Source organism: Chitinophaga sp. 01L420 (assembly GCF_056399985.1).
Genome location: NZ_JBFTSK010000041.1, coordinates 1 through 57,671, shown reverse-complemented (window position 1 = coordinate 57,671; position 57,671 = coordinate 1). Strand labels below are relative to the sequence as shown.

The window sequence follows — 57,671 nt, the reverse complement described above, 5'->3', positions numbered from 1 at the left end:
ACCACCTGTTTCGCCGGTGATAGTACCGGTTACAAAGGTGCTGTCGGCGGCCTTATAGAGTGTTACATTTACGAATGGGAGTGCTTCTTTTTTGCCGGCATCTTTCAGGGTACCGGAAACCGTTGCCGTATTTTTCTGCGCCTGGGCAACGAGTGATAGCAATCCGTATATCAACAAAAAGGTAAATCGTTTCATCCACAGTAGATTTTATTCCACCACAAAATTGATATACGATTTGGAAGGAATTTGGAATTATGCCCAGCGAATACTGAAAATATGTGTATTATTTTCGAAACGATACCTTTCCTGCCATCCATATACACTGCATATCTGGCGTATAATGGCCAAACCAAGACCTGTACCTGTTGTATTGGGTGACGGCATCCCAAAACGTCTGAAAAGTAATTTTTCATCGAGAGCAGCAGTACCAGTATTAGCCACTTCCAGCATATGCCCGGTCAGCCATATCGTTATTGTATCTGTTGTATTGCTGTAACGAATGGCATTCATCAGCAGATTCGTGAGTAATATCTCCACCAACGCCTTATTACCGGTTAACATAACACCCGGGGTAATATGGGTGACCACAGACAGCTGCTTGTCGGCCAGGAAGTCTTCCAGTTGACCGATATAGTTTATGGTCAACTCAGACAGGTCCATGGTACTCGTTTCGGGAAACTGACTGTTCTCAATCCTGCTCAGCAACAACAGATTTTTGTTGATCCGTGTTACCTTAGCCAGTGCCTGATGTGCCTGGTCGATGAGCTCAGATTGTTCGTCTGTCAGCGTTTTATCCTGGTACAGCAGGTCCAGCTTAAATTTTATGATAGACAAAGGTGTTTGCAACTCATGGGAAGCATTCTGTGTAAACTCCTTCTGTTGCTTATAAATCGCGATGTTACCAGCAATCAGTTTGTCCAGATGATAATTCAGTGTTTCAAATTCTTCGATCCCGGTTTTATCAAACCGTATCTGGTGCGACTGGTGCAGATCAAAGGCCCCTATCTGCTGCAGACTATCATAAAAAGGCGCCCATAACTTCTTCGAGATGCTGCGGTTGATGAAAATAAAACCACCCAGCAGGATCAGAAAAAAAGCACCTGTAATCACCCCTATCGCTACAATTGTTTCGTGGGATTCTTCCATATTGGTTTCCAACGCAAGCCGGAAAGGACGCCCATTGATACTGAAATAGGTGATCAGCCCCTGGAACCGGTCCCATCCCTTGGCAGGGATGTATTTATTTTTGCGGTAAATATTGTAGGTAGAATCTGGCTGTAAAGCCATGGCAGGCCGCAATTGGGTTTCTGGTCTTAACTTGTTCCATAGCCGCACACTTTCTGCCAATTCTGTATCAGAAAGAGACAATGATTGCAGATTTTGCTTAATACTTTCACTGACTATCAGGTTATGTTCCTTCAGTTCATGTTCCCAGATAAAATCAACAATACCATAATAAGCAGGGACACTGCATGCCAGCACAATACCTGCATACAGCACAAATGCTTTCATGGATCTGTTCAGGAGCTTACTCATATTTCCCATTTATAGCCCGTGGCGTACACTGTTTTCAGATAACTGCCGCTACCGGCTTCGCTCAGTTTTCTTTTCAGGTTTTTGATATGTGCATATACAAAACTATGGTTATCGAGCATATCGGCCATATCTCCTGACAGGTGCTCTGCTAAAGCATTTTTAGAAATCACCCTGTTTTTATTTCCAATAAAATAAACGAGCAGGTCAAATTCTTTCCGGGTTAATAATACGGCAACATCCTGAACATGTACTGTTTTAGCCAGCAGATCTATCAGCAGCTCTCCCTGCTGTATTATATTGCTATTGCTGAACTTCCTTCTCCGGATAACAGAATAGATGCGGGCGGCCAGCTCCGGAAGGTGAAAGGGTTTGGCCAGGTAGTCATCAGCACCGGTTTGCAGCCCTTTTATCTTATCGTCAATAGAATCTTTAGCAGAAATAATGATGATCCCTTCATGTTTATTTTGTTGCTTCATTTCTTCCAGCAACTGAATACCATCTCCACCCGGCAGCATCAGGTCGAGTAGGATACATTCATATTCATACAAATGAATTTTACTCAATGCCTCCTCGTAGCTGGCAGCGTGCTCACACACATAACTTTCTCCCGACAAATAACGGATAATACTTTGGGCCAACTGCAACTCGTCTTCTATGATGAGTACTTTCATGAAGCAAAAGTAACAGTGAATTTTGATTTCTTTTTGAATTCGACCCACAAATGTACTACAGAAGTGAAACAGAATTGTGATCTACATTTATCTGAAACAACAAAACATGAAAAACTATTTAATCCTGGGATGCCTGTTATGTAGCATGGCAGCTTCCGCACAGAAAATTGACCAATCAAAGGTGCCAGGACCCGTAAAAGCCGCTCTGGCTAAAAGTTTCCCCACTGCCGGCAGCGTGAAATGGGAGCTGGAGAAAAGTAATTATGAAGCAGGTTTTAAAGATAAAAATATGCATATATCTGCCTTATATGATGCAAAAGGCAACTGGTTGGAAACAGAAACCGGCATTACCCTGGCCCAATTGCCTGAAGAAGCGACTGCCTACGTAACAGCTCATTACAAGGGCGCTAAAATTAAGGAAGCCGCCAAAATCCAGAAAGCCAACGGAGATATCAACTATGAAGCCGAAGTGAACGGCCGCGATGTTATATTCGACAGTAAGGGAGGTTTTTTAAAAGAAGAAAAAGAATAGTTCATTGCCTGCAATTGTTACCAAATGCTTCAGCAATATGCTGAAGCATTTCCGTCTGGTTGCTGGCTCCTGGCCTTACACCTCAATACAATCCCTTTACAAATTGATATTCCTCCTCTGCGGCGCCCTTTTCCTTCATGAGCGCCGTTTGTTTTGATAACAACTGTATCGAGGTGCTGATCAGTATCAGGAGTCGCAGGATGCAAAAAAGCAACAGGATGATGGCAATAAAAAATGTAGTCGTCCACATATAAAAAGCTATTTAGTAGAAAGAATATATTTAGATAATTCGTTGAGATCTGCTGCCGACAGCTGAGGAAATCCCGGCATCTGCGGGTATCCGGCTCTTTTCTTGCCGGGGGCCCTGATCCAGTTTTTAAGTCCATCGGTATTATGTTGGTAGATGCTTACCATTTCTGTCATAGGCGGACCTATTAATTTTTCATGAGGCCGGTGGCATGCGCTGCAGTTGGCCTGAAAGATGGCGGCTCCTTTTGCGGTTTCACCCGGCGCGGCATCAGGTGCTGGCGACGCTTCTTCTTCCACCGGATGCTGTCTTGCTTCGGCAGACAGTTTTTCAAATGCCGCAGTTTTCGCCGCCATCATCTTTTTATGGGGAGCCAGAGCATTGGCGCGGTATACATGCCTCCCGCTACCCATCAGTAACACCGTGATAGTCATGGTCACTGCTACTTTCCCAAAATGCTGACTGATCTGCTCCGGAGGCCCGGTGATACCTTTCCACATCCAGTACATAGCTGGCAAAGCCATTGCAGCGCCGGCAAAGATGACCAGCAACAGCTGCCAGTTCACCCCTTTGGCGGGAAGCGTGATGAGTACAATGGGCCCTATCATAAACTGAAACAGGGAAAATGCGAATGTCAGGGAATAGGCTTTCCGCTTGATATCATAACGGGTAAGCCTGTTGAAAACACGTTCAAAAGGATATTTTCTTCTCCCGAAATACCAAAATAAAAACAATCCTGTAACGGCCATAGAGGCACATAGAAAGTGCAGGTAACGGGGAAAAACATTAGGCAATGTTAATGCACTGACAAATCCACGGATGGTACCCCATTTTTCCGGAAACAACATCAGGTTGATGTTGGTCAGAAAGATGAGCGGGATAAATAAAAACAGCAACACTGCTGCTGCGATAATAGCAATATGCAATGGCTTGTTATGCTCCAGTTTATGCCAGGTATATTTATGCAGATAGGTCAGCAGAAATGCAAAGGTAACCAGTGGAATAATGGAGATCCACATCATCCCTGTCAGTGCATTGGCAGAATAAAAATAAATAGTATAAAGCGTGTTGATACTGAGTAGCGGTGCTACACCCAGTACCACCGCCAGACTTTTATTCACGGTAATGGTCCTGGCTATTTCATACGCCAGGGTATCGTATTCTTTGTCTTTCAGTCCTTTGATTTGTGCCCACAGTGTAAGCACAGATCCTCCCAGCATCAGGTTTACGAACACAATATGTGCGAGAAAAGAAAGTACCAGCAGCACCACCAATAACCATTCAGGTAAAGGTAAATCCAGCGGAATATCCCTGGGCACGGGTGTATTGGTCAATAAGCAATAGGTCATGTCATCAAATTTTAGTCGTTACTTCTTTTTTTCTTCTTCCTTTATCAACTCTTCTGCAGCGGATACATCATTTAGCGGGTTCACTATTACGCCTTCCGTTTGTGCCCCCTCCAATGATTCTCCGCTTAGCTGCAGATGCCGTATGTAGACAGCCAATGCATGTAATTCCTTTTTATTTCCCGGAAAGGGCGGCATATATGTTCTGCCATTATGCATATTGGGAATATAGGCTTCCATGTCATTTTCAGACAGCGGCTTACCTGCGCCGTATACCCGTTCAAATACAGTTACAATGGAGTTAATCCCGTTGGTGGTATGGCAGCGGCTACAGGATAACATAAATACATCTTTGCCCGCAGTCAATTGATTGCTGGCCGTTATTGCTGCAGTGGTGGCATAGGTAGCATACTTCAATATTCCATCTCTTTTATATAGGGGATAGTCTTCTTCCCTCAATAAATTAGAATACATGTAGCCGCCGATCACATATGGCTTCCTGATAAATTCTCTTACGCGTTCAAATATGCCCAGGAAGCCGAAAGCTGCCAGACATGGCAACAATACAAATGCAAAACGAATAGTACGTGGTCGCAACAATGCCCAGATACTAATCAATACCAACAGAGATAGCGCGGCTGGAATAATATAGCGCAGCAGCTCATAGTATTGTGCAAACTCCATGGTACCTACGGCAGTACTCATATTTAAACGCATCGCTTCCGGCATCACGTTGTAGTAAATACAGGAAGCGGCAAGCGCAATAGGCGCCCAGGCCAATATCCAGCGGGCAGCATACTTCAGGGCCACACTTCTTTCTATGGTTCCTTTCTTTGCAAAAATGGTAGTCAGCAACATGCCGAATATCCCACCCAATATCATGGCAGCGGGTGTTCTGAAGAAAAGCTGCGGCAGGTATATGGGATTCGTAAACCCATTCAGCAAACTATGGTGCTGATTCCAGTTGCCCGGGTCCATCATGAAACCAAGTATAGATACTATTATGACCATCGTAATCCAGGAGAACAACGACAGGAACCATCCAAACCTGATATGACGCAGTTTTGCCCGAAGGTTGGTATTCGCATGCTTCCAGGTGAGGAAATAGATCATAATCAATACCACCTCTGTTACGAACGTAAGCCACTCCACAAACCAGGCAAAATAGAATACCCGGATCAGGCTTCCGATAGAAGCAGGACTGATCAGCGCGGCCGCAAACCAAATCCCCACGCCGGTCATGGCGCCAATGGTAGTGGTGATAATAAATGCTACCATCATTTTTTTGTACACCATCGCATCCCATTCCGGGTGCGTGATTTGTGAAGGTCCCGCCATATTAACGCCCTTCTGTTCCAGCCAGGTGATGTAAGGAATAAATCCCACCGCTAATCCATGATTAATGAAAACATGTACAATGGCAATCATAGCGATGAGGAACCGGTCATTGAGCCAGTCGAGGTGAAACATTGGAAAATCCATGTTATAATGTTTTTGACACTTTTAGTAAAACAGCGCTGTGATTTACAACAGCTTTAAAAGCAGTAGTATCAGGCAGCATAATAAAAGGCCTACCGATACTCTGTTTAAGAGAATGATCGTATTCATACCGTTATTTTTGGGCAATAGTAATCCAGGGAAGATGACAGATCTTCCGTAATAAATGTGTAATGCAGGAATAATTACACAGCAGGAGCTGGCGGTCTGAATACTTGTGTGAGTAGCTGGCGGGGAAAATGCGGTGAGCGATAATCACCAAATGTAATAAGGCTTTCGGAGGATAGCTGTTTTGCCGGTGTCCGTTCATATGGCTGGCAAAACAAAGTAATTTCCTTATACCGGATGCTGCTGGTATTTCCCTGCTGCTGGCTGTTTTCCTTCATTTTTTGTTCCAGGAAGCAGGCACCTTTACATACCGGGATGAGATCGAAACGGTTAATACAAAGCGTGGACGCAATGTAATTCCTGTTCAGGTAAAACGCTGCCACAATAAAGCAGTTACCTGTGCTTTGTAAAAGCATGATGCACAAGAGCCATATGGTCAGTGCTCTTTTCAATTTTCTTTTAGTAAGATGTGAATATCGTTTATCAGCCGGTTGCCTTCCTTTGGATCTGTACCATTATATACCCCGCGTATATGCCGGTTTTTATCTACCAGCACCAGGCCTCCACTATGCACGTAGCCACCGGGAGCGCTACTATCTTTATAAGCAGTGGAGAAATATCCTTTCTCCGCCAGGTGGTAAATGCTATCCTGGTGGCCGGTAACAAAGCGCCACTTAGGGCTACTTACTTCCAGGCTGCCGGCATATGCTTTTAACCGGGGAATAGAATCATCTTCCGGATCAATGGTGTGCGAGAGGAAAAGTACACGATCCTCCGTTTTAAAGGCATTGTATACGTGCTTCATTTCCGCAGTAATCTTAGGACATATATTAGGACAGGAAAGAAAAATGAAGTCGGCCACATAGATCTTACCGGCAAATGCCGTTTCGCTCACGGTCAGACTATCCTGATCTTTAAACGAAAAAGGAGGAATGGCCGGGTAAATGGTGTCGTATACCGTTGTTCCATGCTGCTGATGCGATGTCACAGCAGGTTCGCCCAGTATCGGGAGCTGCTTCACCGCTTGCTTACATCCGGATGCCAGTATCAGGGCGATAACAATGCACTGTTTCATTTCATAACGAGTGTATAGCCGTCTGGTTTCAGCAGGAAGCTATCTTTACAGGAAGAGGAGCAAAATCCGAGAACAGCACCTTTATAATGTGCGGTATCGTATATGCCTGCCCGTATGGGCATTCTGCATACCGGATCCCGTTTGTTGGCCACCAATGCGGTATCATATTCTACTTCCTCCGGCGTCATGGCTGTCATGGAATCTTTTGCAGACGCCTGTTTAACGGGACTGCCATTTCCGGCACATGCTGCCAGTACCGTCAGGATCAATAATCCAGTATAAATTTTCATGCTGCTTTTTCTTTAAAGTCAGCAGCAAAATTAGGTATTAAATGAGGAGGAGGAATTAACGGAACGGGACAATTGTTTAGAAAAAAGGTACATTAAAAACTACTGAAAATATGCAGTCTGTATATATTACTTTGTCCGGGAGCGGCACCATGCAGCCAGCTTTGTACAGCCACCCGGGCAGTGCAGGGGCCATAGGTAATGATTTTTATTTTTCGTTGTAACGACTCCCGTCTCAGCATGTCCAGTACGGTGTCCAGGATTTCTCCTTTAAAGGGGGTAAACATAAAAAATACGGTACCTTCGGAATAATCTGCCTGTCGTGCATCTACATTGATAAATGTTACGTCCGATAAGTCAAGTGCCGCCGCACAATCCCGCGCATAATCACAAAAGGCAGGCTCAAATTCCAAACCTTTGGCCGTGATGCCAGCCAGCAAATTTACCAGGATGGCTACCTGTCCAAGCCCCGCGCCTATATCAAAGAAAACATCGTCTTTCCGGAAATCTGATTTCTCTACCAGTTCAAAAATAATCCGGGCGGGCGTTTTCTGATAATAGACCATTTCCGGTTCCAGATCTTTTGTCTGCTCCGGCATGGTTTCAAAGAGCGACAGCCCATTGATAAATACATCGAGGTTATCATAACCAATTTCTTCCTGATCCACTGCTGCATTAAAATCAACGTACTGCTTAATCAGCTTTTTAAAAGCTGTTCCAGTACATCCTTTTAACCGGATAGCTGACTGAATGCTTTGAAACAGTTTCCGGTCTGTTGCTTCCAGTACGGACACTATTTCTTCCGCACGCTGCCGGAGTTGCAGCAGTTTATCCGGTGAAGACGATTCCTGCAAGAATTCATCTATCTGATCTATTAACTGAAATCCGAGGAAATCAATGGCTTCGCTACGTTTTTCAAAATTTCTTTCTTCATAGAGGGAAGCATCTTTCTCAATTGCTTCGATATATGATTGCATTTTAAAGACGATCATCTTTGTATAGCTTATTTTTAACGGTCAGCATATGGTACGTAAAAATCCACCTGCTGCCCTTCGCTCCTACCGGGAATTTACACATTATTACATTCCCTCCTTCCTCTGCTGATAATTTCCATTGCAGTAGCAAAGGAATCAGAGCGGGAAATAGCAAATTAAATAAATTACCGCTATGCTGCTACGATGTAAACGGCATAAAAAAAACAGCCCGGAGAGATGATCTTCTCCGGGGCTGTTACACTCGACATCATTCACTATGCTATTTCATCCACCAAACCTTTACGGTAGTGGAGTTACCACCCATCCGATCAGACTGGGCTTTATAATTTACAGTATTGTCAATCGATTCCTGCTGTGGATATTGCAACCTGTTAAAGTTTGCATAGGTAGCCGGGTTGCCATCACGAGGCGTGCGACCGGTCCTTCTCCATAAATTATAGGCCAGCCATGGCTGGCGGAAAAAAGACAACCATTCCTGTGCATAGATTTTATCCAGCTTCTGATCATCAGTGCCGGTGAAGGCCACTTTGGGATTGGCCAGAAATGTGGCCATCTGTGCCGCAGTAGGACTGGCGGGAGCTACAGCCGACCAGTTATCATTTGTAACATTGGTATTGTGCGCAATGTAATACCAGAAGTTCACTGCAGACGTAATACCAGCGGTATACTCTGTTCCGGCAGTCACCATATTTTTAGCTACTCCCAGGCCACGAGCCAATGCTTCGGCTTTAAGGAAATGTACTTCAGCAGCCGTCATAAATAATTCAGGCTGATAATAAATATCTCTTACTATCAGGTAATTGAAGGGAGAGAATACGCAATTATCTTTATTGCTGAAAGTAGCATCTCTTTTATCCTGGTAAGGATTGGTATTATCACTGGCAGTACTTCCCGGCTGTAATGGCGCCCATTTGCCTGCCTGGTTGGTTTCAAAGAACAGCGCTACCCTTGGATCAAAGATCTGTGAAGCAGCAGTGCCATCGGACATCATATTCCAGCAGGTAGTGCTTAAGCGGACAAATTTATGAGAGGTGAAAGACCAGAAGCGGCTATCGTTCAACACATAATTCAATTTTGTCGGCCACATACCTGCGTCATCTCCTTCCCCGATCAGCGGAACACCGCTCAAAGCATACTGCAGATAAGGAGTAGCAGTGGCGGCGTCTTTCTCCACTATCTGCATGGCGTAGCGCAGCAGTAAAGAATTGCCAAACTTCTGCCACATGGCGATGTTACTGTTAAACAATGTTTCGGAAGAACCAAGTGTCACATAAGGTTTACCTCCCGGCGTGCTGGCAGCAGTGGTAAGATGTTGGGAAGCCCATTTAAGCTGTGTTAACACACTTTTATAGATGCTTTCCTGGGAATCATATGCCGGCCGGAAATTAGCGACGTCATTGGCATAAGCGCGGCCTGCCTTGGAATAAGGTATATCCCCGAACTGATCAGTAATACGCAGTGTTTTATACGCCCGTAAAATGTAAGTGATTCCCTGCACATTATCCATTTCTGCTTTGTCTCCTGTATAAGCATCTATTTTATCCTGGATCTGATTCAGGTTTTGTAGCGCGGCATAATAGTCTGTCCATATATCCAATGCGCCATTCTGCACCAGGTAACCGGAATTACCACTGATCGTTGCCAACTGGGTAACCGGATAATAATATTCATTATGAATGGCCGCTTGTTCCTGGCCTTTCAGGAACAAGGTACTGATCACTCCATTTACCAGTGGCGGGATAGTGGTGGTAGTAGGCAATCCCGGGGTGGTATTGATATCCTGAAAATCCTTGGTACAGGCGCCGAACGTGATGGAAATACCGGCTATATAGAAAAATATTTTATTTGCTTTGTTCATGTTTGCACGTTTTAATCGGTGAGTAGATCTGTTTCCTTTAGAAAGAAACTCTTACCTGGAAACCTAATGAGCGGAAACTAGGCATAGACATAAACTCCAGCCCCTGCGCATTTCCTGCACCATTTACGCCTTCCGGGTTGATGTGATCCGGCAAAGAAGTATAGAGGTAAAAAAGATCCCTTCCAACGAGCGACAATGATGCTGCCTGGAAAACTTTTGTCTTCCGGATAAAACTTTGCGGCACCTGGTAGCTAACTGATATTTCTCTCATCTTTACCCACGTGTTTTCGAGAACGGAATTTCTGTTGATCCAGTCACTTCCCTTCACGCCAGATCCAAGGTCTGTACTGCTCCATACGCCGTAAGGCATATATTTATAATAGTAATGCACTACATTATCATTTACCTTTCCATCAGGAAATACGCCTGGCAATACCACGCCCCAGTTGGTTTTGGTACCATCAGGTGTAGTATAGGCCAAACCGCCGCCATCTCTTTCTTTCAGCGTTTCCCTTGCCTGTCCCTGCTGCATAATAGTAGCATAAGTACCCGACCAGATGTCACCACCTATTTTTGCATCAATCAATGTGCTCACAGAAATTCCTTTAAAGCTGAAGGTATTGGTGATGCCACCGGTTAATTTAGGGGTAGCATTTCCCAAAGGCACTAAACCATCTGTAGCCTGGTACATGGTTCCATTCATTTCCGGTTTGCCATATGGATTCTGGACCATCAAAGGCAGGTGTGTTTTCGGATCGTATACATAATCATATCCGTATATTGTACCGTACTGATCTCCTACCCTTGCTGAAATAACAGGGCCGTGTGCGCCACCATCGCCCCAGGCACTGGCCATATCTACGCGTTCTGTTCCGTCAGATAAAGACAGCAGTTTGTTGTTGCTATGCGCCAGGTTGAGGGATACATCCCAGCCAAAATTTTTCTGGTCAATTACTTTCGCACGCAGTATTAATTCTATACCTGAATTTTCCAGTACACCGGTATTTACCACAATGCGGCTCACACCTGAGCTGAGGGGCAGCGGAGAGCCGAGTATCTGGTTCCTCGATTTTCCTTTATAATACCTGAAGTCTGCGTTCAGGCGGTTATTGAGAAAACCTAACACTACTCCAAAATCTGTAGTGGTGTTGATAGCAGGTTTAAAATTAAGTGCCGGCAATGTGTTCGGCAACATGGTAGCTGCCTGACCTGCGAATGTTAAGCTGGAATAGTTATAATTGATCTGGAAAGGCAATGGATCGGTGGCTGCCTGTGCCCAGGCAACTCTTATCTTACCAAAGCTCAGGATGGAAGGATCTATTTTGAAGGCATCGGAAAATACAAAGCTGCCCGCAAAGGAAGGGAAGAAATAAGACCACTGATTTTTAGGTAAGGCAGAGGACCAGTCGTTACGACCGGTGATATCCAGGTAAAGGAAATCCTTGTATGACAGGTTAATAAAACTGTATACAGAATTCATGCGTTTATGTAACTGGCTTTCTGTTACCGGATGCGGATTGCCAAGATAAGTGCCGCTATTCAGGGAATATACATTAGGCAGCGCCCAGGTATCATTGTAGCTAAACATGCCATACATTTCACGCTGGTACACGGTTCCTCCCACGGAAAACTTAGCATTGATGGCGCCGCCCAGCATTTTGTCTTTATGCAGCGTACCGATGAAATCCATATTGGACGCATTATCCCGCTCGGTACCATGTCCATAATATCCTTTAATACCTAGCACATCGGTGGGTGTATTCTTCGTAGTCATTTCGTTGGTGTTGTTATCAATTCCACCGCGGAAGATGAAATTCAGAAAATCAGTGGCTTCATAATTCAACTGAACACCTGCCAATAATTTTCGTCTGTTCTGATTGGTGTTATTTTCATAGATATTCCATACTGTAGCGCCGCCATTTCCTACCCAGGGAAAATTCGTCAACGTATTCTGGGAACCATCTTCATTTTTATAGATACCAATATCCTCGCCACCGTAGTTTCTACCAGCATTGTATACCAGTCGCTTCATCCAGGAGTTACCATCATCATTACCCAATTGCGGAGGGTTATGATACTGATTAACAATGTAGGAAGTTGTTAACTGTACACTGACTCTTTTGGTCAGCTTCATGTTAGCCCCCAGGTTGAAAGTATTACGGTAGTAGCCACTGTTGGGCAGTACCGCGGTATTATCCAGGCGGGAAAAGGAGGCTCTGATAGATCCCCAGTCGTTTCCACCTGCCAGTGATACATTATGGGATGACTGTATTCCATTGCGGAACAGTAACTTGATATTATCAGGTTGCGGCAAATCGGCCTTTTGTGTACCATCCCACCAGGTAATCATTTTACCGTCCATTTTAGGTCCCCAGGAAACGCCGGAGCCGGGCCATCCTACCTGGTTGTAAGTATTTACGCCGTATGGACCGGATCCTGTTTTAGGATCCACGTACATGCCGTTCCAGTTTTCTGTTAACTTAGGCTTACCGCTGGCATCTGTTAAGTATTGTGGTGCGTTCAGCGAAACCATGCCGCCTGCTCCATACTCATTCTGCAATTCGAGGTAACGGTATGGATCAATACTTTTAAATCCATAGGTATAATCCACGCCTAATCCACTGCGCTGAGCACCCTTCTTAGTGGTGATCAGGATCACCCCATTAGCACCTTTGCCACCATACAAAGCCGCAGCGGTGGGTCCTTTCAGCACGCTGATCGTTTCAATGTCTTCCGGGTTAATCATATTTATAGGGCTACCAAAGTCTTTCGGAGAACTGGTGTTGCTGGCATCTGCATTATTCCCCGCGTACATGGCACTACCTGTGGGCGACTTACGTACGTCGTAAGGCTGCGCCAGGTCATTAGCCATAGGCATACCATCCACGATGATTAAAGGCTGGTTATCGCCCTGTATGGTGTTATTACCGCCAATGACAATACGTGTGGTACCACCGTCTACGCCATTTGGATTGGTTACATTCACACCGGCCATTTTACCGGCCAATGCATTCACCACATTAGGCGCATTGGATCTCGCCACTTCTCCTCCTTTTACTTCTTCCTGTGAATAGCCCAGCGTTCGTACGCTTCTCTTGATACCCAGTGCAGTGACGGCTACCGCATCCAGTGAGGTAGCGGAGGTAGCCAGTACCACATTCACCACGGCGTCGGCGCCGATGGTGACGCGTTGCTGTGCAAAACCGATGGAAGAAAAAATGAGCACATCTCCTTGTTTCGCTTCCAGCTCAAAATGACCATTTATATTTGTTACAGTACCCCGGTTAGTACCTGCTACCATTACATTCACACCAGGCAATGCCTCTCCGGTATTGGACTTTACGATCCCGCTGATCTTCTGAAAAAGTACATTCAACCCTTCTATATTCATAGCGGCCTCATTACTTTGGGCTTTCTTCAAAACAATCTGTTCATTGATCACTTCAAAAGTGATGTGGAAGGGGCTGAATAAACGCTGCAATACATCACCCAGTTGCTCCTCGCGGGCAGTCACTGCAATTCGTTGCTTCGCCGGTAAAGTGCTGCTGCTGTAGGTAAAGTTTACAGCTGTCTTTTCAGTGATGGTCTTAAGAATACTACGCAGATCACTGGGCGGCATGTTTAATGACACCTTTTTGCTCAACACCTCTTGTCCGTGTGCATTTTTAGCAAACGAGCAGGTGATCAGGCAAAACAAAAGACCTATTTGTAGTAGTGCAACCCTCATAAAAAATATGACAGTCCGGTTGGAGTTTGCAAATTTGTGCATAACTTCAAGTGTTTTGTTGTGATTAATAAAATGATTAGTACGACAATCCGTTTCCTGTACCAGTTGTCCAGACCTTACAGGAAAAAATTACAGGGTGACGATGTTAGCGCATCGTCACTTTTTTTTGGCTGATAATATCAAGTAAACATAGGGAACGTTTTAGCGGAATTACAAGTGAACAATACCTTTAACTACAGGGCTTACCGGTAATATATACCTGATCCCCTCTGATCGTATAGCCGGCATTAATAGCCGCGCAGATTATCTTTAGCTTATTCTCAAATGATTCATTGGTAATAGTAGTAGTAATCATGCATTTCCCAAACACCTCTTCGCTGGCATTAATCTTAATACCGTAAGCTGCTTCCAGTGCATTAAAGATGGTAGTTACCGGTGTATTGTCAAATACAAAAGACGATACTTCAGTGGCAGGCTGTATGGCTGCGAGCTGTCTGTTATCCAGCGAATCAGCCACAAATGCGGCCGTCCGGGTATTGAAACGGATCTGATGATTAGGCGTTACAATATAAGTATGCTGCTGCTTATCTGCCAGGATATACACCGCTATTTTACCCGTTTTCACCGTGATGGTAAGACTCCCATTCTTTTCAGATACGTTAAAACTGGTTCCCAGCACACGGATCCCTAATTCAGGTGTATAAACAAAAAATGGCCTGGCGGCATCTTTGGCGATATCAAAAAAAGCATCTCCTTTCAGGTATACTTCCCTTTGGGAATGCCATAAAAAAAGGGCATGCTTGATGGAGGCCCCCGCCTTCAGCACTACGGAAGAACCATCCGTTAAATAAGCCACCTGGTTGACGTTCGTCGTATTTTCGCGTATCAGTTGCTGATCCTCTATGTGGCTTTTCAGCTTTTCTGCCACCAGCATTTTGTTATCTTTTTTCAGGTAGATGAATACCAGTACGATTCCCCCTAATACTGCGGCCGCTGCCCCCCACCATTTATAATGCAACATGCGGCGTATAGGTGCAGACTTCTCTACCCGGTGTTCTTCCTGCAGATGATGATCCAGGACGGCATACACCTCTTCCAGCAGCATTTCATTTACAGCGGCTGGTTTCGAGCTTTTACCCAATGCCAGCACCATGCTCCTGGCCTTTTCCAGAACAGGTACTCGCTCCGGATGGGCTGCCATCCATTGTTCCCACCACGTAGTATTAGCTGCGTCCGGAAACAATACCCATTGAACAAAGCGGTCATCCTGGATAAATTCCCAGGTATCCTCTCCAAAATGCTTCATGCAATAATTTATTTAGGAGGCAATCAACTGCCCTTCAATAACAAATGACAAAAGCTTTCATTTTATACTCAAAAAAAATAAAATTTTTTTAACATTCAGGTATAACGCCCTGCCATAAAGGAAAAGACAGGTATCCCGCAGCAGAAAATGCTGCATTTATATACTATTGGAGGATAGTAAAATGATTAACTGGTTAGAGAAACAGGTAGAATGTTTCCAGTAAACGCCGGGCAAACGGCGTTGCTTCGAGTGTTTCTTTAATGCGTCCCAGCGCGCTGTAAAGCAGGTTGCTGACAGACTGGTACTTCATGTGCATCATTTCTGCAATCTGGGCATTGGTAAAACCCATATAAAAACGGAGGGTAATAATTTCCTGTTGGCGTCTGGAAAGTTTTTTAATGGCATCATCCAGCAATATGCTACGGGAGTCGCTGATTTCCGAGTCAATGATCCGTTCCTCTACCGTGGCTTCTGACTGCGTAATGTCGTGAAGATATTGGTTTTGCTTACCTGTAGCTGCGCGGTATTGGTAATCAGACCGGATCAATTTATACCTGAGACTACGGCATAAATAGAACCGTATAGCTACTTGCTCACTGATGTTGGCCCGGGTATTCCACATCTCAATAAAGAGATCCTGGATGATGTCCTTTAACTTCTCCGGGTCTGTACAAAACCTGGAACCATATTGAAACAGGGACACCGTATATTCCCGGTAAATCAGTGTAAAAGCAGCTTTGTCACCAGCTCTAAATCGCTTCCATAAAGCAGCTTCATCAAAACTTACGTCTATCATTGCAGGCATGCGTGGATCTTTTACAGCAAAACTGATTTTGGTATTAAATATTGGCTGGTTAAAACTTTAATATGTTCAGGTAATGTAAATATTTTCCCGCAATTGGTCAAATATGATTCAAATACCATAATGGAAGAACATAAAAATATCAGGATTCCAACGCGGCAGGAAATGAATAGAGATGACTGACTATTAAACGTACAATAGACAACTAATCAGTTTTTTACCCGTAATCGGGAACCATCCTGATTGAGTTGCCAAAATTTATCGCCAAAAAAGAAAATAAGTTACCTTTCATGTTATGGATTTAAGAGATGCCATTGCCCTGATAGCGCATAAAGATATTACCGCTTCGCCTGAAAGTATCTGGGCCGACCTTGGATGCGGTTCGGGCCTGTTCACCTATGCCCTGGCAAACCTGTTGGAAAAAGGCAGTACTATTTATGCCTGGGATAAAGGAAACCCCCACTTATCGGCCCTCGCCAACCCACATCATATTGATATAAAACCCGGGCGACTGGACTTCCTGGAAGAGGAGATCCCGGTATCCGGACTGGATGGAATACTGATGGCCAATTCGCTGCATTATGTCCGGGAGAAACCTCTTTTTATTGATAAAATAAGTGCACATCTCCGGGAAAATGGTTCCTTTCTGATCGTAGAGTATGAAACAACCAAAGCTAATTCCTGGGTCCCCTACCCTGTACCATTCCAGGCTTTAAAAGCCCTGTTTCATAAAGCTGGCTTTACCTCCGCTGTTAAACTAAATGAAAGACCATCGCTCTATGGATCCGGGCATATGTATGCCGCATTATTCAACAGATAATTCAACCATAAACAATTTGCCATCATGAGAATAATTACTTTCTTTCTATTGTTTTTTGCTACGTTAGCCGCAAGCGCCCAAACTCCTTTTGATACTTCTTCCCTTGTCCGCGATAACCAGGGAATCTATTCGCTGGTGGTATCTGTAAAAGACAGCGTCATTTACAACAGGTCTTTTAACGGTAAAAAAAATGAAGATCTATTCAACAATCAATCGCTGACTAAAAATATCTGCGCGGTGCTCATAGGCATCGCCATTGATAAAGGATTTATCTCTTCATTGGATGTACCGGTGGCCGACATCCTGCCCGCATTGAAAGATGACCCTGACAAACGCAGGCAACTTATTACGCTGAGGGATATAATGAACCAGGCATCCGGCTTATGGCACGAAAACCTGGAACGGCTGGATATCTATCTGAATATGAGCGATCCATCCGGATATGTATTGAAACAGCCATTGTTGTCGGACCCCGGCAGCGAGTTGCACTACAGCAACGCCGCTTCTCACCTGATGTCCCTCATCCTCACAAAAGCCACCAGGCAAACTACCTTCGACTTTGCCCGCAAATACTTATTTGCGCCCCTGGGCATCCAACAGGTAGAATGGCCCAAAATGAAAGACGGCTATCATGACGCCAGTGGATTATTAAGCGTACATATGAGTACCGTTGATGTAAATAAAATAGGAAGATTGTTGCTGAATAACGGCCGTTACAAGGGCAGACAGGTGGTTTCTCAAAAATGGGCGCAACTGTTACTTACCCCCACCAAAACGTATCCTGCTCCCTGGGGCCTCACCAATACTACCTATGGGCTTACTTTCTATCACAAAACCTTCCATGGAGAAGCCTTGACATATGGTATGGGCTGGGGTGGCCAATTCCTTATTTTAATTCCTGGTCTGGATGTAGTGGTATCTGTAAACCAGGATGTCAACGACCGGACAGCCATCCGACAGTCGAACGTTTTTATGGAAGGTATCTTTCCTATGATATTTGATTGGATAAAGGCGGGGCATACAAAATAACGCCCGGGCTTCCCAGACGCAAAAATGAAGGGAGTTGGTATTCGTAGCCAGCCTCTCATTAACTCATTGCTACCTTATTATACTTTTCTTTATACTCAAGTGGCGACATCCCGGTTATTTTTCTAAAAACCTCCCGAAAAGCTTTATCGTCCGAGTAGCCTACTTCGTCCATTACTTCATTTATATTCTTTCTTCCTTTTTCCAGGATACTTTTGGCAACTTCTACTTTTACCCGTTGCAGATATTCCACAGGGGTATTACCGGTAGCTTTGATAAAACGCCTGTCAAAATTTCGCCGGCCTGTTGCTAACTTTAAAGCCAGTTCCTCAAAAGAAATTTTCTCTCTTAGATTTTCTTCAATGTAAGTTTGTGCCTGGCAAATCATTTCGTCACCATGTTCTTTTTGTGTTTCAAAAATAAAAAAAGGTGACTGCGATGTTCTGTCCATATCAATCTGGAAAACTTTTGAACAGTAAATAGCAGTTGCTCTGTCAAAATATTTTTCTACTAAAAAAAGTATCAGGTTTAAGAACGAGTATGCACCACCGTTAGTATATATTCCTTTATCAGCAGTAATTAATCTATCGGCCTGAAGATCAATGTTTGGAAACAACTGCCTGAATTTATCTGCTAAATTCCAATGTGTGGAACAGGTTTTCCTATCCAGCAAGCCTGTAGCAGCCAGTAAAAATGCACCTGAGCACATGGTCGCTATTTCAGCACCGTTTTTATATTGCTCCTTTATCCAGGTAATAAGTGCTGCATTCTCCTTAATCAAATTATCCTCATAAGAAATGGAAGGAATGATCAACAAGTCAGTTTTCTTTATCGTCGTAATATCTACCGGATGAATCGAAAAAAAACCAGCATCTGTTTTTAATTCGGGTACAAACCCTGCCATACATATTTCCAGCATTGGTTTTTTCCCGGTACCTTTCCAATATGCATTTGCGCCACTCAGAATTTCATAGGAACCAGCTATGCTACTAAGGTTTATTTTTCCCTGAGGGACAATAATAGTTACCTGCTTCATTGTTGGAGTTTGAACAAAGGTATAACATTAATATGTCCAAATCACCCCCCTAAAATGTCCATTTCACACCATTACACTACCTGAATAAGACTGTACCTTTGGTAAACACGAAAGTGAAAGATCATGTAATGTCAACTAATTCAATAATAATTTTCTAATACAAAAAGAAAAATGACAAGAAAAGATAATATTCTGACAGCAATGCTCATTGGCAGCTTCGTGACATTTTTATTTCCGCCAGGTGGCTACACACAAACAGCAGCAGATAGCTCTGCTATTAAATCAAATTCATTCAATAAAAATAAAACAGCAATTATGGAAGAGAAAGATTTTACGACAAGCATTTTGGTAGACCAATCTCCAAAAGAAGTATTCGATGCCGTGAACAATGTTCGTGGCTGGTGGCAGGGAGAAGTTAAAGGCAATACCAGCAAACTCAATGATGAGTTTACCTATCAGATGGGGGATATCCATTTTTCAAAACAAAAAATAGTAGAAGTTACTCCCGATAAAAGAGTGGTATGGCTGATAACCGAAAGCAAAATAAATTTTGTAGCTCACAAAGACGAATGGATTAATACAAAAGTCATCTTTGATATTTCCAAAGAAGGAGAAAAAACCAAACTCACTTTTACACATCAGGGGCTTAAGCCTGCGATCGAATGTTACAATGGTTGCTCTGGTGCCTGGGGACAGCTTATAGAGAAAAGTTTATTCAGCCTGATTACAACAGGTAAAGGAGTTGATGTATTTCAAAATAAATAATCAAATCGATCGTTATGAGCCATTACGAAACATTTTACCAACTACACCATAAAGAAACACCGTTAATTCTTGCAAATGCCTGGAATGCAAAGAGTGCTCAAATAATAGAACAAAATGGTTATGATGCCATTGGCACATCAAGCGGCGCCATTTCAAACTCATTGGGATATGAAGATGGTGAAAAGATGCCATTCAGCGAACTGCTTTATATTGTACAAAGGATAAAAGCAAGTACAAATATTCCCTTATCAGTTGATTTGGAAAGAGGATATACCAATAATCTTACAGAGTTAACAGAAAACATCCAAAGACTTGTTGATATAGGAGTAGCGGGAATCAATCTGGAAGATGCCCAGGGAGAAGATATCTATCTGAAAAAACTCAATAGTATTAAAAACTATCTGGAAAAAAGCAATCAAAAACTTTTTATAAATGCAAGAACAGATGGTTTTCTTTTGAAAATTGACTCACCGCTGGAAACGACCATAAAAAGAGCAAAATCATATCAGGATGCAGGTGCCGATGGCCTGTTTGTTACCGCCGTTTCAGATACGGTAACTATTAAAGCAATCGCTTCATCTACCACACTTCCTTTAAATATAGTTGGCTCCCCTAAACTTTCATCCATACAGGCGTTATCTGCATGCGGGGTCCGGAGAATTAGTATGGCGGTGCTTTTATACAGGGCATCTTACAATCAATTAGGTAAATTGATCAAAGAGGTGAACACACAACAATCATTCGAACCGCTGTTTTAATTCAATGCTAAGGGCGTTTCTTTTCTTTCTTTTTTCAGACACTATGGGGTGCGTTAACCAGCTGTTCCAGGATCAATTACGGTACTCACCTCACTGATAGAATTGGCTGGAAATCCGCCCTGTTTTGCATGCTCACGGATCATTTCTTCGTTAGGCGCGATATAAATACAATAAATTTTATCGGCCGTCACATAACTTTGTACCCATTGAATTTGCGGTCCCATATTATTCAGGACATTACAAGAAGCTTGTGAAAGTGCTTTCAATTCTTCTCCTGACAATTTACCTGCACCGGGAAGTTCCCGTTCGATAACATACTTAGGCATAACTTTAGTTTTAGATTTTCAGATCACAATGACAGTTGATTCATGTTCATTTCTGAGTCTTTTAGAGGTTCTGGCATTTTGCGGGTGGTCAATGGGGTAGTTACCCAAATGTAAGCAATTTTCCGGGTTAGTTGTGAGGTTGTGGCCGTGCATCGTTCATATGAAACATATGGTATCTTATTTGTGATCGCAATGACCTGGAATTCATTACACCTGGTGGCTAATTACTGATTGCTTTTATACTTTTTATATATAAAAATTTGCGGGATAAAAAAAGATTTTTAATTTAGGTCATCTCCTCGGGATGTAGCGCAGCCCGGTAGCGCGCTTCGTTCGGGACGAAGAGGCCGCAAGTTCGAATCTTGTCATCCCGACCATTTTTCAAACCCGCTCTGATAGCGGGTTTTATTTTCAATACTCTTAGATATTTTCTCTAATTCCCAATTAAATATGGGTTCGAATCCTGTGATCTTTTAATACTAAATTGTTTCGCTCTTCCTATTATAAATCGAAAGTGATATTTATCCTTATAATGCGTAGCTCCATTATTATAGCGGTTCGCTCCGCGAAACCACCTTAAGTTAGCCAGGAACTTATCGCCATTATTCAATTGTACTTCTAATTTTTTTTTATTAATGTCCATATTAGAAATATTGCTTTCCTTTATTATCGTCCGATTATTTGATGTCGCCAAACCGCAATCACCTGTGTATCTGCATGCTCTTCATCCGGATTATTTTCAAAAAGTCTTTTCTTTATATCAAATGCCTTTTCGTAATCCTCAATAAGGCCAACGCTGTTTAGGTCAGTTGGCAAAAATGTCTCATCGAAACCTCCACAATTCGTCAAAGCACTGGTACAGTAATATTGATCAAGAAGATCATATCCAAGAAAACAGAAGTTTTCCAAATTAATCAATGCACAATCATGTTCAGGCTCAATGGCTACCGCCAGTAAATTAAATCTTGCCTTCTCATTTGTTCTTTTCAATACATAATCCAGGCTTGAAAAGAAACCTGTTTCATAACAATCATCAAAAACAATATGCCTCCAGTCATCGTCATTCTCACGATCAGGTTCAACTAACACTTCATTCAGACCGGTGTCTAGTGAAATCAGTTCCGTCAAATGTATCAATCGGCTCCATTTAATATATTTATCCCACCCCATTTTATCTTCATTACTCAATTTGTCATATTTTGCCCGGGCTGTATACAAAAATATTATTTGCCGCTTAATCATATTGTAGGGTCGTTTTGGTCCTTTCAGTAAAAATACAAATAATCCAAAACATTCATCTCAAATCGACAGATTGGCCAAGGACCTTAAATCCATTAAAAATAAGTTCGAAATTTGTACAGGCAGGGCGACTTGACAGGACAAATGAGATTCATGCTCGTTTGTCCTGTTTTTATTTAGGCCCAAATCCTTGTCCAACGGTGTCGTATTGCAAGTGGTATATGGAAAATTTATTTTCATGAATCTTATTATGTACTTTATACCTATCAACCAATTTAGCATTAAATGCAAAAAATCAAGTTCTCCCAAAAACTCATTGTCTGTACCCTCGCGGGATTGGTAATTGGAGCCACTACGTTACGTACAGGTTTTACATTCTTCAGAACAATATTGCCTGTCCGGCTTATAGTTAACGTTCCAACGCTTATGCTGGTTGCTGCCATTATTTACGCTGTAATATGGCAAACTCGAAAAACAAATAATCCTGCTACCCTTGCCTTCTGGCAAGGCATCATACGCTATGGTGTAGCATATGACCTGGCAACATTTGGATGGGAAAAGATTTTTCATTCGCAATTTGTAGTTCCGGCAAGCAAACTGGATCTTCCTTACAGTAATTTTTCATCGCAAGACCTGTTCTGGTATTTTTTCAGTTACTCCTATCCTTTGGGCTGTATTATTGCAGCATCTCAAATAATGGGAGCTACGTTGCTATTATTTCACCGAACAAGACTGGCAGCTGTTTTTATCCTGTTACCTATACTGGTAAACATCTTACTGATGGATATTTTTTATCAAATCGGTACGAGCGTGGTCGTGCACGCAGCTATTATGTTGTCAGGCTGTTTGTATTTTCTGTTCATAGAATTTGACCGTTTAAAAGAAATCTTCTTTGCCGCAAAAGATCAGCTACCCAGGCTTCATCTTCCTAAATATTTAAAAACAACACTACGTCTTTCTATTATTTATATCCCCGTGCTATTAATTACCCTACGCGGCAAACCAGATAAAGATCCACAGCTCAAGGGTAAATACAAAGTGACACAGATAACGGTTAATCAGCAGGTGGTTAGTCGTACCGGTTGTGCAGATAGTGTACTTACAGTGGTATACTTTGATATTAAAAACGGATGTGTCTTTGAATTCAATACTGTAGCCAGGAGATGGTACGGAAATTATAAAAAAAAGAATAATGATCTGGAAATAAAATGGTATGCTCCGGAGGGAATGCCTCTCTTCAAGGGTATCATCTCTCCGGTTAATGCAACAGGAAATTTAGCACTGGCTGGAATGCTGGGGAATGATTCCATGAAAATAACATTGCAAAAAATAGATACAACCCGGTAAAAAGAGGAAGACTACAGGCATCCCGAAAATATTGAACAAGGCAGCATTGCTGCTGCCTTGCTTGTTTTTATTTCTTTCTGAAATGCTGTCTATTAGCAGGATAAATTATTTAATGGCGGCTGAGGAATCGTGTCAATTTTTCCGGTCATGACAACTTTCCGATACATGAAGGCCCTTCGGAGCGCTTATTGATCCTCCTCCTTGTTATACATATGCTGCTCCAAGTAGCCGGTATCTCCTTTAATAAAAGCCTGCAGACAGGAAAATGCAAAAGTGGTGTCCATGGCATCCATTTGGGTAGCAAATGCGGGATTGAGCACATCTTTCTTTTTAAAAAATCCTACACGTTCCATCTTTGGCCGCAAATATTCTATGCTAACAAGATCCTTCCTATATACGGAAATACAAAGTGTCTCTTTTTCACCGAGGTGATTTTGCCGGTTTATTTCAAAAAAGTAAAACGGACTTTCAGGGCTACTTCCGGTGTCTTCGATCTGTTGATAAAGGCCTCCCCAATCGATCTTCTGGTACAAGTCAATCGCTTTTTGGTTATTGCAGTCAGGATAAACATCAGGGCGGCGGGTAAATGGAGATTGTATTTCTATATGATACATATGCTATTTTTTCAGACAATACAGGTTATCAATACCATGCATTCCCACCTGGGATTGCATCGTACAATATTAAGTAATATTCCCAAGTACTGCAAACGGTAGGATCACCTGCCTGTCTCTATGCACCTGAAGCACTTTAATTTATTGTCTACACTAAAATATCTTCTATCCAGTCTATTATCTTATTTGTGGAAAAATCCGAGGCTCCCACCTGACAATGCTCCTGTTTGGGAATACTTACAAGTTAATGGCTTCTCTATTTAAACCGCTACACCTGTTAAACTTTTGAACTAAATTGCAATTGTACGTTGCGAAGCCCATGTGGCTCCAGACACTAAACCCTTACTATTCTGTATGACGACAAAAATATTCTTATCGGCAATTTTAGTATTTATACTTGCTTCCTGTCAAAACAACCGTATGCAGGACAAGCCCCAACAAGAAACGCCAAAAGCATTGGAGGACAATAATTCTTTGGATATTGTTTCGAAAGGACGACGTTCAGAGGATTTACTTGAAAGCCTTTATAGTGAGCTTGTCAGTAAGGACGTTGAGTTAAAAAGACTGGAAGTAAAAATTAATGATCTCAATAGCAGTAAGAACGACTCAATTGAATTATTTAACAAGTTTAACGGGAAAATACAATCATACTTCAGATCAATAGACAGCAATGTTTCAGAAATTGAAGATTCATTATTGAGAGACAAAATGAAACTTTTAATTGCCAGTAGCCTGACAAAATATAATTCACGAATTGCCAAACACAACGAATTGCTGAAAACCCTTGCAGTAAACGAAATTAGAATTTCAGACCTTCATACAGCTTTAAAAATTGTAAGGACCTTACCTGTGATTGAAAAATACCAACAGGATAACTTACCAACCACAAGACAACTTGAAGGGTTTATTAAACAACAGTACCAAACTATCAATCTGGCAGACACACTTATAAAAAAATAATTTCGTTGCCGCTCGGAAAGCGTTGTTTTGGGTTCAATCTACAGTAAGGATAATTGCTAAATGATACAGTATTAGTAGTTCACGATAAAGTCTTACAATGCCAAATTGACATCTAAAAGATCAGTTTTCTTAAGCGCTAATTTCAAGCTTATATCCTTTGCCGCGTATAACAACAATTTTGGTATTCGGATCAAACTCCAGTTTTTTTCTAAGTTTTGATATGAACATATCCAGACTACGCCCCACAATAACACCTTCATCTTCCCATATCTCTTTCTGTAGCCGGCTTCTCTCTATAGTCTCATTAGGAGACATCGCGAAAATGAGCAGTAGACGTGTTTCGGTTCCAGTCAGGTCTATGCTCTTTTCATTTATTATCAGCTGCCGCTTCTCCGCATCAAACAAGACCGAGCCAAAAGTGAGTATCCTGGTACCCTGATCGCTAGGTAAGGCGCTTGGTGGCTTATTAGTACCCTCACCTTTAGGTAGGGCTTTCCGTGGCTTAACAGATCTCAGAAAAATGAAACCAACAAATGCGAAAAGTGGCAGGCTGCCCAGAAGATATCCATTCTTTGCAGTATTTATACCTGTCGGTTTGAATTTAACATTGATCATGTAACATGCACTGGGTTGCTTTCTTCCTATGCATGCTACAATATCATCTTTTATATTCCTGGATATAGCATATCCATAGGCTACACTGGAGTTGCTACAGTTCAGAACGTTAACAACGTAATCACGTGCGAGCGGGTCTTGGGCCAACAAACGCCGGGTGGTATTCACCAGGAAGTCCGATTGAAAAGTTAGTTCATTCTCAAACCTGATTTGGTATTCATTTTCAGCGATCTTTTCTACCGGGAGCACCCTTGAAGTACTGTCGCCCGACTGTAAGAGTAATTCATGTCCGATCCTGCGGAGCAAAACCTCTCTTCTTGCGATATCAAAGTCGTCACTTCCCTTCATACTGAAAGCCAGGCAGATTAAGGAGGTAAGCAGCAGCAGCGTCAGTCCGTACAGGTACTTGCCTTTCCCCTCAAGCAGTTTTTGGCTTTCAAACATAATATTGCGATTTATTTACAAAGTTTACATTTCTATTTACAATCCTAACCCCTCTGGCTCAAAGATATCAAAGTAATTTCGTTGCATCAACTTTGATATGATATGAAAAATAAAAGAACCGTTTTGTACAGCCTGATTATGATGCCGGCAGCAGGAGTAATTTATTTTCCCGCACAGGCTCAGCAAAAATATGACGCCAGGGCTGTAGGCCAACCCGAGACATTTGATTAGCCAGATACTCCCGGCCCCCCCTGCTATCTTCCCGGTTTTCGATAAGCTTACCATCAAAGGACAAAGGGAAGCAGTTCAATTTATACCTACAATGAGACAGAACGGCAATACGATTATAGCTACGGCAAACATGACTATTGACCGCCAAAAGTGGAATATCAATCATCAACCGGAGGAACGGGAGCACTTTGTGGGATGTTGGAAGCTAACGATGGAAGTATTTGGTTTGGATCCATGAATGGAGTGTATCGTTATGATGGAAAGACCATCACTGACTTTAAAAGTAAAGAGGGGCAGCAATAATCTGTATTGCTGATTTAAAAATCATCTGTCAATTATTATTAATCAATATTAATTCCTTAGTATGAACAACAACCTATCAATCACGTACTTAATTTTAATTATTGCTTCTTCGTTCTTCGGTTGCCGTGGACCTGTAAAAGAGGAAAATAAAACTAACGCATCGGCAAGCTCCTTATCCTTACATGTTGGGAATGAAAAATATGCTATAGTAGATACAAAGGAAAGTGTTGTAACATGGAAAGGTGCAAATCTAATTGGTTCAAACAGTCATACAGGGTTCGTCTATATCTCAAAAGGAGAACTGATGATTGAAAACGGTCAACTTATGGGTGGTACAGTTGAAGTAGACATGAATACAATTGAAGATAAAAACCATGGGAGTGATAATAAACTTGTTCATCACTTAAAAGATCCTGATTTTTTTGAAGTTAAAAAATTCCCCTTTTCTACAATCGCCATTACCAGGATTGCATCGATAGATGGTGAGAATAAAAACGTTACAGGGAACCTAACCATTAAAGGCATCACGCACCCAGTTACTTTTCCAGCCGAAATGGAAGTGAAGGACGGAATTATCAAAGCAGATGCCAGGCTGGTCATTGATCGAACATTATGGGATGTCCGATATAAATCAGGAAAGTTCTATGCCAATTTAGCCGATCAGGCTATGTCCGATTCCATTGAATTCCATATTAAGATCGTAGCAAAAAAATAAATAGCTGAAATCCATACAAGCGATTTTAGGTTAGTCGAAACTCTTAAGCAATTAAAATAAATTATGAAATACGCACACGTTTATGCATTATTCTTGATGTTTGTTTTTAACACTTCCTGCAAAGGACAAAAGAAAACAGACCTCCCAAAAGAAAATACCAAGTCCGAAAACAGCGCGGTAATTACCTCCGACGGACCTAAATCGATCACCCGAAATATCATACAAGATAGAAAGGGTAACATTTGGATGGCTGCATTTGATGGTATTTTTCGATACGATGGAAAGTCTTTTACCAATATTACCAGTAAAGTGAGTTCGGCCCGCTTCTTTTCTATTTTAGAAGATAGCAAAGGCAACTTGTGGTTCGGCTCTATTGGTTCAGGTGTTTATTATTATGATGGCAAATCCTTTCAAAATTTCACCACCAGGGATGGACTTCTTAATAATGATGTTGGTAGTATTTATGAAGATAAAAAAGGCAATATCTGGTTCGGTGTTTTTGGAGGAGCAAGCCGTTACGATGGGAAAACTTTTCGGAATTATATCATCAATGGAGATGCGATGAATGAAGATCGGACAGGGAAAACTTTTCCGGATAGACCCCCTTATGAAGTTACTGCTATTATTGAAGACAAAACAGATAAGTTTTGGTTTGCTACAAGAGGCAATACCTTCGTGTATGATGGAAAAACATTTACCGTTTTCACCCATGAGAACAAACCTTTTAAGAATGTTCGTTCTATAATCGAAGATAAAAAAGGCAATATCTGGCTGGGAGGTAATGATGGTCTTTGGCGCTATGACGGCAGTGCATTTTCCTATTTTACCCAGAAGTTTGTTGGTTATATCATCGAGGATAAAAAAGGCAATATCTGGACTAGTTCAGAAAGGGATATTAGCCTGGCTTCGGTACTTTCCCGGTATGACGGACAGTCCTTGTCTAAGCAGGCCTGGGCGCTTTCACGGTATGACGGAAATTCCTTACCTAAAAAGCCAACGGTAACCGAAATAACAAATAAACCAATGTTTTTTGGGATTTTAGAAGCTAACGATGGAAATATTTGGTTTGGCGCTGTTGATGGGGTATATCGTTATGATGGAAATACCATTACCAGCTTTAATGGACGCGAAATAAATCGGCAGACAACCAGATAAGACAACAGTGAAATAATAACCTATTACTTAATCCAATAGTAATAGGTTATTATTTCATTGCTAATAATTTATTTGAAAAAAGAAACAGGAGCGGGAACAAAAGGAGATGGCAACATATTTTTTCATGCTCTAATAAATTGATATACTGAGGGGTATGCCGGCAGGGGTAGATCCGGCGTTAAAATAACTAAAATGAATATCCATAGCAACCTATACTGTCCTATCTTTAAGGTAGTTATCCCAACTTATAAACCCTTAATGATTGAAGCCCATGGAACCCACTTCTATCCAACCGCTGCGGTTATCCGCATATGCTTTTTTATTGCTGAACCTTTTCCTGTTCTCCTGCCGTAAGGATGTAGTGCAATCGTTGTCGCCGCAGGCTGCGGCCCGGGATGTGCATACAGAGCAGATCGTCAGTACCTTTCGCGTGGCCGATTCGGTGGCCCCTGGTATCACTATTTATGTAAGCGCCTTACCGTCTGCCTGGCAAGCGCCCATTAACCAGGCGATCCAGGCCTGGAATGCTGTGGGTTGCCGGATTAAGATCATGCGTGTGTCCACCGCTGCAAATGCCCGTTTGGTAATCAGCTCCTTTCGTGACACGAGCTCCCAGGCCGTCTCTACTTCCAGTTTTCCAACCTCAAACGGCAGCTGCGGCCCTGGCATAAGGATCAACCTGGCAGCTGTGCTGAACGACCGTCAAAAAACACTTGTCATTGCCCATGAATTAGGCCATTGTTTCGGTTTCCGGGATACTAACTATTCCGGTCCGGGCGGGGTGGTCGTTATCCCCGGAACGCCCGGCGTCGATTCCGCTTCTGTGATGAATGCCCTGCGTTTACCTATACCGGAATGGAACGGGTTCAGCTTCTTTGATATTGTGGCTTTCAGGCAGACCTATCCTTCTGCACCGGGCCTCCGCTCCTTCTTCCGTTACCGGATCGTTACACCTTCTTCCGGCGCTGAATATTACTACTACACCACTAACACTATGGAATATGGCCCCGGAAAAGATACTGTCAGCTTTGAGGGCACTGCCGGCTATGTTGTTTCCGGCGCATTTTCGGGCGCTGTGCCATTGTATAGCTACCGTTCACTGAACACTATTGACCGGTATTATACGACCAGCAATTTAACGCAGCAAGTAGGTTATGTATACGAAAAGTCAGTAGGGCTGGTGTATAGTCCGACATCCGGTATCCGCCCCGCAGGCACACGCGCCTTGTATGAATATTTTAATAAGACGAGGGGCGCGCATTATTACACCGTCGATACTACTGCTATGAGCGCTAATTTTAAAGGATTTGTCAACCAGGGCGTGGCTTGCTATATATATTATTAGTAGTATTTGCAACAGTATACAATCCCGATTTTTAACCCTTAAATGATCGCACTCATTGGAATGTACCCCAACCAAATCCGTGTAGTTCTTCGCACCCGGCCTTCTATTACCGGCCATTTTCCCGTGTACGTTGGAATGCAGGATCTTTGGAAATCCGTTCCATCTGATACTCCGTTAAACTGGAACACTCCATCTTGTTTACTCATAGCTTATAATTTTTTCGATTAAAGAGAGGCAATTTATAACGCCATGCCTTTTAAGCGTTTTCATCTGATCAGATAGAGTGTAGTAACAGTGTAGTAACAGAGTAATGTAACAGTAGTAAGAGTCCAGTGGAACAGTAATAGAAATATAATGGGAATGTAATAGATAGACGAATCCTAAGTACTGGAGAAGTATACGAGAAGTAATAACAGTACTATCGGAAGTAAATGGGAGTGTAGATTAAGCTGTGTCAAAATTTTATTTTTTACAAATTTAGTTTTAGACGGTCACCGAACTTGATAGATAAATGGGCGAATATATTGATACCAGATTGAAATATTATTTTGTTGGAAAAGGAAAAAATTTATTAATTTGGACTCCATACTAAAAACAACAGCGTATTTTAGTACCTCAATAACCAATTAAATCTTCACCCTCAAAACCATTTTTCCATGGAAACCCAATCTCAGTCTCAACCTGTATCCATTTCTCTATTAGAAGCAGTCAAGTATGCCAAAATGGTCGACCTGGCAGACCTTGTTTACAAAGTGGCAGTAACGAATAAAGATCCTGCAGCACAAAAAAATCCTTCCATATTGGCGTATAGGACCGTCTTAAGAAGTAAGGACTTCCAGCTACAAGTAGACGGGAACTTTGACCTACAATACCAATTATTGTACAATATACAGATGATGGAGAATAACGCCCTGGTCTATTACGGTTTTATAGCGCAGAATAAGAGCACTAAAGACTATGTGATCACCTTCCGCGGTACGGAAACCTTATCAGAACTTCTCTCAGACGAATTTATCGTTCCAACTTCCTTTAATGAGTTTAACAACAACTCACAGGTTCCATCCGGCTTTTACAATCTTTTTGAATCAGGCGTGATCACAGCACTGCCCCATGATACGCCATCATCTGCCCCTCTCACGTCTGTTGCATCCAATCCGGCGAGTTTTATGCCAGATGCCATGAATGTACAAACAGTGGTTGCAGGCCATAGCCTGGGAGCCACACTGGCAACCTATTATGCCGCCGCTGTCTCCGTTGGCAAGGATAAAGATATAGATCTTAGCATCTATACTTACGCGTCGCCAATGACAGGTGATAAAACCTTTACCGATACGTTCAACAGCAATATAGGCAGAAGCCAGCGGGTATATAATGTGCCGGATAATGTTCCAAACCTTCCACAGTGGTTCGATAAAAACAACAAAAACATCTATACCCAGGTAGCCAGGGCCTACATGGTTGATTCGACAAATGATACGAATGTAATCAGCGGCCCCGGATGTGCACACCAGTTACCAGTTTATCAGTATCTGCTTGAGAAACTCAATGGAAATACTAACGCGAATATCCTGACAGATCCATTTTGTAAGTGCCAGTCCAAAATAAACCCGATAATTGTTTAGAAAAGGCGACTAAACAACCAAGGCTGCATTTACATAAATGCGGCCTTGGTTGCTTTCATCATCTCAACAAATGCTGTTCAGATGCGGGATTATCTCGTATACCTCCGTTGGATAAATTTACCGGAATAAAAAAAGCGCCTAACAAGGCGCTGTTCTATTGTAATTACTGTTGCTGAAAATCGTAGTACGAAACGCTCCCACCGTTTACATAAACCTGTACATAGGTGCTTGCATTATCTGCAGCATTACAATAAACCGGGTTAGACGGTGTGAGAAATCCATATCCGTTCGCAGAATATACCACGTAACTACCGGAAGAAACATACAAATAATTGCCAGACCAGCTTAAACCAGGTATTGGACCGTTGCCAAAGGCATAGATGAAATTCCAGGCAAGGGCTGGCGCATGCAGCCCAGGTGTGGGTCCGGATTGTCTGAATGCGGAACTTGCTTTCATGCTAAAACCGCAGCTAAGAATGATGGCAGCAGTCAAAAGGAAAGTCCATTTTTTCATAAGATAATTTTTAGAAGGTTAATGTGATTAAACTTTCCAAAAGTTAATGAGACTTCCTTTAATCGCTTCATCAATTTGTATCATATTATTGCCAATTTGTATCATTCTCGATATCACTGCCGCTGCCTGTACTTTAACAAGGAATGTTTTCTTGCTAAAACTGTCAATCAAATGATCGTTTTCACAACATGTTATGCGTAATACATAAGCACTTACCTGAAATTTCAAACCAACATGTTGCCGAATAGCAGTGATGCCAATTATTTTTATGGTAAGAGTTTTGGGAGACATTAACTATACCACAGCCATAGCAATGCTCCTGCTTTCTCTATTCAACTATCCTTTCCCTACGCTAAAAAACCCTTTCACATATTGCCAGATTAATATCTTATAAAAATCGTCAACCTCTTACTAATTTTAAAAAAGAAAGCTATGCTGCGAAAATTAAACATGCCGCCCCTTAAGTATCCCTGGCCCCACATTCCTCCGGCCCATCCCGGCTATTTTACTGAAGAAGAACGACAATGGCTGGATGAAGATTACACGTTTATGACGAAGGAGGCGGTAGAAAAAATAAAAGCGCATAACCTGGCCAATGGCGCATCCTGGATGTCCCCTACTACTACCAACATTGATCATCTAAGGCCCATTGCCCGCTTTTTCTTATGGCTTACATTATATGATGACTATTATGAACGCTGGCCGATAGATAAAATAGCCATAGAAAGAGATCGGATAATAGGTGTGATACTGGGAGATACACCGAAGCCCACCGACACCGGGCTATACCGCCAGATTGCCAAATGCAGGGATGAGTGGCTTACTTATATGCCTTACGAATGGATCGAGCGCCTGGCCAGACACATGTATCGTTATACAACCTATGGCATTATGGAAGAAGCGCCCTATCGTCGTGAAAGCCGCTATCCCAGCCTGCTGCGATTGTCATTTCTCAGAGAGTACACTATTGCCATGTATCCATACGGAGATATGACGGAAGCCGGCATGAACTATATGGTACCAAAGCACATCATCGAGCATCCCATTATCATGCGTCTGAGAGCATTGTTGTGCAGGATCATGGCCATCCAAAACGATTGGTATACGCTGGAGAAGGAGATCGCTGACGACAAATTTGAAGTCTGCAATCATATCCTTGTGTTGAAGCACCAGCATAAGATATCCCTGGAAGAGGCCATGCAGGAAGCGGAGCGTATCCACAACACCTATGTGGACGAAATGGATGCCATTCAATCCGATTTACCGGATTTTGGTGTTCACCAGGAAGACATAAAGAATTATGTATACCAACTAACACTTAGCATAACAGGATTGGATGATTGGTACAATGGCGACACCGTACGGTATATACCTTCTGAATTTCCGAAGCACATTTACCAACCAACCAGGACCAGTGAAGGTGGATAGGTTTTGTTTGTGCGCTATATGATATTAAGGATTTGTGTTCAGCAGATCATCAACAACCTATTCTGTCCAGGTTTTTCCTTTGGTGCGCGGTGAAGGCAAGGGGGAACCTGGCTTTCAGGATGCTCAACCGCCAACCTCCATAGATTACCAAGGCCTAAGCTTATTGGTCGTGCATCAGGTGTAGCCTGATAATGTAGATCGAAGAAATTTTCACTTAAGAAGGATTCAAAATCTTCATCTGCTCCATGATATAGTTTTTTGAGCTCATCACGTATTGCTGGAATAAGTATTTTCTTTTTGCCTTGTGAATTTGGCAATATTTCACTCGACTCGCCATAGTAGGTACATAAAAAGGTATCGACTGGTATGGGAGAGCGATCTACATGAAAAGAATAAACATCGGTTGAAAAAAACGGGTAGGTATCATCCCGATCATAGTATTTGATCACATTAAGAACCGGCGATGCGCCATAAGCTTTCAATAGCTTCAAGTCATTTAAAAGAATTTCACGGGCAAGTTGTCCTTGTTCACTCAACTGAAGTTCACGAAGTTCTTCCTGTTCAATTACCGTTATATTTCCGCTTAGCGCTACCTTTTCAACAATCTCAGAAAAATCACCTGTTAGTTGACGAGTCCAGCAAATTGCATTCATTTCTCCTTTAAATGGCGTAGAAACAAGGTCTTGAAAATTCGTGACACAGTGAATCTGTTTCTCCGCATGAGATAAATCTATCATAATACTTAATATAAAATCATTTGACAACAAAGTACGGGAATAGTAGCCGGTTCCCGCACACGTCATATAAATATAGCCAATGATAACAAATATTATACTAAGTATAAGATCACCTGGAATTATCAATCGCACTACCTGATTCCAAATTGTTAATCGAGTTTATGTATGCTCACATCTGTAAAATAACCGAGCGTTTCCGGACCAATCCAAAGGCCTACGCTTCCACGCAAATCTTTGCCCTGCTTCAGGTCATTGACAATCAAAGTAGGTTGTTCAGCACCGTTGATATAGAATTTGGCCGTTTCATCTTTTACTTCAATTTTCACGCTGACCCATTCAGCCGGCATCATATCAGCATAAGCCTCGTATTTTTCTGGTGTTTCTTCCCGCGATCTATACCAGGGGTAGCCCGGCAACGAAACATACTGAGTCGAATGATTCCTCCGTACCTGGTCATTTGCCCGGCCGTTGGTGGGACGAATGTAAAACAGCTCCATTTTGGAGGTATCCTTACTCACCCGAAAGGCAATCCCAATAAACCCACGTGCGCCTTCTCCGGCATTCATCTGTGGTTGTCCTGAAATTGTTGCTTCAATGATACCATTATGAAAATCGACATCTTTGAGCAATGCAAGTGTCTTTTCGTCACTGGTCGTCTTCGGCATTTGTAAAACCAGCGCGTTTTTGCCTTTATATTCTGACTGCGTAACAGTTACCTGGTAAGGAATGACACTATTAGGAGCCAGAGAAATACGCTGCGCTTGAGACGATGCAAAAACAAACGCACTCATTCCCAAAGTAATCAATAAAATTTTTCTCATTGGAACTGATTTAGTAGATATTTCAATGCTATTATTCTTCTTTGCATTCCAAACTGTAATATTTAATAAGAAGATGATGTCCTGCCAGATTTCCATAAATTTCAAATGAAAAATATAAATATTAAAGAAATTGGCTTTCAGACAGTCTTTTGCTGATAACTTCTTAAAAAACAAGGAAAATATAGTGTAAACAACCCGTAAACTACGTCTCTTTTTATATTAAGGTCTTTTCCTTATCTTAACTCACAAGACGCATTTTACCGGTTGCATACATCTTAATAGCTAAGCACACTTAGTTATTTGCCATAGAGCGCGTAGATGAAATTTTACATTCTTAGCCGTCATTCCAACTTATTGATTATTATTTAACCACTTATTATTTTCAGATGAAAAAGAAACTAAACAGCTTAAAGCCGAAATTATCATTGGATAAAAATGTTATTGCCCGATTAAGCCAGCAAGAACAAAGAGCAATTTATGCAGGTAACAACGAATCCAGGGGTTCTGGCACTGTTCTCACGCACTGGCCTCCTTTTGCAGGTTTTTCTGTTTGTACTCATTGGCCTACTACTGCGTAACATTTGATGGTAAAGTATGATAAAATAAGTATCCTCCGGTATGCTACCGATAAAATACATCTTGTGCGCTATGATAAAGGGCGTGACCTTTGAAAAAAAACAGATGTATTTTATCGGTAGCATACCGGAGGATAAATTAACAAACGGACTAAAAAAACAAAACCCGCACGTTGCACAAGACAAGTCAGAAAAAATAGACAGTTGCTCTTAATAAAAGAATTGTTCCAATACRATCTTTCCATCTTTCACTTCATACAACATTATCTGGTTAATTTGTATTCTTCCCAATCCGCGTACGGTAATATCCACTTCTCTTCCCACAGCAAAATGATCACCACCTGCAACGGCGTCCGTTGTGTAAGTGCTATGGACTGCCTCTATCAGTTTTTTAAAGTCCTCCCCTTTTTTGCGAACGGCAGCTTTCCCTTCTGCATAGCCTAAATAAGGTGAATTTGGAGGGTCTATGCTCCTTACATTTTCTGCAAAAAGCTCGTCTTGAATTTCAAACTCTTTTCCTTCTTGCTTGAAAAGCTCAATGAAACGTGCGGCAACTTCCTGAGTTGTCATCGTTGTTTTGTTTGTCCCCATAATTTTTTTTTTTGATGATTGCGTATTAATTACTGGTCACATACTGGTATCTATCCATTTTTCACCTTACTGTCAATCATATCCCATACTCGAAATATCTATTCAAAAGTATAATTGAAGCAAATAGTAAAATAGAACAAAACCGACAAATGAAATCCAAATTGCAGAACATATGGGGTGCAAACAGCGTGTTTAAAATAATGCTGGTGGAAGATGGGCAGGAGATTCCCGTAAATTATGAAGCTATCCCTTTAAGCTTAAAATGTTAACAAAGTCCGGATTCCTTACATTTTACTTTGAAAGTCCCGAAATACTGCATATTACAAGTAGCGGTCCAGGCGTATTGTTGTCTGGCAATCTTGATCATAACAATACGATCCCGGCTCCCGGGAGTTCCCGCACCTGGAAACTGAAGTCCGGTAAGTTTGTAGTTACTATCAGGTCTGGTCATGGAGAATTTGAAGAGACGGATCAAAAAGGCCGCTTTTTAATAATGCCCCAGGATAACCAGTTGGATATCGTGATTGAACAATATCCAACTGACTGGCTTCCCAGGACCTATACGGAATCTTATCAAACAAGCATGGACAATCTGAAGAAAGAACTGCGGGCCTGGCTGCCTATATTAACTGGTTTTGCATGATAAAACCGGCAGGCAATATCACCAGGTATGGCATGGTGATGTCCAAAAACTGGATGTATAATATCTGGAGCTGGGATCATTGTTTTAATGCCATCAGTCTGGGCTTTCATCAGCCAGCACTTTCGTGGGATGCTTTCATGCTGCCATTTGACCATCAGAGCACAACCGGCGCCCTGATGCAGAATGATGGCTATTAATAAGCAAATAACTTGCTATTTAATGCTTGCTTATACGTGGTAAGTGTGTCCTATGACGCCTCCCGGAAAAGCCTTTACATCCACCAACTTTAGGCTAAGCGGTTTTACAAGATCGGTGAAGATTGGCAGCCCTGAGCCCAATGCGACTGGATGGATAGCCAGGTGGTATTCATCGATGAGACCCGTTGCGATGAGGCTACGCATAAATTCCGAGCCGCCATGTGCTAAAATCGGGTTACCCGGTTCGGCTTTGAGTGCCCTGATCCCTTCGGCGAGATCGCCATCGAAGATCCGCGCCTCAGCCCAGGAAGCCACGGCGGGCGACTGCGCTGCATTAGTTGCCTGGCCCTGATCGAGGCCTTTAAATCCGTTTCGGGTAAAGACGGCCTTGGGTATCTCGTTCATCGGCGTGGCAAAAACGTCGGTCGAAGTCGGCCAGTAAGGCGCCATAGTCTGAAACGACTTCCTGCCCATAATATGCAGGCCTGCCGTCCGGCATATCTCTACGGCCCAGGTTTTCGATGCCTCATCCCCGGTCTTGAATACCCAATCCATCTCCCCATTAACGCCAGCAATAAAACCGTCAACAGTTATCGACATCTTCATCATTAACTTTCTCATAATTAAGATTTTTGTTACCCAAATGTACCCCGCCCTTTCCTAACTCATGATGGGCTAAAGCGACAATTCAAGGGGGTAATTGCGTCTTAATCTATTTTGCCAACCATTAACGGTTCCAATTCCCTAAACTGCCTGGTTCAGAGGTAGAGCGCCCAAAGAATCGTGGATGATATCTCAATAGCTGACCGGGTAACAAGTACTTATTTCTGATGCTTCCAAAACCTGCCTTTACCTTCTGCGATCCACTCCAGGGCTTCGCTGATTCTTTTTTGCCGTGTTTCATCCGTTTTTGCATCCGTTATCCATACAATGTATTCCTTGCGGAAAGAATTGGACTTGCTTTCAAAAAACGCTTTTGCTTTGGGATTGGCATCTAACGCCACCTGCAAATAATCGGGAGTTTCAAATACCTTAGGTTTATCTGTTTCCGGCTTCTCTCTTTTTATTTTAATGCCTTTCTCATTCAGTAGCATGGCCTCCTTTAGCATCGCTACAAATTCCTTGTCAGGTGGCAGGTCTGCTAATTTGGTAACCTTGCCTAAAAACCGCTGGATAGGCTTTAAATCCTTACTTGCCTTCAGACGGCTGTCACTCATCAATTCGGCTTTTAAAAATGTAAAGGAGCAATGATGCTTATAAGCTGCCAACACGCATAAGTTATCCCCTTTATATTCAAAATGAGGAAAACTCCATTTAACCGCTTCCGTTATATCCGGACAGTTTTTGTGAATGAGCTGCCGCCAATGCGCCAGGATCGGCCTGGCAAAATCTGCTGCATTGGCGATGTAAGCGTCTACCTCTGAATGATGGTTCATGATGTTTATATTTGTTTGATTGTTTAACAGGGTAATTGTGTTTCGTCTATATAGGTAAACTCCCATTGATGACCGTCCAGATCGGCAAAACTGTGCTGATACATCCATCCATGGTCAACAGGCTTGCGGTAAACCATTGCACCCAACGACTTCGCTTTGTTCACCAGGGTCGAAATCTCTTCTTTTGAAGCCGCATCCAGCGTGATCAACACCTCAGTGGCTTTCCGCGCATCGCTTATTTTTTTATCGGTAAAACTTTGAAAGTAGGATTCCGTGAGCAACATCACATAGATACCGTTACTGATCATCATACAGGTAACGTTTGCATCCGTAAACTGCGGATTAAAGTGAAAGCCGATATCCTCGAAAAAGAGTTTTGACTTATTAAGGTCTTTTACAGGAAGATTAATAAATACTTTTGTTGCCATGTTCCTGATTTCCCGTTCCGGGTTCATTTAATTTGATGGAACAAAGAAAAGCAGAACATCGCAAAAGAGATGGTCTAAAACTTGGATAAACAGGTAGATTTAATCACTTGTGCCGTTTCCGGAACTCAGAAGGCGACAGGCCAGCCTGTTTTTTAAAGAACTTGCCAAAGTTGGCCGGATCTGAAAAGTTGAGCTGATAGGCGATTTCGGCGATCTCAAAATCAGTATACCGTATAAGTGACTTTGCCTCGGTGGCCAGTCGTTCAGCAATAAAAGCAAGTGCATTTTTACCTGAAACCTGCTTAACAGATTGTGAAAGATAATTAGCAGTAACAGAAAGCATATCTGCATACTCCTGCACCGTGCGCTTATCGATATAATGATTGTCGATCAACTGGGTAAATTTACGCAGGAGTATTTGCTGCGTGGTAGCCAGGCGGATTTCTTTTTTCTTTTCAAGACTAAATTCCTCCAAATGATACAGCAGCCCTAAGAGTTTTAACCTTGCTTCCATATGCTGTGATTTGGCCGACCCTTCATATGCACTAAACACCGCTTCAAAATGCGGGGCTAATTGTTCAAATGTGGCATGGTCAAACATAAATAGGTTGGTGTGCAACGGATCAAATAACGGGAACTGCCGGTGAAAATCTGGCTTAAAGAAGGAAAAGCATTCCTGCTTAAAGTAAATAATATACCCTTCTAACCCGTTGTTATGCGCAAAACTATACACCAGGTTAGGCGAATGGAGAACGAGATAAGAGTCCGGATCCTGAACAGTTTGATCGCCATAGTTCACCTGTATCCTGCCTGAATTGAACAGCAATGCCAGGAAGTAGAATGACCGCTTAAAAGGTGGCCGGTAAACCTGCACATCCTTTTCAAGCTTTTTTAAACGCAAACAATAAAAGTCCGGATTGTCCGTCCGCCCCGGCCAGGGGATAGATGCCAGAAAATCGTTTATTTCGGTATAATAAGGAAGGGCTGTTTTTATTCTCATGAAATCTGTGTAAATCCGTCATATCAATTCTTTTGACAGAAAATGATCTGGTGATAAAAATAAGAAGTATATTCTGCAATATTTCAGACAATAAATGAATTTTTCAAACGTCAGGCTTTTTTATGCGTATTTTGAGATTTTCCAGGGCTCAGAACTAGTCAATTCAACAAAACAAACACGCAGCAATGAGTAAAACCATTACCCATCATTTATTCGATGAACAAACTGATAAAATCTTTACCATTTCACTTTCAGATAGTAAGGTGGTCATTGAAAATGGAGCGCGTGGAAAAACGAAAGTGACAACAAAAGCACTTCCAACAAAAGAAGAAGCGAAAACATTTTTTGAAAAGAAAGAATGGGAAATGCTTAAAAAGGGTTTTACGCTCAGAAATGAAAATCCTTCAGCAGGCGCACCAGGCTTGCATTATTTTGTCGGGACCGGTTATACGGGCAGCCTGTCTTTTGAAAATACACCCAATGGTATTTATATCTATAAACATGGTTGGTTTAAAACAGCGAGTGACCAAAAAGATTTTCTGGCGCTGATTGATACCAGGGGAAATCTGAAAGAAACAATTGAGTTACCCCGCATCCTTGCCTGGGACATTCAATATAATGCGGTCACGAATACCTTGCTTTTAGACCTGGACCATTTTATTTTTGATTACGAATTGGGACAAAATACTTTTAAGCAACTGGCASATAGAGCCACCGGGAAACCGGCAAGTTTCATTGCGGTAGCCCGGGAGAAAACGGCTTATGCTACTAATCAACATTTTCAGGTACTGGACAACCAAAAAAACATCTTACTGCAACAAGACTTCGATATTGAGATCGTAAACGGTTCTATACCTTTTTGTGCTGCTTTATCAAAGAATGGAAGCATTTTGGCGCTGCATAACAAAACCGGGGAAATAAAATTAATAAACACCGGAGATGGCAGTATATTAAATACCATCGAAAACGATTTCCTGATAATTGACCAGATTTCGTTTACGGACGAGGATGCCCATCTGGCCATCAGAGAAGGAAACAGGGACCGGAGAATGCGTTATTTTGAGGTCGCAACAGGCACGGAACTGAATTATCAAAGCATTGAAATACCAGCATATTCAAAAGACGTCCAGTATTTTGCGTTTAATGCCGATGAATCAAAATTGGTATTAACACAAAGAAACAATGCTTACATCATCGATTTTAAGAACAAAGTCCATCTGCATCATTTTAAAATTGACCATTGTATTAAGACCGCCAGGCCGAAATTTATAGGCCATCTACTGGGATTCAGAACAGACCTTGGCTGTTTTAGCCTGTATAGCGTGTGATAAGCCCTTCAGCTGCTGCAACAACAACAAATGCTGCGATCAAAATAAGGCTGTATTCACAGCCCCCGGCTCCGGATTCTCCAACGAACCATCCCAACCGGGCATGAATGAGCCCTACTTATGTTACCATTCCCCCACCCTCTTTTCGCTATTAATGCACTTGTTAATCCTTTTGTTAAGGCCTCCCCTATAGCTTTTTTAGCACGGTTCTTGAAACCCGGGTTAAATAATGCTATGGTTTAGCGATTGACTTTTTTTCATTAATATCGCCGGTCATTACGTTTAAAAAAGAGGCGTGCAAATAAGGAAATCTATGGCGCAAAGTGTGAAAGTGATTTTTTCAGTATTATTTATGTTCAGTAGCTTCCTGGGGGCCGCCCGCCCCCAGGGGGATACTGCTAAAACAGCACAAAAGACGGTCTATCTTTTCAGTGGCCTCGGGGCAGATTCAAGTATATTTATGAACCTGAAGCTTCCCGGCTATCATAAAGTTTACATCTCCTGGATTCCTGCGTTGCCGAATGAATCATTAACGCAGTATGCAGGCAGGATAAAAAGCCTCATCACAGTTGAAAATCCGTATATAATCGGGCTTTCTTTTGGCGGAATAATAGCGGTGGAAGTATCCAAACAGATAAGGGTAGAAAAAATGGTATTGATCTCTTCAGTCAGAACAAAGAGTGAACTGAACAGAGTGCAGTTTTTTTTTATGAAAATGGGGATATATCGAATCATTCCCCGTTCGCTGATAAAGCGCACCAATTTTCTTACTTATCGTTACTTTGGTGCCCGGTCACCATATGATAAAAAAGCACTAACGGAATTGCTAAGAAATACAGATGTTTCTTTTTTTCGTTGGGCATTGAAAGAAATTGCTTATTGGGATAATAAAGAGGCACCGGAGAGAACTATTCAAATACATGGGACTACCGACAGGGTAATATCCAGCAAATTGCTGCATCCTGATTATCGCATTAAGGGCGGTGGACATCTCATGGTTTTTAATAAAGCGGATACCATTAGTAAAATCATCATGAATTACTTTCGTGATTAATCTGTTCTTCCGGAGTGCAAATCTTATGCACTCCGGTTAGGGAATAATCGGCCGCTGGTTCGAATCCAGTCACCCCAACTTGACAGGACAAATGAGATTCATGCTCGTTTGTCCTGTTTTATTTAGGCCAAAATCTTTGTCCAGTGAGTATATGAGGCGCACCGCTTCATTGATGCGGGTAGTTCGAGGTATAAATCCGTCAAAACTTAATTTTTCAGAATACATCGAACTAATTATTTCCCGCTTCTTCTCAATATCCCCGGTTTCATACACATAATCCAGCTTTAAAAGGTTGTTCAGCCCTTTCTCCATTGGTGCTTCGTTTTGCTTCCAGTTTTTCTAACTTCCCACTACATTCCGTTTTCATGTCCCGAAAGTCCGCAGGCTCTATTTGTTTGGAGAAAGAGCCTTTATCTACAATACTTTCAAAGGAATAATTGATTTGCTTTTATCTCGTTGTAATAGCGTTGATGTATCCCTCATGGCCGATCTTTTCAGCGGCTTTCAGCGTTGTTTAAATCTTCAAATACAGCACAAACAGTATTACCTATATCAGTGTTAATAAAGGTACCTGCAAACTCCGGAACATTAATCCATATGCCTGGCTCAAAGATGTCTTATCAAGAATCTCCTTATATCAAATCTCAACAATAAATCTGATTCTCCCACACAACTGGACATAGCAACAAAATTAGGAAGCTCACACTCCACGAGCAGTGGCAGCCCAAAGGGATACATTTTAACCACAGTACAAAAATGGGATGGATTAGGCCTTTATTTGTTGTAAACGATGGAGATCGATTTTGTAAAACAGGAAGTAATATCCCTAATAGAAAGATCAAAAACGTATGGCAATAAAAGCAGCCAGCCACAACATTGCTGGCTGGCTGCTTTTATTGCCCTGATTAGCAGTTCTACCATCATTCTTTTATTGCATCAGGTATTAACCTTTTTTCCATATAATTACCCGTTGTATCCAAGGTAATCTTATACCCAAATACGTCTTCATCTACATGCTTGGTAAATACCATACTTTTTGATGGACCAAGAACCCTTAAAATAATGTTGTGGTCTTTAAGAGTCACATTCAAAACGGCCCCAGTTGCTTTATAAATCTCCTTCTTATTACCGTTTTTTTCCACTACTACAAAGTCAGGGCTGTTGTTTGTAATGTAACTATAATAATACCATTTTATAGAGATGTCTTTATTGTCAATCTGCTTTCGTACAAATTTTGAGTTCTCCTGATTGCAGGTTAAAAAAGTAATAATCAGCGGTATAAGCATCAATATTTTCATATATTTAGAACATTTAAGGTTTTTTACCAAAGAATCCTGAATAAATTCCGGTACCTGAATAGGTATGCTCACCAAAAAATGGATAACCTGCATTATAACCATTACCGCCATTTTGGTGTTGGTTATACGCTCCAACCACAGGCATAGCATAGATATAAAAGGCCTTGTCTGGCACTGCGAGCTGACTTATTGTAACCGCATTAATAATTCTCATATTCAAGCCAAATAAAACGTTCCCTAGAGTTCTTGCAGTGGTTATTTTGCCATGTCCAGTCACCCCGGCCATTTTCAACTTTATCTTTCAAGACTCTCTCCGGTAGCAGGTCTTGAAAGTTCGAAGATTTCTCTTACCTATGTGTACTTTCTTACCATTCATTGTTCAGCAAAGTATATATAGTTCGAATGCTGTCGTTATCCAAAGCTTTTGCTACTTCTTAAGATACTCCCCTAAAATAAACCCCTCAGATCGTTGAATTTGAAGGGTTGCTTGAAGAATCGTTTTTTCTCGTCCAAATAGCTGTTACCTTGATTACTTAAGAATCAGTCATTCCGTTAACTTGAATCCTGGTCTTTACTCCATAAATCATTACCATAGAAGCTCTACCAGTCTCTATAAAATATTTAAACTCATTGCCGTCTACCAAATGTATTATGCCAAAAGTGAAAGAATCTTTTTTGTATCCTTTAAAATCTCCATACGCTTTAACTGAAGCACCATTTAAATTACCCGATAGCAATATTCCCTTTTCCTTCGTTATCAACTTTTGAGTAGTCAATACACTGAAATTATTTCTATCTACCACAGTAGAGCAAATCACTAGTTCAGTGGACGAAAAGCCGATTTCTATTTCTGGGTATGCGTTTTTGAAAGCAGTGGGTTCTTCATAAAACCTTGTGCAGCTGAAGTCGTATGGTTTTATTGTACTTCTTTTAATTGACGCAATACAAATGTTGTGGATAGATTTGTCCGATTTTTTCATATTAAAATGAGCTAAAATACTGTAATACTTGCAAATACTATCCTGGAGTAAGGAGATAAAATTTCTTAATTGTGTTTTTTTCACATAAAAAGATTAGGTTCTTTGTGCGCTAAAACGAATAACCGCTATAGTGTTCTTTTTCAAAAAAGTTAATTCGCTGATCTCCTTAAATCATGGATAAATAAGTTCGAAAATTGTATAGCCGTCCCGCTATAAACTAAGATGTGCTAATGAGCGTGTTCCTGAACAACGGGATACGATACACCAACGGCTTCGGGTTGGTTTTTAATTCCCGGAATGGATCATTCTTCATTCCCTCTCTTTCATATCCAGCTTTATCCCTACAGCTCTGCCTGGGAAAATCCTTATAACCAGGTATTGGCAACGGAAAAAAAATCGTAACTTCTTTGTAATTATGCCAGCATTATTATGCACCAAATTCAATCTCGACCTAAAAACCTTATTATGTCATCGCTAAATAATTTATCGCGGGAAAACTCATCTTCATTCATTTCTGCACTCAATTCCGTACTCATTTCTGCTGCTCTGACAGGCGCGATCCCTATAACCTGTTTGCGATTCCCATAAACCATTGATGCAGATCTATTTCTACCTATTGCAAGGACAGACATGTGTCTGCCTTGTAATATGCATTTCTATGACTATCCCGTAACATGAAATTTATTTTTTTCTAGAAAACCCCATCCATTATGCCCAAGAACAGTTTTATCCTCCATCCTGCCCAACAGGATATTTATGTGGACCAATTGATCCATCCGGACAGCCCTCGTTATATCCTTACAGGCTATCTTATCCTAAACGGAGCCTTCTCCATGAAAACATTCAAAAAAGCATTGGACATCGTCAATTCAGGGCATGACATTTTTGCCATGAGTTTCGATCTGGCAGACCAGCAGCCTGTAGGTTATCTGGCAGACAAACCTGATCCAGGCATTCTCGAATACCGGGATTACCGTCAGCAAAAGAATCCACAGCAGTCAGCCCGGCAATGGATACAAGAGCAAGGCAATATCCCTTTCCGCGTGCAAAAAGGGGGTAAGTTATTCGAGCACTATCTGCTGAGGATCAGTGACGACAGTTATTGGTATTACTTCCGTTTCCACCATCTTTTGATCGACGGAAGCGGATACCAGATCTGGTTGAAAGCTATTGCAGAAAAGTACAGGCAGTTGATCGCAGGTGACATACCGGATACTACCTATCCTTCTTATGCCATAGAGATGGCAGATATGCTGCCTTTCTACAGCAGCGATGAATATCAACGGCAATTACAATACTGGACCAGGAAACTGGAGACACGACCAGCAAAACTGTTCACATTTAAATATAACAACGCAGATACAGGAGGAAAAACCAGTGGTTTGTTCTCCTACGCATTGACTGAAGCAGAAAGAAGTTCACTGGACAATTTATCATCGCTCACTGGCATGACGCTTCAAAAACTTACGGTAGCCGCTTTGATCATCTATTTTGCAAAGGTAACACGACAGTCTGAATTATTGATGGGCATTGTACGGCACAGACGTAAAAATGGTATACAACGCAGCATTGTCGGGATGTTCTCCGGGATCGTTCCGTTTATAGGCAGTTATGATCCGGATATGCGCTTAACCGATCTTTTGGACCATATCAGCAAAAGTCAAAAAGAAGATTATAATAATCAGCATGTCACATTGAATGATCTGAGCGCATTGATCAAAGACAAATCATCCGATGATAGCCTTTTTGAGATCGTGGTCAATCACCTGATGCTGGACCTGGGTTTGGATTTTGGAGCGGGTGTCAGTACCACGTTCCACCAGTGTTGGAATGAATATGAAAAAAGGCCACTGCGCGTATACTGGCAGGATTATGGAAAGCATCAGCCGCTGCAATTGAACATCATCTACCGGACTGCATATTTTCTGCCCGGAGAAGCCGCTCTTTTTCCTACCAGGCTTATGTACATCCTGGGGCAATTCCATGAAAATATGAACAACCCGCTGCGCAGCATAGATATCCTGCCTCCCGGAGAACGTAGATCCTTGCTGGGATCTGCAGGAAACATCATCCCCCATGACCCCGGGGCAACAATCATTGGCAGGATTATACAACAGGCTGCCAGCACTCCGGATAATATAGCCATATCATGCAACGGGTCGCATCTGACCTATAGGGAGCTGATGGAAAGATCAGCGCACCTGGGGGAATATCTGCGAAGCCGCGGGATCGGAAGGGGAATGTTGGTACCGGTTTGTCTGGAACGATCACCGGATATGATCATAGCCCTTCTGGCGGTTTTGCAGGCGGAAGGAGCGTATGTGCCGATCGATCCGGCGTATCCACCCGAAAGGATCCGCTTTATGATCGAAGACACTTCCGCGCCGCTTGTCCTTACCACCAGGGAATGTTTGCCGCTTGTTACCCCGGTATTCAGCGGAGAGATCATCATACTGGATGATGAGGTTCCTCCCGTTACTCACAACGTCTCGGCTACTCAAACCAACGCTTCCGGCCAGTATGGACCCGGAGCAGACGACGCGGCCTATCTCATCTATACTTCCGGTTCCACTGGCAAACCCAAAGGAGTGATCATCGAACACAAAAATGTGATCAGCCTGTTTGATCAGACCAGGGACATTTATGGTTTTCATGCCGGGGATGTATGGACCCTTTTCCATTCCTATTGTTTTGATTTTTCGGTATGGGAAATGTACGGCGCGTTGCTCTATGGGGGAAGGCTGGTTATTGTACCCAAACATATCGCCCGGGATACACCTGCATTCGCTGCGTTATTGATAGCAGAGGGGGTGACTGTCCTGAACCAGACACCAGCCGCTTTTTACGTGCTTCAGGAATATATGACAGACAATCCGGTAATGTCATCCACTCCGCTGCGATATGTCATTTTTGGTGGAGAAGCATTAAATCCAATGTTACTGAAACCCTGGAAAAAAATGTATCCTGCTTGCCGGCTGATCAATATGTACGGTATCACAGAAACGACCGTTCACGTTACCTTCCAGGAGATCAAAGACGACCTGCTGGATGGACCGGGAAGCATGATCGGCCGTCCGATCCCATCTCTGGCGGTCTTTATTCTGGACAATGACCATGCCTTGCTGCCAATTGGGGTGCCCGGAGAAATGTATATTGCTGGTGCGGGTTTGGCAAGGGGGTATTTGAAACGTGATGACCTGACAGCCGGGCGGTTCATTCCAAACCCATTTAGTAAAGGAAGCTACAACCGGTTATATAAGACCGGTGATCTGGCCAGATGGCATCCGGGTGGCGTATTGGAATATCTTGGCAGGATAGATAACCAGGTAAAAATAAGAGGTTACCGTATCGAACTCGGCGAAATAGAAAGCGCCCTTCTCCAAAACGGGCATGTGAAACAGGCATTTGTAATGGCCACCTCCAACAAGGCGGGCCATGCCGGAGAGCAACAATTGGTCGCCTATATAGTGCCCACACAACCCGTCGATTCTGATAGCATTTTATGGAACCTGCGCAGCAGGCTTCCGGAATACATGATCCCCGCAAATATTATCCAATTGGAAAAAATGCCGCTTACTACCAATGGTAAGATCGACAGGGCTGCATTACCTGCCCGGGGAGAGCAGGTCCGCGTCAATGCTGAAAAAAAATGGCCGACTGATGAAACACAAAGCCGGATCGCTGCCATCTGGGAAGAGATACTCGGAGTGAAAGAACCCGGCATAGACGATAACTTCTTTGACCTCGGAGGAGACTCCATCCGTTTGATCAGGATCGTTAGCCGGATGCGGAAAATATTCGTTAAAGAAATACAGGTCGCAGATATTTACCGGAGAGCCACCATTGCCTCCCTTGCGTCTCTGATCGGGGAGATGGATCAATCCTCAAACAACAAAGAAACATACCGGCAGATCATGCAGTCAGTATCCAGTCAGAAACAAACATTGCTGGACCAGTTGCCGGATGCCCATCTTGTAGAAGACATTTTTCCAATGAGCGCTGTCCAGCAAGGAATGATCTTCATTTCAGCCCGGGAGCCTGAACAGGCAATCTATCACGATCAGTTCACTTATTGGTTGCCTGAAGACACCGACATATCATTATTGGAAAAAGCATTGTCCCTCGTAACCGAAAAACATGGTATACTACGGACCGCCTTTCGCCCTGACTGGCATCCTGTAGGCATGCAAATAGTCTACCGGTCTGTTCCTGTCCGCATTGAAGTGATCGATAACCAACATATTGATGATCAATTTGCCCCGGACCATATCCGTTCCTGGCTTCGGGAAGAAAGGGAGAAACCATTCGATTGTACGCTGGCTCCCCTTTGGCGGGCAGCGGTCATCACTTTCAGAACACGCAATGTTTTCATTTTGCAGACCCATCATGCAATCCTGGATGGATGGAGCGTGTCGGCTTTGAACACCGAACTCAATAATTGTTACCTGCAGTTCAGGGATGCATACGCACCTGTCATATTACCAGCCTTGCAGGGAAGCTACAAGGATTATGTCATCGAAGGCATCGCCGAAAGCAATAACCTCTTGTCCAGGACCTTCTGGCAAAGGGAAATGGATGGTTATAAGCCCCTTGATATATTTTCAACAGAAAAGATGGTACAGCGATATATCCGAAAATACGATCCGGCCATCTTCGAAGCATTAAAAGCAAGGGCAAGGGACGCGAACATCCCGTTGAAAAGCTTGTTCCTCGGAGCTTTATACTATACCGTCAGCTTATTCACTTATGAAGAAGAGCTTACTATCGGGCTCGTCACCAACAACAGGCCCATCGTTGAGGACGGCGACAGGATATTAGGTTGCTTTTTGAATACCGTCCCTTTCAGGTTCCCCGTCCCACCTCCCGGAACCCGATGGAAGGAATTCATCAGGCAGATAGATCAAAAGCAACTCGAACTGAAGACCTATGAAAGGCTGCCATTTTCTGAGATAGCGGCAGCGAATAAGGAAGTCCGCGACAATGGGAATCCGTTCTTTGATATAATTTTTAATTTTATCAATTTCCATGTATACGACCAGTTGGAAAAAGGGCTGTTCCATGGCTCAGTAGATGATGACAACAGCATCACCTACGGCAATTTTGCCATCACCAATACTTACCTGGATTGTTCGATAAATATCACCGGTAATACGCTGTCGATCCTATTCTCCCAATCCCGGACATTTAAAAGCGGAAAAACGATCGAAACATTCCATCAATATTTCGAAAGGGCGCTGAACCAAATCATTTATAATTTCCATGAAGAGATTGATAGATCAATGATCCTCACCTCTGAGGACCAGGTAATAGTACCGCCCGTCCCCCTTCCCTATCCGGCAAATAAAACGATCAGCGCGCTGTTTGAAGAACAGGTAAGGCTGCAGCCGGAATCGATCGCGCTGCAGGCCGGAAACGTAGAGATAAGCTACACAGAACTGGACAGACTGGCCAACCAGCTGGCCAGTCTGCTTGTCATTAAAGGCATCAGCAAGGAGCAATTGATACCTGTATGTATACACAGGTCACCCGAACTGATCATCGCCATCCTGGGCATATTAAAAGCGGGGGGCGCATACGTGCCATTGGACCCATCCTATCCCATGCAGCGTATTGAACGCATGCTGGAAGAATTAGCACCTGCATTAATCGTCACCTCAACCTTTGTGCACCCCCTGTTGAAGGGGTTAGTACCGGAGTCCGCGCTCATTAATATAAACGATATAGAAGAACTTCCGGAAACAGTACCTGGGGAGGAAATTCTAACCGACAACGACCCTGACAGCCTGGCCTACCTGATGTATACGTCCGGATCAACCGGACAACCCAAAGGCGTTATGATCACACAACGCGGGGTAACTAGCCTGGTCAGAGAAGGAAATTTTGTCTCCCTCGGACCATCAGATAGGCTGCTTGCCACCGGTTCCCCCTCATTCGACGCCACTACTTTTGAATATTTCGGGATGCTTTTGAATGGTGGCCGGCTAGTACTTTGTCATGAAGAGGAGCTCCTGGATACCGACCTTCTTCGTTTGGCGATCCGTAATAATGGCATCACCCTTATGTGGTTCACAGCCAGTTGGCTGAATCAACTGATCGAAAACGACATTACGATATTCAACGGTCTGCGGGCCGTATTAGCTGGCGGTGAAAAACTATCGGTGACGCATATACAAAAATTGCGTTCAGCCTATCCTGACCTGGAGATCATCAACGGATACGGGCCAACAGAGAATACTACATTCTCATTGACCCATCGCATAAAGCAGGTACCTGATAGTAACATTCCGATCGGTCGCCCGCTCGCAGGCAGATCTGCCTTCATATTGAACGCTCACCGGCAAATTATGCCAGTTGGTGTAACCGGAGAATTGTACGTAGGCGGAGATGGATTATCCAGGGGATATTACCGGCGTACCGATCTGACCGCAGAGCGTTTTGTAGATGGAGCCGGTCTTACCACCGGCCGGGTATACCGAACCGGCGATCTGGCCCGTTACCTGTCCGATGGAACTATTGAATTCCTGAGTCGGGCGGACCAGCAATTGAAGATCAGGGGATTTCGGGTCGAGCCGGGAGAGATCGAAGAGGTGATCATCAGGAGCGGCCTTGCAAGGCAGGCAGTTGTGGTTGCCCGCCAGACAGATAGGAATTTCCTGCAATTGATGGCTTACGTCGTACTACCGGTGGGGACATATGAGATCACAGCCCTGCAAGAGTATCTTGCCGCATCATTACCATCCTATATGATCCCAGCCATTATCCATCCGATGGCCTCCCTCCCTTTAACAGCCAATGGCAAGATCGACAAGAAGGCGCTGCCTGACCCGGACCCACAGGCAATGGGCAATAGATACGAAGCACCTCAAAACAGCCGGGAAAAGGCCCTGGAGGGCATATGGCAACAGCTGTTGCAGTTGCCGGCTATTGGTCGCAAAGACGATTTCTTCCAATTGGGAGGGCATTCACTACTCCTGATGCAGTTAAAAGCGCATATTAAGAAAGAATTCGGGATCACTATCCCGGTTGGTGATCTGTACAAGCACAGAACTTTGGAAAAACTAGCCTTGTTCCTTGCCGGAAAGGACCCCGAAAATTCCTTTATGGAAGACATTACTCCATTTGACCGGCAGGCCACCCCGGCAATACCTCTTTCCTTTGGCCAGGAAGAATTATGGCAGATCGATAAACAATATGGATCGGTCCATTATCACATCAACCGGGTTTATAAGCTTACTGGCGATTGTAACAGTCATGCATTGGCAGCAGCCTTCGCGGGGATCATCAGGCGTCATGAGGCACTTAGAACCATCATACAAACGGATCGATCAGAAGGCAGCAGATCCCAATTGTTCCTTACCGGAGACGACTGGAAATTACATCAGCTCGATCATTCAATGACAGATCTTTCTGATGCATACCTCCAGGACCTCATCATGTCCCTGGTGAATACCCCTTTTGATCTTTCCAGGCATTACATGCTGAGAGCTTGCCTGGTGCGGCTGGATAAGGAGGAACACATACTGGTCATCGTTCTGCATCACATTGCAGCGGATGGCTGGTCATTATCGATCATCATGAAGGAATTCATGGAAATGTACAATGCATTTGTTGCAGGAAGCTCCAGCCAGCAGCCTCCTCTTTCACTACAGTTTGCAGACTATGCATTATGGCAGCATCGGTATATCGCTTCAGGCATGCTGGAAAAGGGCCTTCTGTATTGGAACGAAAGACTACATGGCTATACACCCTGGCTGCTTCCATCGGATAACAGGGGTAAGTCATCCACAATTACCAAGGGCGCCATGCTCTATTTCCAACTGGATATGGAACTGGTCCAATCACTCCGGCAGCTTTCACAACAGGAGGATTGCACGTTGTTCATGACGCTGCTCGCAGCTTTTAAGGTCGCGATATACCGTTACAGCGGCAAACATGACATCTGCATAGCCACGGCAATGGCTGGCAGGACGAGACAGGAACAGAAAGGACTTGTAGGTTTCTTTTCCAATAATCTGCTTCCTCTTCGCAGCGACTTGCGTGGCAATCCGGATTTTATTCAATTTCTTCATCAGGCCCGGAAAGTCATCCTGGAGGCATATGAGCACCAGGATGTACCTTTGGAAATGATGTTGGACAATTTTCAATATCCTCATGACCAGGAGAAAATGCCGCTTTTCCAGGCGATATTTCTCCTTCAGAATATGCCCGATGTCCCTAAACTTGACCTGGAAGGACTTTCAGCATCGGAGATCAGCATCAGGCATGAAACCAGTCAATTTGAATTGAATATTGCCGCCCGGGAACGTCACGATGGGTTGCGGCTTGCAGTAGAATATAATACAGATATCTTTCAAAGGGAAATGATACTGGACCTATTTGAACAATATATAGTGATCCTGCAGCGTATCACACAATCACCGCATGATAAGATATGAGATTTACGACTTTTGATTCATTAACTCCGGTTTCAACGGTCATAATTATAGTGTGCATTAGTTTAATGCTGCCTTTGACATTAGAGGATTTTTCTAATGCTCACTCCTTTTGCAGCAGTCGGGCATAAGTTCGAACGCTGTCCGGTTATCCCGACTTGACAAGACAAAAGAGATGTATGCTCGTTTGTCTTGTTTTCTATTCAGGCTATAATGTTGTGAATATTTGACTGGATAAAGACCTGGCATTTAAATGCAGCGCAGGCTTCRAGACAATGAGGCTGTATACCTGCAAAGGTCAATATTTTTGATTCGTTTTCATTTGGAAAAAATATCAGTCTATTTTTTGTACTATTGTATTACAGGGAAGTGACCTATCGCCCGTTTTATAATTCATGCCACTTCCTGCCATGGGAAAGTGAGGTTAACCAAATCATTGTATACCCTTTTAATTTGTTATCCGCAATGCCATCTGTCTTTATACTCAATTCAATCACCTTTCAAATAACCTTCATTTATGAAAACTTTTATCAGTGGGCTCGCTATATGCGGGATTGCCCTCACTTTATTTTTCTCCTGTACCAAACATGATCAGTCATCCACCGCAAAAGAAGACATTCCTTCGGACGTAATAAAAAAATTACAGGCACAGGGATTTAATACACAGCATGTAATAAGATCAAAAAACGGATATATTGTTGAAGGCGATATCTTTCTGACAGCCGAAAAAATTGATCAGGCGGCGACATTGCAAAAGCTCCATGTGGCTAGTACAGAACAATACAGAACCACTAACCTGATTACCGGACTCCCCAGAGTTATTACCATTTCTGTAACCAACCTGCCACCAGCTTATACCACCGCCGCCGATGCAGCAATAGCGCGCTACAATGCACTTAATCTCCGGCTTACCTTTCAGCGTGTAGCCGCCAATGGTAATATTGATATTGCCGGCGGTATTTTCAATGATCCCAATGTACTGGGACAATCTGCCGGTTTTCCTGATGTAAACGGCACCCCTCCCAGCCCCATCCTGCTCAATGCCAACAGCATTGGCAACAATCCTGACCAGGGTTATATAACTACCATCATTGCACATGAAATAGGGCATTGTATAGGCTTCCGGCATACTGATTATTTCAACCGTACTTACAGCTGCGGCTGGGGTGGCAATGAAGGAGATGCCGGCGTAGGAGCTATCAATATTCCAGGAACACCTACAGCCGAAGATCCCAACAGCTGGATGCTGGCATGTACCAGCGGTGGCGACCGGCCATTCAACGCCAATGACATCATCGCGATCAATTACCTGTATGGTCCTCCTCCCCCTTGTGTTGGTGAAGGCAAAAAGTTGATTAATGGTATATGCCGGACAGGAACCAAAATTATTACCGACGTACAGAATTCTTCAGTTGGCGGACATCCGCGCTGCAAAAGAACTTACCATTATGAATGGAGTGATGGTTCTGTAAGTGGTAACTACTTTGAATATTTCAATGGAGTTTGCGCAGTATTGCCATAACGGTCATCCCTCCCATTATGAAAGAGCATATAAAGGCAGATTAATTTTACCCAAACAGCCTGGTACTTTCGCGTGCCAGGCTGTTTTCATTTGATAGCAGCATCACCTGATTTACCTATTTAATGTCATTTTATTTGCTCAAATCATGAAGGCAACTCAAAAAGCTTTTAGTTTAAAAAACATAAAACTGACATCTTCGTGTACCGTATCGCCTTTCTCCTTCCCTGATACTGGCGGCATCAACGGCGGAACCTTCATTACAAAATAGTCCCGCAATTTCCCTATTATTCTATTCCGCGAATGGAAAGCAGTATCCTTTCTACTGTTATACGCTGTGAGCTGAAGTACCTTCCCTGTTTTCTTTGAAAAGAATACATTTCTGGGGCTGATTCTTGACTGGAAACTATACCTGAACGACACCCACTCATCTGTAATAAACAAGGAGTTATTATCATAAATAATATCAGCAGCTTCCATTTTTTTCCAATACGCAAAATGATCCCTGATCGTTTTGATGGCTTTCATTTCGTCCGTTATCATATTTTCTTTTGGCGCATCAATCTGGTATATAGGTGTTGCCGCATTCAACGCTACGTTGTAAATTTTATCATCTAACAGCGGGAAGTAGAAAACCGAATCCCTATAGTTCTCAAACTGATGAGGAAATGCTATATCAAGTTCCCGAATGAGCGGAAAAAAGGAGAGTTCCTGGGAATGATAGGTAACCATTTCGCCCTTCTCCTTGTAGATCCTAAGCCTTGTCATCTCTTTATTGTTATTGACAATCTCGCTTACATACATTTCTTTACCTTTGGCAAAGGTAAGCCCAAAGTACCTGGACCCTATAATTTCAAGCACATCATTTAGTTTTCCATTGATGTCATACCTGAATATTTTATTCACGCTCAAATCCAATATTTCAACCTGGTGTTGATGTTCATCATAAACAACATCTGTCATGCTGGCATACTGATCAGGCTTATTGGCCGACTGATAAATTTTTGTTTTGGGGACACCGTGTTGATCAAATATCATGACAGCGCTTTGCGAACCATCAGCAATAATGATCAGGCTGTCGGTCACAAAAAATTTGGAGATATAATTAATGAAAAAGTCTTTGGTAGTTTTCAAACGAATAGAATAGACACTGTCAGCGATATCTTCTATAAACACCCCCTGGCTATCCAGAGGAGTTATTTTAATTTTTGTAGTGGGTAGGTCGTACCTGCCTTTACTCCCTTTTTGAGTGCAGGAAGCTAATAGCAGTATCAAAAGGATCAGTAGGTGTTGCTTCATTGATAGATGATTGAGTCAGCTCAGGAATACTGGTAAATCTGCCACCCGGATTGGGTGGCAGATTTAAAATGAAAGTCATTAAGGTACCTGCGTAGGTGGAATATTAGTTACATCATGGTAATTATTATGCGGCCTGAACGGGTTGGATTCTGCCCCACACTGGTTTCCCGAGTTATTAGGATAAAATACATAATAACCGGTATCGTAACCAATCCAGTGTTCAACTACAGCATAGTAATTGTCATCTACCCAAACCCAGGATCCGGTCCGGAAGGTCCTGTCACCGGTAAATCCACAATACCTGTTACCATTACCATTTGTATCCACCCATGCTGCAGATGCTTTGTTTGAAGAATTTGTAATATCAAAGCTAATAAGCGCATACTGCAGGTTGAAAACCAATATTATTACTACGGCAATGCCGCCAGCGATTTTAAGTATTTTTTTCATGGTTATAATTTTAAATTAAAATATCCTTGATTAATCCTTGCTGTTCGTGTATAAAGTATAAATAGACCCCGTTGGGGTCACCAACACTGCAGTAAAAATAATTCCACTGTTATATTTGGCAGGTCAGATCCGTGCGCACTTATATTATTCATGGCGTGTGTCATTTGGGTGAATTATCTGGTGAAGTATTTTCTCTCTCAAGTAAGTCTTTTAACTCCTGTTTCAGTGTATCGCTGTTTCGCCAGACTTTACTACGTTGATGTGCGTAAATTCCAATAGAGAGGATATAGAAAAAAGCCAGGGTCAGCGTCAGTTTGTTATACTTTGTATGCTCAAGTCCCTTGTCTGCAAAAAATGCCACTAAAAAAAATATTCCGATGGATGCGATGTAGGCATATCTGTCTGCAACAATGGCAAATCTGGACATGGGAATTATATGGAGCACCATCCCAATGTGAATCATGAAAAATGCAATACCAAAAAAGACCCATCGCTTTTTCCAGAAATCCCAGAACGAAAACAATATGATCAGCAACAGCAGCGGATATATCCAAAATCTTTTAGGTACCTCCTCCCCGATAGCATTGGGAAAAACATACAGATAGCTTAATTTAACGGGGATCAGACATTTTACCAGGTACTCAGTAGTCGAATAGCTTGCAAATATAATGTTCTGGTAAAATGGATAGTGGCGCGCATTGGAAAGCAACCCAACCTTATCTGCGCTTTGTGAAAGTAAAGTAACATAACCCATTACGAATGCCAGCATAAACAGTGGCACTTTCTCCATCCATACCCATTTATTTTTCAGATTCCTGTTTACGGCGTAATCAACCAACAGCAGGCATACCGGAAATGTTAGCGCCTGTTCTTTTCCTCCAAAGGAAAAGATGAAAAAAAGTATGGTAAGTAAGTAATACATCATTTTATTTGATGACACATACTTTAGATAAAAAAGGAGTCCAGCCAGGTAAAAGAAACTATAAACAAGAATTTTTGACGCCGATATCCATGCCACTGATTCCACCAGCAGCGGATGAAGAGCCATGATAGCTGCGGTGAAAAATGAAATCCTTGTGATGGAAATCTGCTTAAAATCCCCTGATTGAATTAAAATGCTCCGGATGAGGAAATAGGTGAGCAGCACATTACACAAGTGCAGCATCACACCAGCCAAATGAAACCAAAATGGGTTATAGCCAAATGCGGAATACAATATTGTATACGATAGTTGGTTAAGAGGTGCATATTGTCCTTTGTAAAATTCGGTCAGGATGGCCCATAGGTTCTGTGGATTCAATCCATTTTCCGTATACGGATTAATCACCACCCATTGATCATCCCAATGCGTTTGAAATTGATGAGAAAATACGGGAGAGTAAACCAGCAACACTAAAAACACTAATGCGGACACAGATGCCATTACATTATTAACAACAACGAATTCTTTTAGCCGTGGAAATATACGCTGCGTGGAAACAGCACTAACGTTGTGATTCATAGAGCGAAAGTTGTCAAAAAAGAAAATCTAAAGATGGTTAGTATAGCTACAGTGCTATGCTGATGAATGAACACAATTTCCCTGTTCAAACCGGGAATCACTCACTCCCTCCGTTTTACTCAGGTGAAGCTC

Annotated in this window: 54 protein-coding genes and 1 tRNA gene (1 of these 55 running past the window's edge); 21 read left to right on the top strand and 34 right to left on the bottom strand. The window is 42.6% G+C overall.

Features of this window, described 5'->3' with window-relative positions:
- The 3 genes in view from AC1DP6_RS28560 to AC1DP6_RS28550 are tightly spaced (at most 57 nt apart) and all read right to left on the bottom strand, a layout consistent with a single transcriptional unit that may run on beyond the window.
- Window positions 1–195, bottom strand: the start of a protein-coding gene (locus AC1DP6_RS28560; protein WP_477057924.1) for a TonB-dependent receptor. It extends 2,205 nt beyond the left edge of the window; only the first 195 of its 2,400 coding nucleotides appear in the window; it begins with the start codon at window positions 193–195; the stop codon falls past the left edge of the window.
- Between the two features lie 57 nt (window positions 196–252).
- Window positions 253–1,536 carry a sensor histidine kinase gene (locus tag AC1DP6_RS28555; RefSeq protein ID WP_477057923.1) on the bottom strand — a complete coding sequence of 428 codons (1,284 nt, stop codon included), beginning with the start codon at window positions 1,534–1,536 and terminating at the stop codon, window positions 253–255.
- Entirely contained in the window at window positions 1,533–2,207 is a 675-nt protein-coding gene (locus AC1DP6_RS28550; RefSeq protein ID WP_477057922.1) for a response regulator transcription factor, read from the bottom strand. Before AC1DP6_RS28550 ends, AC1DP6_RS28555 begins: the two co-directional genes overlap by 4 nt.
- A gap of 106 nt (window positions 2,208–2,313) precedes the next feature.
- Between AC1DP6_RS28550 and AC1DP6_RS28545 the strand changes: the two genes are divergently transcribed.
- Entirely contained in the window at window positions 2,314–2,739 is a 426-nt protein-coding gene (locus AC1DP6_RS28545) for a PepSY-like domain-containing protein (protein WP_477057921.1), read from the top strand.
- Between the two features lie 82 nt (window positions 2,740–2,821).
- Here AC1DP6_RS28545 and AC1DP6_RS28540 read toward each other — a convergent pair whose 3' ends face one another.
- From AC1DP6_RS28540 to AC1DP6_RS28490, 11 genes are all read right to left on the bottom strand, one after another.
- A complete protein-coding gene (locus AC1DP6_RS28540; RefSeq protein ID WP_477057920.1) occupies window positions 2,822–2,989 on the bottom strand; it encodes a hypothetical protein in 168 nt (55 codons plus the stop codon).
- An 8-nt stretch (window positions 2,990–2,997) separates the two neighbouring features.
- Complete coding sequence (locus tag AC1DP6_RS28535) at window positions 2,998–4,335, bottom strand: c-type cytochrome (protein ID WP_477057919.1); 1,338 nt, start codon at window positions 4,333–4,335, stop codon at window positions 2,998–3,000.
- A gap of 18 nt (window positions 4,336–4,353) precedes the next feature.
- Entirely contained in the window at window positions 4,354–5,814 is a 1,461-nt protein-coding gene (locus tag AC1DP6_RS28530) for a c-type cytochrome (RefSeq protein WP_477057918.1), read from the bottom strand.
- Between the two features lie 200 nt (window positions 5,815–6,014).
- On the bottom strand, window positions 6,015–6,353 hold the full coding sequence (locus AC1DP6_RS28525; protein ID WP_477057917.1) for a hypothetical protein: 339 nt from the start codon (window positions 6,351–6,353) through the stop codon (window positions 6,015–6,017).
- A 32-nt stretch (window positions 6,354–6,385) separates the two neighbouring features.
- Complete coding sequence (locus AC1DP6_RS28520) at window positions 6,386–7,012, bottom strand: SCO family protein (protein WP_477057916.1); 627 nt, start codon at window positions 7,010–7,012, stop codon at window positions 6,386–6,388.
- Window positions 7,009–7,302 carry a YHS domain-containing protein gene (locus AC1DP6_RS28515; protein ID WP_477057915.1) on the bottom strand — a complete coding sequence of 98 codons (294 nt, stop codon included), beginning with the start codon at window positions 7,300–7,302 and terminating at the stop codon, window positions 7,009–7,011. The genes AC1DP6_RS28520 and AC1DP6_RS28515 overlap by 4 nt, the downstream gene beginning before the upstream one ends.
- A gap of 92 nt (window positions 7,303–7,394) precedes the next feature.
- Window positions 7,395–8,276, bottom strand: coding sequence for a class I SAM-dependent methyltransferase (locus AC1DP6_RS28510; RefSeq protein WP_477057914.1), 882 nt, complete (start codon window positions 8,274–8,276; stop codon window positions 7,395–7,397).
- Between the two features lie 277 nt (window positions 8,277–8,553).
- Window positions 8,554–10,152, bottom strand: coding sequence for a SusD/RagB family nutrient-binding outer membrane lipoprotein (locus AC1DP6_RS28505; RefSeq protein ID WP_477057913.1), 1,599 nt, complete (start codon window positions 10,150–10,152; stop codon window positions 8,554–8,556).
- Window positions 10,153–10,189: 37 nt separating this feature from the next.
- Window positions 10,190–13,921, bottom strand: coding sequence for a SusC/RagA family TonB-linked outer membrane protein (locus AC1DP6_RS28500; protein ID WP_477057912.1), 3,732 nt, complete (start codon window positions 13,919–13,921; stop codon window positions 10,190–10,192).
- Between the two features lie 187 nt (window positions 13,922–14,108).
- Window positions 14,109–15,185, bottom strand: a complete 1,077-nt coding sequence (locus AC1DP6_RS28495) for a FecR family protein (protein ID WP_477057911.1) — start codon at window positions 15,183–15,185, stop codon at window positions 14,109–14,111.
- Window positions 15,186–15,378: 193 nt separating this feature from the next.
- The gene (locus tag AC1DP6_RS28490; protein WP_477057910.1) at window positions 15,379–15,990 is read right to left on the bottom strand and encodes an RNA polymerase sigma factor; all 612 of its coding nucleotides are present in this window, start codon (window positions 15,988–15,990) and stop codon (window positions 15,379–15,381) included.
- A 292-nt stretch (window positions 15,991–16,282) separates the two neighbouring features.
- On the opposite strand from AC1DP6_RS28490, the gene AC1DP6_RS28485 reads away from it, so the two are divergent.
- Complete coding sequence (locus AC1DP6_RS28485; protein WP_477057909.1) at window positions 16,283–16,807, top strand: class I SAM-dependent methyltransferase; 525 nt, start codon at window positions 16,283–16,285, stop codon at window positions 16,805–16,807.
- Between the two features lie 24 nt (window positions 16,808–16,831).
- Complete coding sequence (locus AC1DP6_RS28480) at window positions 16,832–17,836, top strand: serine hydrolase domain-containing protein (protein ID WP_477057908.1); 1,005 nt, start codon at window positions 16,832–16,834, stop codon at window positions 17,834–17,836.
- Window positions 17,837–17,894: 58 nt separating this feature from the next.
- Here the strand turns inward: AC1DP6_RS28480 and AC1DP6_RS28475 are convergent, their stop codons facing one another.
- Entirely contained in the window at window positions 17,895–18,869 is a 975-nt protein-coding gene (locus AC1DP6_RS28475; RefSeq protein WP_477057907.1) for a GlxA family transcriptional regulator, read from the bottom strand.
- A 171-nt stretch (window positions 18,870–19,040) separates the two neighbouring features.
- Here AC1DP6_RS28475 and AC1DP6_RS28470 point away from each other — a divergent pair, with 171 nt between their 5' ends.
- Together AC1DP6_RS28470 and AC1DP6_RS28465 are read left to right on the top strand one after the other, a co-directional pair.
- On the top strand, window positions 19,041–19,634 hold the full coding sequence (locus AC1DP6_RS28470; protein WP_477057906.1) for an SRPBCC family protein: 594 nt from the start codon (window positions 19,041–19,043) through the stop codon (window positions 19,632–19,634).
- A 14-nt stretch (window positions 19,635–19,648) separates the two neighbouring features.
- Complete coding sequence (locus AC1DP6_RS28465; RefSeq protein WP_477057905.1) at window positions 19,649–20,392, top strand: isocitrate lyase/PEP mutase family protein; 744 nt, start codon at window positions 19,649–19,651, stop codon at window positions 20,390–20,392.
- A 53-nt stretch (window positions 20,393–20,445) separates the two neighbouring features.
- Here AC1DP6_RS28465 and AC1DP6_RS28460 read toward each other — a convergent pair whose 3' ends face one another.
- A complete protein-coding gene (locus tag AC1DP6_RS28460; RefSeq protein ID WP_477057904.1) occupies window positions 20,446–20,718 on the bottom strand; it encodes a DUF4242 domain-containing protein in 273 nt (90 codons plus the stop codon).
- Between the two features lie 300 nt (window positions 20,719–21,018).
- Here AC1DP6_RS28460 and AC1DP6_RS28455 point away from each other — a divergent pair.
- A tRNA-Pro gene (locus AC1DP6_RS28455) sits at window positions 21,019–21,095 on the top strand.
- Window positions 21,096–21,384: 289 nt separating this feature from the next.
- Here AC1DP6_RS28455 and AC1DP6_RS28450 read toward each other — a convergent pair.
- Window positions 21,385–21,960 carry a hypothetical protein gene (locus AC1DP6_RS28450; protein ID WP_477057903.1) on the bottom strand — a complete coding sequence of 192 codons (576 nt, stop codon included), beginning with the start codon at window positions 21,958–21,960 and terminating at the stop codon, window positions 21,385–21,387.
- Window positions 21,961–22,242: 282 nt separating this feature from the next.
- On the opposite strand from AC1DP6_RS28450, the gene AC1DP6_RS28445 reads away from it, so the two are divergent.
- On the top strand, window positions 22,243–23,304 hold the full coding sequence (locus AC1DP6_RS28445) for a hypothetical protein (protein WP_477057902.1): 1,062 nt from the start codon (window positions 22,243–22,245) through the stop codon (window positions 23,302–23,304).
- Between the two features lie 185 nt (window positions 23,305–23,489).
- On the opposite strand, the gene AC1DP6_RS28440 is transcribed toward AC1DP6_RS28445, so the two are convergent.
- The gene (locus AC1DP6_RS28440; RefSeq protein ID WP_477057901.1) at window positions 23,490–23,918 is read right to left on the bottom strand and encodes a hypothetical protein; all 429 of its coding nucleotides are present in this window, start codon (window positions 23,916–23,918) and stop codon (window positions 23,490–23,492) included.
- 354 nt (window positions 23,919–24,272) lie between these two features.
- Here AC1DP6_RS28440 and AC1DP6_RS28435 point away from each other — a divergent pair, with 354 nt between their 5' ends.
- A complete protein-coding gene (locus AC1DP6_RS28435) occupies window positions 24,273–24,878 on the top strand; it encodes a hypothetical protein (protein ID WP_477057900.1) in 606 nt (201 codons plus the stop codon).
- Window positions 24,879–25,007: 129 nt separating this feature from the next.
- On the opposite strand, the gene AC1DP6_RS28430 is transcribed toward AC1DP6_RS28435, so the two are convergent.
- A complete protein-coding gene (locus tag AC1DP6_RS28430; RefSeq protein ID WP_477057899.1) occupies window positions 25,008–25,937 on the bottom strand; it encodes a winged helix-turn-helix domain-containing protein in 930 nt (309 codons plus the stop codon).
- 595 nt (window positions 25,938–26,532) lie between these two features.
- Here AC1DP6_RS28430 and AC1DP6_RS28425 point away from each other — a divergent pair.
- The 4 genes from AC1DP6_RS28425 to AC1DP6_RS28410 all read left to right on the top strand — a co-directional run bounded on the left by AC1DP6_RS28425 (window position 26,533) and on the right by AC1DP6_RS28410 (window position 31,308).
- Window positions 26,533–27,186: a YceI family protein gene (locus AC1DP6_RS28425; protein WP_477057898.1), complete on the top strand. Its 654-nt coding sequence runs from the start codon at window positions 26,533–26,535 to the stop codon at window positions 27,184–27,186.
- A gap of 63 nt (window positions 27,187–27,249) precedes the next feature.
- Window positions 27,250–28,341, top strand: a complete 1,092-nt coding sequence (locus AC1DP6_RS28420) for a ligand-binding sensor domain-containing protein (RefSeq protein WP_477057897.1) — start codon at window positions 27,250–27,252, stop codon at window positions 28,339–28,341.
- A gap of 271 nt (window positions 28,342–28,612) precedes the next feature.
- Window positions 28,613–29,686, top strand: coding sequence for a M57 family metalloprotease (locus AC1DP6_RS28415; protein WP_477057896.1), 1,074 nt, complete (start codon window positions 28,613–28,615; stop codon window positions 29,684–29,686).
- 656 nt (window positions 29,687–30,342) lie between these two features.
- Entirely contained in the window at window positions 30,343–31,308 is a 966-nt protein-coding gene (locus AC1DP6_RS28410; RefSeq protein ID WP_477057895.1) for a lipase family protein, read from the top strand.
- 163 nt (window positions 31,309–31,471) lie between these two features.
- On the opposite strand, the gene AC1DP6_RS28405 is transcribed toward AC1DP6_RS28410, so the two are convergent.
- Window positions 31,472–31,822 (bottom strand): hypothetical protein, encoded by a 351-nt coding sequence (locus tag AC1DP6_RS28405; protein ID WP_477057894.1) that lies wholly within the window; start codon window positions 31,820–31,822, stop codon window positions 31,472–31,474.
- A 432-nt stretch (window positions 31,823–32,254) separates the two neighbouring features.
- Here AC1DP6_RS28405 and AC1DP6_RS28400 point away from each other — a divergent pair, with 432 nt between their 5' ends.
- Entirely contained in the window at window positions 32,255–33,250 is a 996-nt protein-coding gene (locus tag AC1DP6_RS28400; RefSeq protein WP_477057893.1) for a terpene synthase family protein, read from the top strand.
- A gap of 38 nt (window positions 33,251–33,288) precedes the next feature.
- Here the strand turns inward: AC1DP6_RS28400 and AC1DP6_RS28395 are convergent, their stop codons facing one another.
- Together AC1DP6_RS28395 and AC1DP6_RS28390 are read right to left on the bottom strand one after the other, a co-directional pair.
- Window positions 33,289–33,987: a hypothetical protein gene (locus AC1DP6_RS28395; protein ID WP_477057892.1), complete on the bottom strand. Its 699-nt coding sequence runs from the start codon at window positions 33,985–33,987 to the stop codon at window positions 33,289–33,291.
- Between the two features lie 149 nt (window positions 33,988–34,136).
- The gene (locus tag AC1DP6_RS28390) at window positions 34,137–34,904 is read right to left on the bottom strand and encodes a hypothetical protein (RefSeq protein ID WP_477057891.1); all 768 of its coding nucleotides are present in this window, start codon (window positions 34,902–34,904) and stop codon (window positions 34,137–34,139) included.
- A 290-nt stretch (window positions 34,905–35,194) separates the two neighbouring features.
- On the opposite strand from AC1DP6_RS28390, the gene AC1DP6_RS28385 reads away from it, so the two are divergent.
- The gene (locus tag AC1DP6_RS28385; protein WP_477057890.1) at window positions 35,195–35,386 is read left to right on the top strand and encodes a class I lanthipeptide; all 192 of its coding nucleotides are present in this window, start codon (window positions 35,195–35,197) and stop codon (window positions 35,384–35,386) included.
- A 207-nt stretch (window positions 35,387–35,593) separates the two neighbouring features.
- Here AC1DP6_RS28385 and AC1DP6_RS28380 read toward each other — a convergent pair whose 3' ends face one another.
- Window positions 35,594–35,974, bottom strand: a complete 381-nt coding sequence (locus AC1DP6_RS28380) for a SnoaL-like domain-containing protein (RefSeq protein WP_477057889.1) — start codon at window positions 35,972–35,974, stop codon at window positions 35,594–35,596.
- A 262-nt stretch (window positions 35,975–36,236) separates the two neighbouring features.
- Here AC1DP6_RS28380 and AC1DP6_RS28375 point away from each other — a divergent pair, with 262 nt between their 5' ends.
- Both AC1DP6_RS28375 and AC1DP6_RS28370 read left to right on the top strand, forming a co-directional pair.
- A complete protein-coding gene (locus AC1DP6_RS28375) occupies window positions 36,237–36,617 on the top strand; it encodes a hypothetical protein (RefSeq protein ID WP_477057888.1) in 381 nt (126 codons plus the stop codon).
- On the top strand, window positions 36,614–36,814 hold the full coding sequence (locus AC1DP6_RS28370; protein ID WP_477057887.1) for a hypothetical protein: 201 nt from the start codon (window positions 36,614–36,616) through the stop codon (window positions 36,812–36,814). Before AC1DP6_RS28375 ends, AC1DP6_RS28370 begins: the two co-directional genes overlap by 4 nt.
- Before the next feature lie 30 nt (window positions 36,815–36,844).
- On the opposite strand, the gene AC1DP6_RS28365 is transcribed toward AC1DP6_RS28370, so the two are convergent.
- The 4 genes from AC1DP6_RS28365 to AC1DP6_RS28350 form a co-directional block, all read right to left on the bottom strand.
- Window positions 36,845–37,435 (bottom strand): dihydrofolate reductase family protein, encoded by a 591-nt coding sequence (locus tag AC1DP6_RS28365; protein WP_477057886.1) that lies wholly within the window; start codon window positions 37,433–37,435, stop codon window positions 36,845–36,847.
- Window positions 37,436–37,635: 200 nt separating this feature from the next.
- Window positions 37,636–38,250 (bottom strand): YdeI/OmpD-associated family protein, encoded by a 615-nt coding sequence (locus tag AC1DP6_RS28360; RefSeq protein ID WP_477057885.1) that lies wholly within the window; start codon window positions 38,248–38,250, stop codon window positions 37,636–37,638.
- A gap of 23 nt (window positions 38,251–38,273) precedes the next feature.
- Window positions 38,274–38,678 (bottom strand): VOC family protein, encoded by a 405-nt coding sequence (locus AC1DP6_RS28355; RefSeq protein ID WP_477057884.1) that lies wholly within the window; start codon window positions 38,676–38,678, stop codon window positions 38,274–38,276.
- 103 nt (window positions 38,679–38,781) lie between these two features.
- Complete coding sequence (locus tag AC1DP6_RS28350; protein WP_477057883.1) at window positions 38,782–39,678, bottom strand: helix-turn-helix domain-containing protein; 897 nt, start codon at window positions 39,676–39,678, stop codon at window positions 38,782–38,784.
- A gap of 185 nt (window positions 39,679–39,863) precedes the next feature.
- Between AC1DP6_RS28350 and AC1DP6_RS28345 the strand changes: the two genes are divergently transcribed.
- Window positions 39,864–41,006: a hypothetical protein gene (locus tag AC1DP6_RS28345; protein ID WP_477057882.1), complete on the top strand. Its 1,143-nt coding sequence runs from the start codon at window positions 39,864–39,866 to the stop codon at window positions 41,004–41,006.
- Between the two features lie 295 nt (window positions 41,007–41,301).
- Window positions 41,302–42,060, top strand: coding sequence for an alpha/beta fold hydrolase (locus AC1DP6_RS28340; protein ID WP_477057881.1), 759 nt, complete (start codon window positions 41,302–41,304; stop codon window positions 42,058–42,060).
- Between the two features lie 69 nt (window positions 42,061–42,129).
- Here AC1DP6_RS28340 and AC1DP6_RS28335 read toward each other — a convergent pair whose 3' ends face one another.
- A complete protein-coding gene (locus AC1DP6_RS28335) occupies window positions 42,130–42,372 on the bottom strand; it encodes a hypothetical protein (protein ID WP_477057880.1) in 243 nt (80 codons plus the stop codon).
- 206 nt (window positions 42,373–42,578) lie between these two features.
- Between AC1DP6_RS28335 and AC1DP6_RS28330 the strand changes: the two genes are divergently transcribed.
- Window positions 42,579–42,743 carry a transposase domain-containing protein gene (locus AC1DP6_RS28330; protein ID WP_477057939.1) on the top strand — a complete coding sequence of 55 codons (165 nt, stop codon included), beginning with the start codon at window positions 42,579–42,581 and terminating at the stop codon, window positions 42,741–42,743.
- Window positions 42,744–42,980: 237 nt separating this feature from the next.
- Here AC1DP6_RS28330 and AC1DP6_RS28325 read toward each other — a convergent pair whose 3' ends face one another.
- The 3 genes from AC1DP6_RS28325 to AC1DP6_RS28315 all read right to left on the bottom strand — a co-directional run bounded on the left by AC1DP6_RS28325 (window position 42,981) and on the right by AC1DP6_RS28315 (window position 44,422).
- Window positions 42,981–43,358: a hypothetical protein gene (locus tag AC1DP6_RS28325; protein ID WP_477057879.1), complete on the bottom strand. Its 378-nt coding sequence runs from the start codon at window positions 43,356–43,358 to the stop codon at window positions 42,981–42,983.
- Between the two features lie 13 nt (window positions 43,359–43,371).
- A complete protein-coding gene (locus tag AC1DP6_RS28320; RefSeq protein ID WP_477057878.1) occupies window positions 43,372–43,572 on the bottom strand; it encodes a hypothetical protein in 201 nt (66 codons plus the stop codon).
- A 319-nt stretch (window positions 43,573–43,891) separates the two neighbouring features.
- Window positions 43,892–44,422, bottom strand: coding sequence for a hypothetical protein (locus tag AC1DP6_RS28315; protein ID WP_477057877.1), 531 nt, complete (start codon window positions 44,420–44,422; stop codon window positions 43,892–43,894).
- 626 nt (window positions 44,423–45,048) lie between these two features.
- Here AC1DP6_RS28315 and AC1DP6_RS28310 point away from each other — a divergent pair.
- A complete protein-coding gene (locus tag AC1DP6_RS28310; protein ID WP_477057876.1) occupies window positions 45,049–52,773 on the top strand; it encodes an amino acid adenylation domain-containing protein in 7,725 nt (2,574 codons plus the stop codon).
- 514 nt (window positions 52,774–53,287) lie between these two features.
- Window positions 53,288–54,292, top strand: coding sequence for a M57 family metalloprotease (locus AC1DP6_RS28305; RefSeq protein WP_477057875.1), 1,005 nt, complete (start codon window positions 53,288–53,290; stop codon window positions 54,290–54,292).
- A gap of 156 nt (window positions 54,293–54,448) precedes the next feature.
- Here the strand turns inward: AC1DP6_RS28305 and AC1DP6_RS28300 are convergent, their stop codons facing one another.
- From AC1DP6_RS28300 to AC1DP6_RS28290, 3 genes are all read right to left on the bottom strand, one after another.
- On the bottom strand, window positions 54,449–55,588 hold the full coding sequence (locus tag AC1DP6_RS28300; RefSeq protein WP_477057874.1) for a 6-bladed beta-propeller: 1,140 nt from the start codon (window positions 55,586–55,588) through the stop codon (window positions 54,449–54,451).
- Between the two features lie 78 nt (window positions 55,589–55,666).
- Entirely contained in the window at window positions 55,667–56,038 is a 372-nt protein-coding gene (locus AC1DP6_RS28295; protein ID WP_477022366.1) for a hypothetical protein, read from the bottom strand.
- 160 nt (window positions 56,039–56,198) lie between these two features.
- A complete protein-coding gene (locus tag AC1DP6_RS28290) occupies window positions 56,199–57,539 on the bottom strand; it encodes a hypothetical protein (RefSeq protein WP_477057873.1) in 1,341 nt (446 codons plus the stop codon).
- Between the last annotated feature and the right edge of the window lie 132 nt (window positions 57,540–57,671).

Excerpts from the sequence above, each read along its gene's own strand:
- AC1DP6_RS28430 (WP_477057899.1), bottom strand. The coding sequence starts at position 25,937 with ATGTTTGAAAGCCAAAAACTGCTTGAGGGGAAAGGCAAGTACCTGTAC.
- AC1DP6_RS28400 (WP_477057893.1), top strand. The coding sequence starts at position 32,255 with ATGCTGCGAAAATTAAACATGCCGCCCCTTAAGTATCCCTGGCCCCAC.
- AC1DP6_RS28470 (WP_477057906.1), top strand. The coding sequence starts at position 19,041 with ATGACAAGAAAAGATAATATTCTGACAGCAATGCTCATTGGCAGCTTC.
- AC1DP6_RS28435 (WP_477057900.1), top strand. The coding sequence starts at position 24,273 with ATGACGACAAAAATATTCTTATCGGCAATTTTAGTATTTATACTTGCT.
- AC1DP6_RS28510 (WP_477057914.1), bottom strand. The coding sequence starts at position 8,276 with ATGCAATCATATATCGAAGCAATTGAGAAAGATGCTTCCCTCTATGAA.
- AC1DP6_RS28310 (WP_477057876.1), top strand. The coding sequence starts at position 45,049 with ATGCCCAAGAACAGTTTTATCCTCCATCCTGCCCAACAGGATATTTAT.
- AC1DP6_RS28370 (WP_477057887.1), top strand. The coding sequence starts at position 36,614 with ATGATAAAACCGGCAGGCAATATCACCAGGTATGGCATGGTGATGTCC.
- AC1DP6_RS28295 (WP_477022366.1), bottom strand. The coding sequence starts at position 56,038 with ATGAAAAAAATACTTAAAATCGCTGGCGGCATTGCCGTAGTAATAATA.
- AC1DP6_RS28375 (WP_477057888.1), top strand. The coding sequence starts at position 36,237 with ATGTTAACAAAGTCCGGATTCCTTACATTTTACTTTGAAAGTCCCGAA.
- AC1DP6_RS28445 (WP_477057902.1), top strand. The coding sequence starts at position 22,243 with ATGCAAAAAATCAAGTTCTCCCAAAAACTCATTGTCTGTACCCTCGCG.
- AC1DP6_RS28415 (WP_477057896.1), top strand. The coding sequence starts at position 28,613 with ATGGAACCCACTTCTATCCAACCGCTGCGGTTATCCGCATATGCTTTT.
- AC1DP6_RS28530 (WP_477057918.1), bottom strand. The coding sequence starts at position 5,814 with ATGGATTTTCCAATGTTTCACCTCGACTGGCTCAATGACCGGTTCCTC.
- AC1DP6_RS28325 (WP_477057879.1), bottom strand. The coding sequence starts at position 43,358 with ATGAAAATATTGATGCTTATACCGCTGATTATTACTTTTTTAACCTGC.
- AC1DP6_RS28365 (WP_477057886.1), bottom strand. The coding sequence starts at position 37,435 with ATGAGAAAGTTAATGATGAAGATGTCGATAACTGTTGACGGTTTTATT.
- AC1DP6_RS28410 (WP_477057895.1), top strand. The coding sequence starts at position 30,343 with ATGGAAACCCAATCTCAGTCTCAACCTGTATCCATTTCTCTATTAGAA.
- AC1DP6_RS28460 (WP_477057904.1), bottom strand. The coding sequence starts at position 20,718 with ATGCCTAAGTATGTTATCGAACGGGAACTTCCCGGTGCAGGTAAATTG.
- AC1DP6_RS28440 (WP_477057901.1), bottom strand. The coding sequence starts at position 23,918 with ATGTATCATATAGAAATACAATCTCCATTTACCCGCCGCCCTGATGTT.
- AC1DP6_RS28385 (WP_477057890.1), top strand. The coding sequence starts at position 35,195 with ATGAAAAAGAAACTAAACAGCTTAAAGCCGAAATTATCATTGGATAAA.
- AC1DP6_RS28520 (WP_477057916.1), bottom strand. The coding sequence starts at position 7,012 with ATGAAACAGTGCATTGTTATCGCCCTGATACTGGCATCCGGATGTAAG.
- AC1DP6_RS28500 (WP_477057912.1), bottom strand. The coding sequence starts at position 13,921 with ATGCACAAATTTGCAAACTCCAACCGGACTGTCATATTTTTTATGAGG.
- AC1DP6_RS28300 (WP_477057874.1), bottom strand. The coding sequence starts at position 55,588 with ATGAAGCAACACCTACTGATCCTTTTGATACTGCTATTAGCTTCCTGC.
- AC1DP6_RS28355 (WP_477057884.1), bottom strand. The coding sequence starts at position 38,678 with ATGGCAACAAAAGTATTTATTAATCTTCCTGTAAAAGACCTTAATAAG.
- AC1DP6_RS28320 (WP_477057878.1), bottom strand. The coding sequence starts at position 43,572 with ATGAGAATTATTAATGCGGTTACAATAAGTCAGCTCGCAGTGCCAGAC.
- AC1DP6_RS28545 (WP_477057921.1), top strand. The coding sequence starts at position 2,314 with ATGAAAAACTATTTAATCCTGGGATGCCTGTTATGTAGCATGGCAGCT.
- AC1DP6_RS28405 (WP_477057894.1), bottom strand. The coding sequence starts at position 31,822 with ATGAAAAAATGGACTTTCCTTTTGACTGCTGCCATCATTCTTAGCTGC.
- AC1DP6_RS28480 (WP_477057908.1), top strand. The coding sequence starts at position 16,832 with ATGAGAATAATTACTTTCTTTCTATTGTTTTTTGCTACGTTAGCCGCA.
- AC1DP6_RS28515 (WP_477057915.1), bottom strand. The coding sequence starts at position 7,302 with ATGAAAATTTATACTGGATTATTGATCCTGACGGTACTGGCAGCATGT.
- AC1DP6_RS28490 (WP_477057910.1), bottom strand. The coding sequence starts at position 15,990 with ATGCCTGCAATGATAGACGTAAGTTTTGATGAAGCTGCTTTATGGAAG.
- AC1DP6_RS28540 (WP_477057920.1), bottom strand. The coding sequence starts at position 2,989 with ATGTGGACGACTACATTTTTTATTGCCATCATCCTGTTGCTTTTTTGC.
- AC1DP6_RS28525 (WP_477057917.1), bottom strand. The coding sequence starts at position 6,353 with ATGCTTTTACAAAGCACAGGTAACTGCTTTATTGTGGCAGCGTTTTAC.
- AC1DP6_RS28350 (WP_477057883.1), bottom strand. The coding sequence starts at position 39,678 with ATGAGAATAAAAACAGCCCTTCCTTATTATACCGAAATAAACGATTTT.
- AC1DP6_RS28465 (WP_477057905.1), top strand. The coding sequence starts at position 19,649 with ATGAGCCATTACGAAACATTTTACCAACTACACCATAAAGAAACACCG.
- AC1DP6_RS28420 (WP_477057897.1), top strand. The coding sequence starts at position 27,250 with ATGAAATACGCACACGTTTATGCATTATTCTTGATGTTTGTTTTTAAC.
- AC1DP6_RS28505 (WP_477057913.1), bottom strand. The coding sequence starts at position 10,152 with ATGAACAAAGCAAATAAAATATTTTTCTATATAGCCGGTATTTCCATC.
- AC1DP6_RS28305 (WP_477057875.1), top strand. The coding sequence starts at position 53,288 with ATGAAAACTTTTATCAGTGGGCTCGCTATATGCGGGATTGCCCTCACT.
- AC1DP6_RS28360 (WP_477057885.1), bottom strand. The coding sequence starts at position 38,250 with ATGAACCATCATTCAGAGGTAGACGCTTACATCGCCAATGCAGCAGAT.
- AC1DP6_RS28535 (WP_477057919.1), bottom strand. The coding sequence starts at position 4,335 with ATGACCTATTGCTTATTGACCAATACACCCGTGCCCAGGGATATTCCG.
- AC1DP6_RS28425 (WP_477057898.1), top strand. The coding sequence starts at position 26,533 with ATGAACAACAACCTATCAATCACGTACTTAATTTTAATTATTGCTTCT.
- AC1DP6_RS28495 (WP_477057911.1), bottom strand. The coding sequence starts at position 15,185 with ATGAAGCATTTTGGAGAGGATACCTGGGAATTTATCCAGGATGACCGC.
- AC1DP6_RS28555 (WP_477057923.1), bottom strand. The coding sequence starts at position 1,536 with ATGAGTAAGCTCCTGAACAGATCCATGAAAGCATTTGTGCTGTATGCA.
- AC1DP6_RS28290 (WP_477057873.1), bottom strand. The coding sequence starts at position 57,539 with ATGAATCACAACGTTAGTGCTGTTTCCACGCAGCGTATATTTCCACGG.
- AC1DP6_RS28335 (WP_477057880.1), bottom strand. The coding sequence starts at position 42,372 with ATGGAGAAAGGGCTGAACAACCTTTTAAAGCTGGATTATGTGTATGAA.
- AC1DP6_RS28485 (WP_477057909.1), top strand. The coding sequence starts at position 16,283 with ATGGATTTAAGAGATGCCATTGCCCTGATAGCGCATAAAGATATTACC.
- AC1DP6_RS28550 (WP_477057922.1), bottom strand. The coding sequence starts at position 2,207 with ATGAAAGTACTCATCATAGAAGACGAGTTGCAGTTGGCCCAAAGTATT.
- AC1DP6_RS28390 (WP_477057891.1), bottom strand. The coding sequence starts at position 34,904 with ATGGAAATCTGGCAGGACATCATCTTCTTATTAAATATTACAGTTTGG.
- AC1DP6_RS28450 (WP_477057903.1), bottom strand. The coding sequence starts at position 21,960 with ATGATTAAGCGGCAAATAATATTTTTGTATACAGCCCGGGCAAAATAT.
- AC1DP6_RS28475 (WP_477057907.1), bottom strand. The coding sequence starts at position 18,869 with ATGAAGCAGGTAACTATTATTGTCCCTCAGGGAAAAATAAACCTTAGT.
- AC1DP6_RS28395 (WP_477057892.1), bottom strand. The coding sequence starts at position 33,987 with ATGATAGATTTATCTCATGCGGAGAAACAGATTCACTGTGTCACGAAT.